This is a genomic window from Metabacillus schmidteae (genome assembly GCF_903166545.1).
Lineage (GTDB): Bacteria > Bacillota > Bacilli > Bacillales > Bacillaceae > Metabacillus > Metabacillus schmidteae.
This window is the reverse complement of sequence record NZ_CAESCH010000001.1, coordinates 1,810,493-1,868,163: the sequence shown is the minus strand read 5'-3', so window position 1 is coordinate 1,868,163 and position 57,671 is coordinate 1,810,493. Positions and strand designations below refer to the sequence as shown.

Here is a 57,671-nt window from a genome sequence, read left to right as displayed (position 1 = left end):
GGTGAAGATAATTTCATGAGGGAATAAATTGCCTCTTTCCCATTTTCTTTAATATATTCTTCATGGACAATATACTCATCATTAAAAGGGATATTTGCATCATCCAATGCAAGCTTATATCCATTTAGTCTGTCAATCGTTACGACAAAATTAAGACTTCCACCAACGAAAGCAATGTTTCTGTGCCCTAATTGGATGAGATATTTTGTTACTTGTTTTGTACTGTATATATTATCATTATCTACGTAGGAAATACGTTCTTCATTCATATATGGCCTTCCGACAACTACAAATGGAAAATTAGATTGCTGAAGAAAATTCATTGTTTTATCGTTCACTCTTGAATATAAGAGTACAATTCCATCTACCCGTCTGCCTTGTACCATGGATGTTACTTCATTGAAGATTTCATCCTCTGTAGAACCAGTTGATAAATAGATTCCATATTTATTCGCATGTGCACTAGTACTAATCCCTCTTAAGACCTCCGGAAAGAAAGGATTTTGAAATGCATAATAGGCAGAGTTCGGCATAATGACCCCAATTGCTTGTGTGCTTTTCGCTGCTAAGCTGCGAGCTTGGAAGTTTGGGTGATACCCCAATTCCTCCATTACCTCTCGAACTCTTTTCTTTGTTTGTTCACTTATTCGCGGGCTGTTTGCAATAACCCTGGACACCGTTGAAGGTGCTACTTTTGCTTTTTTTGCAACATCTTTAATTGTAACAATCATTACTGCCTCCTTACCAATTGCGGAGTTACTATTTTATCGGATACCATCCGTATATTAATAATAAGGAATGAATAATTACGGAAACGAACACGGATAGCTCCCTTTCTTTCAATAGAAACGGCAAACGATTGCACAAAACTCCAGTAATTAAAAATCCAGTAATTAAAAATCCTCTTCTTCTTTGCAAATATATTAAAACAATCACTACAAATGTGTTCCACAAATAGAAGTATACCATTTAATCTATTACAATAAAATGCAGAAATACATGATAAAAAGGACCAAAATAGGTCCTATTTTAAAATAAGTTTAAACATCCATTTTTGGAGGTTCTTCCAACCATCCTCTTGAAATCATGAGTGAAACACCTTCTCTCATGTATTCATAAGTATCTTTACCGTAAATCCCAAATTTCAAGCTCAGATCTTTACGCATACTAAATCCTGTACCAAAGCCTTCTCCACCGATACTAAAATTACTTAATAGATATGTACAATACATCATAAGCTTATCCGAAAAAGGGGGAACATTTGAATTTGTTGTCGTTCCACCAGATGGAATTTTAGGCTGAATATCGTTTTGGAGAAGAATTCCTTCCGTTTCCTTTATCATTTCCTTTGAAAGCTCTTTTCCTTTTAAAAAGTACTTTCTCACCTCTTCATCTTTAGCACATTTAGAAAAGCCGTCCATTAGTTTCATGCCGATCACATTTGTTTCAATCCCATGATATAAAATCCCAAACTCAACAACTGTTAAAGGTCTTTTATCTCCAAATAAATTGGATCCCTTTATGTAACTCTTATCTGATACAAAACTATTCGACTTAGGCAAATTCACCGTTATTGGTTTTTGAATAATTCCTTCATCCAAAAGAAAATCAGTGAATTTTGCAAAATAGGTTTGCGAAAGATCACTAAGATCTCTATAAAGTTTAATAATGTCTTTTCTGTATGACAGTATTGTATGTAAAGTGTACATCCCTAAGCTTATTTCTTTTAATATACGGCTGAACATAATTTCAAAGCCCTCACCAAACAATGCAGGTGCTTCTAAATTGATATCTTCGCTAGTAAATGCAACAGGAACTACAGTCCCTTCATTTTGAATAATTTCTTTCATTTCTATTACCTTTGAGTTAAGTTTTTCATGTAGCTCTGTTAACAGCTGTTTTGCCTTTTTATTATCAGATGTTTGAATAAAATGCTCCAAGATTCTTAAAATCATTGTTTTTTTATGGTACGTCACCCATAATGCACCAAATTCTGAAGCGCCTATTTTTGATTTATTATGCATTAAAAAAACCTCCCAATTTACAAAACACTTTGTATAGTTTGCAATTTTTTATACATAAATATACAAATTTCTTCATAATCCACGCTTCTATCTGATATCAAGATTCATTCGGAACATTATAGGGAATAGTAAGAAAAACAAATAGGAGGGATAAACATTGACACAGCGACCAGATTACATAAAATGTACATGCATGAACGAATATGATCCACTTAAAAAGGTTGTACTTTGTCCACCTGATTTTATGACGATTAAGGAACCGATTAATGAAACACAAAAACAATATTTGAAAGAAAATATAGATACAGATTTAGCTAAAAAGCAGCATCAAGTATTAGTGCAGACTCTCCGAGATCTTGGAATAGAGGTTCATTTGTTAACACCTAATCAAGAATTTCCGGAGCAGGTGTTTACTCGTGACATTGGATTTACATTAGGGAAACAGGTTTTTGTTGCGGATATGGCACACGATTTACGTATTGGAGAGGAAAAAGAATTTATATCTTACCTTGAGAAAGAAGAAATTACATATACAAACCTTGTTGGGGATATGATTGAGGGTGGAGATGTTTTTATTGATGGAAATACGATTTATGTTGGTGTTAGTAATCGAACAAATAAAGATGCCATTGGGCATTTACAAACTCTATTGCCAACATATGATGTTATTGATATTCCTTTTACAGATAAATATCTGCACCTTGATTGTGTATTTAATATTATCTCCCCAAATGAGGCCTTGATTTTTCCCGGTGAAATGGATAAAGACAAACATGATTTACTAGCTTCACGATATGATCTAATTGAAGTTTCGGAGGAAGAACAAGCAACATTAGGAACCAATATATTGTCTATTGGTAATAAACGGATATTAAGCTTACCTATTAATAAAGGAGTGAACGAAAAGCTTAGAGAGCGAGGGTATGAGATTATTGAAGTTGATATTACGGAGATCATTAAATCAGGTGGGGCATTTAGGTGTTGTACATTACCTTTGTTAAGAGGTTAAAAGTAAGGGCAGTCATATGTGAGGTGACTGCCCTTTGTCATCTTAAAAATCAAAATTATCCGGATCAGGTCCTACCCGCTTATTTTCATTTAAAGAATTTATCTTTTCCATATCCTCTTTTGTTAACTCAAAATCAAAGATAGATGCATTTTCTACAATTCTATGTTCCTTTGTTGATTTAGGTATCGTGATGACACCATTTTGCAAATCCCAACGCAAAATAATTTGTGCAATTGATTTTTGATATTTAACAGCAACACTTTGTAATGTATCGTTGTCCAATAATTCACCTTGCATTAGTGGTGACCAGGCTTCAAGTTGTATTTCGTGCTCTTGGCAAAATTCTTGGAGTTCTTTTTGTGTTAATCGTGGGTGGAACTCTACTTGATTAATCATCGGTTTAATTTCGGCACTCTTCATTAAATCTTCAAGATGATGAATTTGAAAGTTACTTACGCCGATTGCTTTAACCTTTCCTTGTTTATAAAGAGTTTCTAATGCTCTCCATGCATCCTTATATTTCCCTTCAACAGGCCAGTGAATAAGATACAAGTCTAAATAATCTAAGCCTAACTTTTGTAAGCTGTTTTCAAAGGCATTTAACGTTAACTCATACCCTAGATCTGCATTCCAAACTTTTGAGGTAACAAATAAATCTTCTCTGGAAATAGCTGAATCCTTAAGCCCCTCACGAATGCCTTCTCCAACCCCCTCTTCATTTTCGTAAATTGCTGCTGTGTCAATACTTCTGTATCCATGTTTAATAGCAGCTTTTAGTGTATCCACTAAATCTGGACCTTCCACTACTTTAAATACGCCGATGCCAAGCCAAGGCATTTTTACTCCATTATTCAAAGTTGTCGTTTCTTGTAAACCATTTATCATAAAAATTCCTCCAATATTATTATTTATCCCACCCATTCCGCCCATTTAAAAACTAATTCAATTATCTCTTCTTTCCAACAAACGACTCCAACCCGTTAGAATAACAGCACCCATTACCATTAGCCCGCCAATCCAAGCCGTATGAATCAACCCGATGGAATCAGTTATAATTCCACCTATATAAGATCCGATCGCAATACCGGCATTAAATGCGGCAATATTTATAGCAGATGCGACATCTACTGCACTTGGCACAAATCGTTCTGCCAGTGTGACAACATGCACTTGTAGACCTGGAACATTCATAAAGGCAAGAAGACCCATAAAAATAATTGTGATTAATCCTGCAATTTTGAAAGGTGCAGTAAATGTTAGAACAATAAGAACAATTGCCTGGACAATAAACATATAAAACAACGCCTTAAGAGGGTTTCGATTTGCTAGTTTTCCTCCCATGACATTACCAATTGCAATAGCAATTCCATAAACAAGTAAGATGATGGAAACTACACCTTCTTTAAATCCTGTCACATGTTGAAGCAATGGTGAAAGATACGTGAAGACAACAAATGTCCCACCATAACCTAATGCAGTTACACTAAATAAAAGTAAGAGACGTCCATTTGAAAGGAGTTTGAATTGATCTTTAAATGTTGTCTTTGCTCCCTTCGGCAAGTCAGATGGGACAAGGATACTATTCGCAATGAACGCGATGACCCCAACCACAATGATGCTTACAAATGCTGCTCTCCATCCAAATTGCTGACCAATAAATGTTCCAAGAGGTACCCCGGTTACTGTTGCAACCGTAAGTCCTGTAAACATAATGGATATAGCACTTGCCCGTTTATTTTCAGGTACTAAGTTAGCAGCAATCGTTGAACCAATTGACATAAAAACACCATGTGATAAAGCTGAAAGAACTCGAGCTGCAAGTAATATCTCTACAGTTGTTGCACTCGCAGCAATTGTATTACCGGCGATGAAAACAATCATGATCCATAGCAGTAACGTTTTTCGAGACATACTTGATGTTAATGATGTTAAAATCGGTGCTCCAAACGTAACACCTAAGGCATATAATGATACCGTCAAACCTGCTGTTGTCACAGGTATGTGTAAATCCTCTGAAATGAGGGGCAATAGCCCTACACTTATAAATTCAGTTGTTCCTATCGCGAAAGCACTGACTGCTAATGCCAGCAATGCGAATGTACTTTTTTTATCTATAGACATTGTGTCTCCTCCTTAAATTGAAATGTTTGTATGACTCACCTTCTGCATGCAGACGATAAAATGAATGGTGAAAATCAATCGGCAAATGTTATTATGAGATATACAATTCAACTTGAGAAGAACGCACTTTTTAGTACGATAGGTACCATTAAGTGATATAGGTACTTTTTTGTACCTATTAATTATGGAGGAAACTATGCAAAAGAAAAAATACAATATCGCGGTTGAAGCAACTTTAGAAGTAATCGGCGGAAAGTGGAAGTGTGTCATTCTGTGTCATCTAACTCATGGAAAAAAGCGGACAAGTGAATTAAAACGATTAATGCCTAATATCACTCAAAAAATGTTAACTCAGCAATTACGTGAACTAGAGGAAGATGGTGTGATTAATCGTATTGTTTATCATGAAATACCACCAAAGGTAGAATATGAATTAAGCGAATATGGAAAAAGTCTGGAACAAATTTTAAATGCCTTATGTGCTTGGGGAGAAAGTCATTTAACACAAGTATATGGTGATAAAAATGAGGTTTTAGAAGAAAGCATTCTTAATACTAAGTAAAAAAAGAATCCCCAAGCCTTTTGGGGCTAGGGGATTTATATAAATACCGCTCCATATCCCATCGCAGCAACTATAACGATAGCTGGATGGACCTTTAATTTTTCTAATAAGAAAAAGCTTGCCACAACAAGAAACAAGGTTTGCCAGATTCCTGTGTCCTGATAGGATGTGAAGAAAAAGCCGTAGGCCATCACTCCGAGTAAGACTGCAATCGTTGGACGAATAAACGTTGTCATTCGCTTTACCTTAGGAGAATCTTTGAATTTATATAAAAATCCTAATAAGACAATCATTAAAATAAGTGAAGGTGCTACAGTTGCAAAAATTCCAACTAAGCTTCCTAGTATTCCGCCCTGCTCATAGCCTATATAGCCAGCCATTTTTGTTGCAATTGGGCCAGGCAAAGCATTCCCTAATGCGAGGACCTCACTAAACTCGTTAACATCCATCCATCCATAGCGGTCAACCACTTCATTTTCGACTAGTGGAATTGATGCGGGTCCACCACCATACCCTAAAATACCAGGGATAAAAAAGGCGAGAAATATCTCCCAATAAATCACGAAGCATTCCCCCTTTCTACGTTGCGCTCTTCTTCAGGTTTCTTATCCTTTATCATGACAGCTGCAATCAATAATACAACGATTAAAATAGCTGGATGCAGTCCTAAAACCTCCATAAAAAGAAAACTGCCCCCTATAAATATTATAGCTTTTAACCAGCCCATTGAGGTTTGCGATTTTTTATAAAAGTCCCATGTTAATGTTGCCAGCATTACTCCCACAACAGGTACAACAGCAGCTGTCATTCCTTGAACCCAAGGATAATCTTTTATAGAAGAAATTGTTGTCAATAAAACAATCATTAAAATAATGGTTGGGAGAATGGTTGAAAGAGTAGCATTTATAAGACCAAAAACTCCCCCTACACGATACCCGATATAGCCGGCCATCTTCGTTGCAATGGGTCCCGGCAATGTATTTCCTAGTGCTAACACATCAGCAAACTCATCATCATTCATCCACTTATATTTATCCACTACTTCTTTATGAACAAGTGGAATTGATGACGGTCCTCCACCATACCCTAACATCCCCACTCGAAAAAACGCTAAAAATAATTGGAGGTGTTTCATTTCTTCTCACCCTTTTTTTATATAATGTCATTCTTGGCGCACTATAACTAGATATTTAGTATCCCCCTCTCCCTATAAATTGCGCCCCTACAATAGGTATGGATCTAATTACTAATTTATGCGGATATTTTTTCGTTTGTTAATCTATATTGTTACGATAACTTACAAACGAAAGTTTATTTGGTTATTTACGATTATATAGGATAACTCCCGCCATTTCTATACATTTTTCTGAAAAATAAAAAGAGAATGCAGATGGAATTATATTTCCTGCATTCTCCACTTTTTTGTACATTATAATTTCATGCCACTTCTGCTTTTAAAGCGTCTAAGTAAAATATGGCTTTCAACTCTTGTGATTCCTTCCAGTGCATATAATTCATTGTTGATAAACTTCTCTAACGCCTCGAAATCATCAACTAATACATGCATATGTAATGTACTGGGTCCAGTCATTTGATAACAGCTGGATACACATGGATTGTCCGCAAGTTTTTGTGCAACTTCAACCAAATAGGCTGGTTCACAATCAACTTCAAAAAACGCCGAAACATTTTTCCCCATTTTCTCAGAATTGATCACAACACTAAATTTTTCAATCACGTCATGTTTAATCAGTTGATTCACTCTTTCCCGGACAGAAACTCTAGATAGATCAAGTTCCTTTCCTATATCTGAATAAGACATTCTGCCATTTATCGTGAGAAGCTCTAGTATCTTTCTATCAATATGATCTATTTTCACTAAAAACCCATCCTTTGAGCATTATATAGTTTAAGTATAATGATAAAAGGAAAGAGATAAAAGCGAAACATCAAGAAAACGAAGGAAAAGGTATCTAAAAAGAAGCATATAAAAAAGTGAAAGGACTTATCTTTCGAATTTATCTTCGATTATGCAGGTTTATCTTCGATTTTTAAAATTTATCTACGATTCCTCAGAATTTATCTTCGATTATCAAGATTTATCTACTATTAGACATTTTACGACACAAATTACCTCCCAACCGCAGCTCCATCACTTCTCGGATCAACTCCACCGTGTACGAAGCCTTGGTCATCAATCAGAATCGCATTTGCATGACCCATAATTCCATTGAAATCTTCCACTTTATTGACGGCATGACCAGCTTTTGATAATTGTTCCAGTACATTTAGGTTTACACGACCTTCAATTTTTAATTCTTGTGTTTGCTGTCCCCATGTTCTTCCCCATACAAATCTTGGGGCGCTAATAGCTGATTGAGGATCCATTCCGTAATCAATCATTCTTGTGAGAATAGCCGTTTGAGTTTGCGGCTGTCCTTCTCCTCCTTGTGTTCCATAAATAATTCGCGGTTTCCCTTCCTTTAATACCATTGCCGGCATTAAGGTATGAAATGATCTTTTCCCAGGTTCAAGACAGTTCACATGAGTCGGATCTAAGGAGAAAAAAGAACCTCTGTTTTGCATGACTATACCTGTATCACCTGCCGCAACTCCTGAGCCAAATTCAAAATAAAGACTTTGAATAAAGGATACCGCATTTCCTTCCTCATCAATAACTGCCGCATGGGCTGTATCACTGCCAACTGGTTCGGTTTTAATATCCCGTGCGCTGTCAAATTGGATTTCTTCAGCCATTTCTTTTCCGTAAGATTTGCTTAATAACCTATCTAATGGGATATCATAAAATTGTGGATCTGTTAGATGTTTGTTACGGTCCTGAAAGCTTCTTTTTAATGCTTCAACTAATACATGATAATAACGGTAAGAACCTTCTTCAATTAAGGAGAAATCAAAATTTTCTAAAATATTCAGGGCCATTAACCCGACAAACCCTTGTGAATTTGGAGGTGCTTGATAAACGTCATAACCCCGGTAGGTGGTAGTGATTGGATCTGTCCACTCTCCATAATGGTTTGAAAAATCCTCTAAGGTTAAACGACTGCCCTTGTCTTTTAAATTTGAAACAATTCGTTCTGCCAGCTTTCCTTTATAAAAATCATCTCTACCATTTTCAGCTAATTTTTTTAATGTGCGTGATAAGTCTGTTTGGATAAATCGTTGATATACTTTAGGAATCTCTTGATTCGGTAAGAATATTCTTGCCATATCTTCATCTTCCTTCAATATATCTGCTCTCTTTACTGTGTTTTCATGTTGATCAGGCGAAAGCGGGAATCCTTTTTCAGCATACTCGATTGCCGGTCGTAATACTTCCTCTAACGTTAACTTGCCATATTCCTTTAAAACAGCGTCCCAACTATCCACCATTCCTGGAACTGTAATCGCACTGTCGATTCCTCTAGTTGGTATTGCCTCTTGCCCTTCATATACTTCACGAGTAAGGTTTATTCCAGTTCGACCACTTCCATTATAAACTCTCACTTTCTCTTCACCCTTACTGTATGTAACCCAAAATGAATCTCCTCCAATACCAGTCATGTGAGGGTACACAACAGCAAGACAAGCACTCACCGCTACAGCTGCATCAAATGCATTCCCTCCTCTTTCTAAGATGATGTTACCTGCTTGTGATGCTAAATAATGCGGACTAACGACCATTGACTTTGACCCTACTATTGTTTTGTTCATTTTTTATTCCTCCTGAAAAAAGTTTCAACCATTATAGCAATATTTCAATTATCAAAAGTGATTTATTGTTAGATAATCTACCAAGCTTTCAAAATGTTAAAGCTTTTGTTTTTTATATATCAACATAAAACTCTACGTACATATAAGGGTACATAGTGGATATTATGTTTTATCACTTTAGTCCATTACAAAAAACCATGTCAGAATTCATAACAAACTAAGTGATTGTGCCTTTAACCCATGTTTTAATAGTTCATAAATCAACAACTAACAAACGAAAGGAGAGAAGATTAATTAATTAACTTTTAGTTACTATATCATCTCGTTAACTACGAAACGAATTATGAGGGGAGATTATCTTGCAAAATAAACTAGTTTATTTTTTACTAACACTCATGTTCGTGTTTGTTATATCCGGATGTGGAAGTGCAACTTCTTCTAGTTCTGAAGCAACAACAACTGCATCTAATGAAGCTTTTCCTACTAAACCAGTAAAACTTGTGATTCCTTATCCACCAGGTGGTGGAACTGATGTCTTGTTTCGTTTAGTTGCACAATATGCTGAAAAACATTTAGGTCAAACAATTGTTCCAACAAATATGGCTGGTGCTACAGCAACAGTTGGGTCTCGCTTCGTGAAAGATGCTGAGCCTGATGGGTACACAATTCTGGGCATTCACCAAGTAGCTGCAACTGCACAGCACACAGGTGTAGTGGACTACGGCTTCTCTGCATTTGATCCTGTCATGATGATGACTTCTACTCCTCATATTCCATCTGTCAGCAAGAAGTTCAGTGAAGAAAACAATATTAAAACGATTAATGACTTTATTGATTATGTTAAAGCAGGAAATAAAGTAAATTGGGCTTATACAGTTGGTTCTGAAGATCACTTTACGATTGCAGCATTACTGGATGCTGCCGGTGTAGATCCAACAACGTTAAACTATGTAAACTATGATGGTACGGGACCACAATATGCAGCTGTTCTAGCAAATCAAGTTGATGGAATGACGGGTGATTATGCATCTGGTAAAGGCTACATTGAAGATGGAAGTTTAGTTCCACTTGGAATGGTGTTTGGTGATAGAAACCCATTTTTACCAGATGTACCAACGTTAAAAGAGCAAGGTATTGATTTTTCAGTAACTGTTGATCGCGGTATTCTTGCCCCTAAAGGTACTCCACCTGAGCATGTAAAAATTATTGCAGATGCATTCCAAAAAGCTTTAGAAGATCCTGAATTACAAAAGAAAATTGAAGAATTAGGTAGTTTCCCTAATTTCAAAAATACTGAAGATTACTCAAAACACATAGAAGAACTGGACGCTAAGATGGAAACATTGGCTCCAAAAATGAAATTTTAAAACAAGGTGTGATAGATAATGGTTGATCGGATCTTTGCAATCTTCATTTTACTTGTTGGAGGAGTATTCTTTATTGAGTCAAACAAGTTTTCTGAAAAATCAGGGGTGCAGACATTTGCTCCCTCTTTTTTCCCAAGAGTGATTATCATCTTGATGATGATCTTAGCAATTACTCTCTTGATTAAAAGCTTCTTCTCAAAACAAGAAAAAAACTCTTTATTTTCAAATTTGAAATTATATATTTTTGAACATTATCGGGTTATCGCTATTTTGGGATTATTTTTTGTCTTTACCATGCTAATTCCGTTTATCGGATTTTTATTTAGCTCCATGATTTTCATGTTCTTTGCAACTGTTATACTCCGCCCCTTCAAACTTAGATTTATGGCAACAAATATCATCTTGTCTCTCACATTGCCATTCATTGTTCAATGGGTGTTTCAAAACATCCTAAATATTTATTTACCTTAATGGAGTGATGTTTATGGATTTATCGATGGTTTTAACCGCATTTCAAGAAGTTCTACACCCAACGATGCTTCTCTATATTGTGATTGGTGTTTTCTTCGGCATTGTTGCAGGAGCGATTCCTGGCTTTACTTTCACGATGGCTTTAATTCTCGCCTTTCCATTTACTTTTGGAATGGAACCAATTCAAGGGCTCGCCTTAATGATCGGAATATATATCGGTGGGCTTTCAGGCGGGCTGATTTCATCTATATTGCTTGGTATACCCGGTACACCCTCTTCTGTTGTAACCACCTTTGATGGGTATCCGATGACAAAAAATGGTGAGGCACCCCGAGCATTAGGTATCGGTATTTTATCTTCAGTTATTGGTACATTTATCGGTGCCATTATTCTTTTTCTATTAGGACCTATTATTGCTGAAGGAAGTCTATTATTCGGTCCTTGGGAAATTTTTTCCTTGGTTGTTTTTGCTTTAACATTAATTGCTGGATTAAGTGGTAAATCTATGATTAAAGGTTTAATAGCAGGCTGTCTTGGCCTTTTGATTGGAACAATTGGAATATCGCCAAGTGGCACGCTGCGTTTTGATTTCGGCATGCCTGAGCTTTCATCAGGATTTTCAGCTTTACCTGTTTTAATTGGTTTATTTGCTGTTTCACAGCTATTAACAAATGTGGAAGAATTAAAACAAAAGCTAACAACACAAGATACATCTGCTTTAAAGCAAAAGGTACGTATTCCTTATCGAAAAGTATTCACGGATCTATATAAGGATAAATGGAATGCACTTAGATCTTCTTTGATTGGTTGTTTTATAGGCTGTTTACCTGCGGCCGGTGCAGAATCTGCAAACTTTATTAGCTATGATCAAGCAAAAAAGTTTTCTAAACACAAAGATCAATATGGAAGTGGACATCCAGGAGGTATCATTGCTTCTGAAACTTCAAATAATGCAGTCGCTGGAGGGGCATTTATCCCAACAATTACATTAGGTATACCTGGTGATGTTGCACAAGCTATTATGATCGGTGCTCTCATTTTACACGGCATTAATCCTGGTCCGGCGCTTTTTTCTCAACAACCCGTTTTAGTGAACTCAATCTACGTTATAATTATTTTTAGTGGTATTGCTGTATTCTTTATTCAAACACTGTTATTGCCGCTTTTCACTAGAATAACCTTTATTCCAAAATCATTACTCGTACCTAGTATTTTAGTACTCAGTTCAGTCGGGGCTTTTGCTCTTAATAATCAAATGTTTGATATATGGCTTGTCCTGCTTTTTGGACTAATCAGGTTTTTTCTTTCAAAAAATCGATATTCCCTTATCTCCTATTATTTTAGGACTCATCTTAGGTCCAACCTTAGAGAAAGAAATGACTAGGGCTTTTCAAATGGATACAAGCTTCCTGCCCTTTTTCACAAGACCTATATCACTGATTTTTCTAATTCTGGCTGTCATATCAATTGTGTTCACACTCTATCAGATGAGAAAAAAACAACACAAGAGTGAAATGAATCAGAGGTTAGATGATAACAATCTACAAAACAAAATCATTTAATTCATTACCATACAAAACCCCTTTCTCTTATGAAAAAAGGGGTTTTGTAGTTAACAAATTAACGAACAAGTTCACTTCCAACCGGCTTCACCCAACACCCATTCGGAATACCATCCATTACCCTACCATTCTCATAAACCACATTCCCTCTATTAATTGTTCCCGTTATCTCACATGGAAATGTATGACCTAAATAAAGACTTTCTTTATGTTTCGCATAAAAATTATCTTCAGTAACAGTAAATGATTTATCCAAAGTGACAATAGCAAAGTCTGCATCTTTCCCTTCTTTTATTTGACCTTTTCGATCGGAAAGCCCAAAACGTTCAGCTGGATTTTGCGCTGTCCATTTTGCTACTAATTCAAATGGAATATTGTATTTTACAGCCAACTCAATCATTGACATAAGAGTAAACTGACCACCACTAATCCCTCCCCACGCTTCGAATAAATTATGAACCTTAGGATCCTTTAATTCATAAGGACATGGTGAATGGTCTGACGAGATCATATCGAATTTTTGATTGATTAATAGATTAATTAATTTTTCTTGTTCCTCTTTTTCACGGAGAGGTGGTGCACATTTAGCGATTGTTCCTCGATCTCTTAAATCTTGATGGTTAAAAAGCAGATAATGCGTGCAAGTTTCAACTGTTATATTTAAGCCTATTGATTTGGCTTGCTGAATGATTTCTAATGCTTCTGCTGAGCTTATGTGAACAAAATGAAGAGGACAGCCCGTGATCATAGAGTAGTAAATTGCTCGTTGTACTGCTTCGACCTCAGCCATAATTGGGCGTGTTTCCAAATAATCATCTGCAGTAAACTTTCCTTCTTTTTCTTTCTCTTCTTTCAACCAATTGGTTATCGCAGCACTTTCCGAGTGAAGAGCCAAGACCTTACCTCGCTTCGCAATCTGCTTCATTCCATTTAATAAAGTGATTTCATCCACTGCTTCGAATTCCTTGTTACCAGTTGTTGAAAGAAATGCTTTAAACCCGATTACTCCTGATTCCGCTAAAGCTCCCAGATCATCTTCATTCCCCGGAACAAGTCCTCCCCATAGACTAAAATCTACTAAAGACTTTTCATTGCCAAGGTTTGCTTTTTCAAATAGTGCCTCCTCAGTTACAGTAGAAGGAATACCATTTAACGGCATATCGAAATATGTTGTACAACCGCCGGCAGCCATCATTTGTGAGCCTGTGTGGAATCCTTCCCAATGCTCTCTGCCAGGCTCACTAAAATGCACATGAACATCAATCATTCCCGGAAAGACATATTGATTTGATGCATCCCATGTATTTTTCGATTCATTCAATAGATTCTTGCCAAGAATATGAATCCGTCCATCTTTAATTCCTATATCAACTTGTTCTAAACCAGTTGGTAGAACTGCAATTCCATTTTTGATCATGAGGTCCATTTTTTCCATCTAAACAACTCCCTTTACATTTTTTCGCTTGTAATCATCCATTCCACTGTATGACTTGAGCGAATATTAAGAAAATTATCGCGACAGCAAACCATATTGAAAATAACGGCAGGAAGAATCGTACCCATTTTTGCCATGAAACTCCTGCTAAAACAAGTGTTGCCATGAAATATCCAGAAGTAGGATACAAAATATTACCGATACCATCTCCAAATTGATAGGCTAAGACAGCTGTTTGTCTTGTAACCCCAATTAAATCTGACAACGGAGCCATTATTGGCATCGTCACTAATGCTTGACCACTCCCGGAAGGTACTAAGAAATTAAATAACATTTGCACAATAAACATACCGATTGCACTAAAAACAGCCGGGAATTCACCTACAACGGTACCTAGGCTATTAACAATGGTATCCATTACTAAACCATCTTCCATTACTACAGCTACTGCTCGGGCAACTCCGACAATGAATGCGCCTACTAACACTTCACGAAAACCTTCGTTAAATCCTTCACAAATCTCTGAAAATGTTAGCCCTGATGTACGTCCTACAACAATTCCCATGACAATGAACAGACCCGCCATTTCTAACATGAACCAACCTTGAGTAAGTACTCCGTATACTAATAATCCAAAAAATACCAGGAGGAGAACAGATGCAAATCTTTGCCTTGATGTAGCCTTGTACTCTTTAGACGCTGATTTAGTGTGGTACTGTGTTCTCTTCTCGGAATCTTCTTCATATACAAGGCTTGCCATTGGATTTTTCTTTATTTTTTGTGCATATCTAATAATGTAGACGACACCGATAAGAACAAATACAATAAAAGCTACTATTCTTAGTTCTAAACCAGAGAAAACTGGTAAACCAGACAATTTTTGTCCAAGTCCTGTGTTTATCGGATTAAGAAAACCAGTTGTAAATCCTGCAGTGGTAGCTATCAAGGCAATGGCCACAGCAACCATTGAATCATAGCCCAATGCGATCATTAACGGCAAAATAACAGGTACATAAACTAAACTTAGTTCCTGCGTTCCTATTAAACTACATACTGTCGCAAATAAGATAACTAACACAGGGATAACCATAACGCTTTTGGTTGAGAATCTCCTTGTGAGCTTATCTACACCAATTTCAATTAAACCTGTTTTTTTAATAACTGCAAATAAACCGCCAATAATAAATGTAAAGAATACAACTTCTCCAGCTGCTACTAAACCTCTAGGTATAGCAGTCATAAAATCAACTACTCCAATAGGTGACTGTTCCACAGCGTGATATGAATGAGGATCAATTGTTGTCCTACCCTCAGGACCAGGGATCCTCTCATAGACACCAGCTGGAATTAGGTAGGTAGCAATCGAAGCCAATGCAATAAAAATAAATAATATGACATAAATATGGGGCATAGTCATCTTATTTTTTAACTTTGGATGATGATTTAAATTAATTTTAGAACTTCTCTCTACAGACATATTATCCTCCTTTTCTCCCATTCATAAAATGCAACACCCAATGTAAACAAATATAACATATGAATAGTTTAATCGAGATACACCTTTAAATCATTAGAGGATTTGTTGTTTTTTCAATTTTATTTTGTATATTTTAACTAATTTTTCAAGACCATATTCAACACTTGATATAAAACCTCACATGAAAAAGAACAGTTGTGATGAAACAACTGTTCCTTCTTTCATTTTATTTACAACTATAAACTCGCAGCTCTCCTATCCCTTCAATCACGCATTCCACCACATCACCATCACTTATCAGAACAGAACCCGGCGTGCCAGTCATAATCACATCACCTGGATGCAAGGTCATAATTCGGGAGAAAAACGAAACAATCCACCAGGGTGAATACATCATGTTATCGACAATATTACTGTGACAAACCTTACCATTCAGTTTTGTCTCAACAGAGATTCCCCTCACATCTTTCACCTCATCTATCGTAGTTAGATAAGGTCCAAAGCTGAAAAATGTATCAAAGCTTTTAGCTCTTTGCATAAAGCGGGGATTTATAGCATGAATGTCCTTCGCAGTCATATCTAAGGAACTCGTAAATCCAGCAACCACTTTAGGAACTTCAGCTTCCTCCACATTTTTGCATGTTTTTCCTATTATGATCGCAAGCTCTGCTTCAGCTGTAACCTGATTTGATTGTTGTGGTAAAACGATATTCTCTTCAGGACCTATTAAACTACTATTCGGCTTCATGAAAATAACGGGTTCCTCTTCAGGTAATTTCCCAGATAATTCTATCGCCTTTTCTACGTAGTTCATACCAACTCCCCAGATCTTATTCGGATGACGGTATAGAGGGGCAAACGTAATACTTTCTAACGCCATTTGGTTCATTTCTTTTAGTTCTTTATATCCAACATGCTTATACCAGTTCGTAATTTGTGATAATTGATCATTTTTAAGAATGGATAGAATATCCTCACTCCAATTTTCTTTTACTCTTTTATTTATCTCTCTAATCAATATCACTTTTTCATCTACTAAGACGGCTGCTAATTCCTCATTATCAACTTTAATAGACGTTAGTTTCATTCCCCTCTCCCTCCAATAATATCGTTTACCCATTTTAATAAGTTTAGATCTTGGTGATGATTTGCAATAATTGATAATCCTATCGGTAAACCATCTACTTCAGCAAGAGGAAGTGTTACTTGTGGTAATCCCGCTAAACCAGCTATACAAGAGAGCTGCATCGTTTTCGCACGATACTGCTCTGCTTTTTCACCTTGCAAATTCAACAATGGTGCTGGTCCCGGTGCTGTCGGGATGACAATGACCCCATCTTCTTTCTGAAGAGTTGAAAGGGATTTTCGAATTTGCATTCGAAGCTTCTCTTGTTCTAAGCTTTCCTGAGGATTCAACGAACTCGTCCACCGGAATCTTTCATGTATTCCTGGACCAAAGACAGGATTTTCTTTTCGTATCCAATCACCATGTTCCTCCCAAATCTCTAATCCTTGCAAAATACGAAATGCACTCGACCATAAATCAAGTCCACTCTCTGATAATGTAATCCATTCACGCTGAGACATTTCTTTGATTACAGATGCAGCAGTTAATAATTCCCCTTCACATCGTTCATCTAATAATCCCCATGCTTCCTTACAAAAAAACACCTGTTTAAAAAGACCTTTTTCTTCTTGATCAGTAATTAAAGCCTTTCCAATTCGGTACAATAACTCTGAATCCTTTGACATCCATCCGACTGTATCAAAACTTTTCGCCAAGGGTATGACACCTTCAACAGGAACTACACCATGTGAAGGGCGGAATCCATAAATCCCACAATAGGATGAAGGTATTCTTACTGAACCACCCGTATCAGTACCTAAAGCAAAGTCACTTATTCCAGCTGAGACAGCAACAGCCGATCCACTTGAAGAGCCTCCCGGAATACGATTTGGAGCCTTCGGATTAACAGGTGTTCCATAATGAGCATTTTCTCCATTTAAGCTGTACATCAATTCATCTGTTTGTGTTGTCCCTTTCAATTTCGCCCCTTGACTAAGCAGCATTCTAATAACAGGTGCATGACATAATGATTCATGATGGGTTCTAAGCCAATCCGGGTTTCCTGCTCCACTTTTATAACCTTCTATAGAAAAGACATCCTTTACCGCAAACTCCAAACCATCCAACAGACCTGCTCCTGTTGGTTCAAATGTAATTTCTTCCTCAACAAACGCATTTAAGTGATTTTGCATAATAACAATCCCCCTCTATTACAAGATAGTATTGTGTAAACAAAAACCCCGAACCCGGGGCTATTTTGTCATTACATGAACAGACTCGTATACATCCAGCGCAGCTTGCAGTCCTTTCCCAAGGTTCAAATGTGCCCCATGACGTATTAAAACACCTTCAAGGGCTGACAAAACAAACAATACATTTTCTTTTCGGCAACTATATCCCATCGTCCCAATCCGCCAAATCTTTCCGTGAAGAGGACCGAACGAACTTGCAATTTCAATTCCAAATTGTTCAAGGAGCATTTTCCGAACAGATTCACCGTCAACTCCTATTGGAATTTGAACACATGTCACTACCGGAAGCTTCCAAGCAGCATCATTAAACAATTCTAGCCCCATCGCTTTAATGCCTTCTATGAGGGCTTTTTCATGAAGCTTGTGACGTTGAAAACGCGTTGTCAATCCTTCCTGCAGAACAATTCTTACCCCTTCTCGTAATGCATATAACATAGAGGTTGCTTCTGTATGATGATTTAACCGCCTAGGTCCCCAATAATCCTGCAGTTGACTTAGATCAAAATAATTACTTCTTATCGGCCGCCCGATACTATCATGATCATCTTCTGTCGCAATACCTTTTTCCACCCTTTTCCTTGAGGAAAGAATCTTTTCAATTCGTTCATTATATGTAATTGGCGCCATACCCGAAGGAACAGATAAACATTTCTGGGTACCTCCAATCACCGCATCAAGCTGCCATTCATCTACTTTCACATCAGTACCGCCAATTGTCGCAACAGCATCAACAATACATAGAACATCCAACTCACGGCAAGCTGGTCCAATTTGATCAAGAGGCTGCATACATCCTGTAGATGTTTCTCCATGGACAACGGCGAGAACCTTAGGCTTCACTCTTTTTATCTCATTTATGATCACTTGCTGATCGAAGACCTCCCCCCATTCGCAATGCATCGTATGGATTTCAGCTTCATTTCGCTCAGCAATTTCGGTTAATAAATGCCCAAACCTCCCAAAGATCGGAATTAACACTTTATCACCAGGCTCAATCACACTACTTAATACCGCTTCAATCCCAGAACGTGATGTTCCATCAATGGGAAATGCCCATTTATTTTTCGTTTGAAAAACCTCTCGAAGCATTTCCATCGTTTCATTCATCATGTCTGTAAAAGCCGGATCAAATTGTCCGAGAATTGGTGTGCTCATCACACGGAGCACCCTTGGGTCAACCTCAACTGGTCCCGGTGTCATAATCGTTCTTAACGGAGCATTCATTTCTTGATAAACTGTCAACTTACTCCCTCCTAATACGCTAATTCATACAATACTTTTATTAACGTTCTTATACCTTCCTCTAAATCTTCTGTTCTCGTAAACTCTAATGGTGAGTGACTGATTCCATTTTGACTAGGCACAAATAATAGCAACGTTGGTAAAGCCCGACCAAATAGTTGAGAATCATGTCCAGCACCACTTGTCATTTTTTTATATGGGATATGATCCTTTTTTAGGATCACTTCAGATAATGCATTTAAGCTTTCACACATCTTTACAGGTTTTTCATTCATCCAATTATCGATTGTTATGCTTGTTTGATGCTTAAATGCAATTAATTTAAGCTCATGGAAGATTTCATGACAAAACACATTCAACACTTCTTCTTCACTATGTCTTATGTCAAGACTAAAAATCGCTTTTCCAGGGATAACATTCGATATATTAGGCTCTAAGCTTATTTGCCCAACCGTTACAACAAGTTCAGTTGAAGTATTTTTACCTTTTTCAATGAGCGTTTGAATCATTTCCGCTGCTGCATACATCGCATCCTTCCGCAATGCCATAGGAGTTGTTCCAGCATGATTACTTTCGCCATCAACTGTGATTGTGTATCTGCGTTGACCAACAATATGACTAACAACACCTATTGTTTTAGCTTCTTTTTCTAATACAATTCCCTGTTCAATATGCATTTCAATGAAGCATTCAAGATCATTTCGTTTCGGATTACAGTAGTCACCTTGACCAAATCCGGCATCATTCATCGCTTTTACGAAACTTATACCTTCCGAGTCATTAACACCTTTGATATCGTTCAGGTTTTTTACACCGGTAATATTACCTGACCCCCAGTATGTCAAAGGAAAGCGACTTCCTTCTTCCTCACAGAGAGAAACAACTTCAATAGTCTTCTTCGGCGATCCATGATATTTAAAGAGATACTGTAGAGCAATAATACCAGCAATAATCCCATATGCTCCATCATACTTTCCACCATCTCTCACCGTATCAATATGTGAACCCGTCAGAATCGTTTTTGTATTTTCTTCTGTTCCAGGTAGCCTACCGAATAAATTCCCTACATCATCATAGTATGTGTGTAGGCCAATACCCTTCATATATTCATCAATACCTTGTTGCGCATTCTGCCAATGTTTTGAATATAGTAATCTCGTTACACCATCTCGTTCAGTTCTACCAAAACACGCTAACCACTCGACCATTCTTTCAATTTGCTCGAATAAGGCAGATGATTTTTCCACATTTTCAACCAATTCAATCCCCCCTATTCTATTTTCTGTCATTTGATGTTATATTTATTAACATTGATAGCAATATATTTTTATTTTAAAACAATCATTTCTTAAAATCATGTACATATATGTAGAACAGAATGTAAATTCTTTGGTTATTTTAACTAAAAATTAATACAGCACTTTACCAACATTGTAAATAATCTAACAAAGGATGACGAACATGAAATTAAGTGAATTAATGAACTTACCCATTTTTTCCGGAACTAGTTTAGTTGCAGGTGCACAGGGGTTAAACCGCGAAGTGAATACTGTAAACATGATGGATGCTCCAGATATTATTCACTTTTTAAAACAAAACGAATTGCTCGTTACCACAGCTTTTCATTTTAAAGACGATCTTAAGTCGTTACTTTCTTTAATAGAAGCGATGGAAAAACAAGGTTGCTCAGGTCTAGGCATTAAAACAAAACGATTTTTACAAGAAATACCCGTAGAGGCTATCAACCTGGCAAATAAACTGAATTTACCTTTGTTAGAGCTCCCTGTTGAGACATCTTTAGGGGATATTGTAAATAAATCCCTTAGTTATATTCTTGATATCCGAACAAACGAACTACACCAAGCGATGGAAACTCATCAACAGTTTACAGATCAAATTATGAGCGGACAGGGAATCCAAAAAATCATCGACAACGTCTCTACCTTAACTCAATTGCCCGTCTACTTATTAAATGATCATTTGATACCAATGAGTATCACCGATCGCACTTCTCCATTATTTTCACAATTGGAGACACTTTTATATAAAGGATTTTCCTTTCATTTATCAGCAAAGTCGTTATCAACCTTTACGTTGTTAGATGAAAAGCAACACACTATAACTTTATTTCCTGTTTACACACACAAGCAATATCACTATCTTTGTATTTTAGGATTCGTCCCCTTAACAGACCGAGCAACCATTTTAACTATAAAACAAGCATCAAATGTTATAGCGTTTGAATTAATGAAGGAACATGCCTTAAAACAAAATAAGAGGCGCATCCAAAATGAATTTTTCACAAACTTTGTCAACGGTACCTTTTCTACTTCTGATGAGATTATGAGTCGCGGAAAAGAATTCGGTCTAAAAAGCGGCCAAAGATATATATGTGCAGTAGGAGAAATCAGCGAAGAAGATAAAAAAAGGTTCTTTTTGCAATATCAATCAGAAACAGAGTTTATTTATGACACGATTGAATTCGAGATTCAAAATAACCACGAAAAAATCCATCTCTTTACAATGGATCAAACATTCATTCTATTATTGGAGCTCAATTCGGGGTGGAGGGAAATCGAACAACCCTTTTTAAGTCTATTAAAACGAATTCAAACGAAAGTATCAGCACACCATCAAAAGGACCTCTCTTTCGGAATCAGCATGTATGCTGAAGAACTCACACAAGTAACTGTGTCATATAAAGAAGCAAAAGATGCTCTTTATCACGGTAACATGTCTGGCCAAAAACAGTTTATCGAGCTGTATCAGCCGAAGAAAGTACCTGAAATCCTTAGACTGGTCCCATATGAACAATTAAAGAAGTTCTATGATGATACATTTCAGTCATTTACAGATGAAACCAAAAAAGACCATCAAGTATTATTGCATACATTATCCGTTTTTCTCGAAACTCATTGTCAGCTATCAGAAACCGCTAAACGATTGTATGTTCACCGCAACACAGTTATTTACCGACTGGAAAAATGCGAGGAGATTATCGGAAGAAGCTTAAAAGAGCCTGATGAAACCCTTAGATTGCGTCTAGCATTTCGTATCAAAGCATTAATTCAAGGGCAGTTAACTTAAACTGCAGAAAAAACACGAGAACCTGCTAGATAAATAATATGAAAGCCTCCACCTATAAACACACGGTGGAGGCTCTTTATTTAAAAAGTTCTATAATTTAATAATTTAACAAAAGCCCTTTAGCTCCCTCTATAAACCTGATATCCCCAAGGAGATACTAATAAAGGCACATGATAATGAGCATTTGTTTCTGCTATACCAAAACGAATTGATACTTTATCTAAAAAAGCAGGTTCAGGTAGAGATAGTTCTTTTCCACGGAAATAATCTCCTATAAAAAACAACAGCTCATATTCACCATTTTGCATCTCTTTTTCAGATAGAAGCGGCTCATCCAACCGACCATCACCATTCGTTTTACCTGTTTTTATAAGAGAAGCGCCTGTATCCCCTAACCTCAACAATTGAATAACAACATCAGCTGCAGGTATACCGTGCGTTAGATCCAATACATGTGTCGTCAGACCTATCATATCCACCATCCCTATTTAGAAATATTCATTGTTTCGTTACTCTCTTTATTATTTTCAAGGTCCTCTTTTGTTACAGAAAAATGTTGAAAACCATAAGGAGGACGCGGTTCAGTATACACTTTTCCTTCTGAGTTAGTTATGTTCTCAACAACAGGATCCCACGTATGATTTTGTGATTGAAAGCTAACTTCCCGAAGCTGTGGAAATCTCTCCAGAACACGACAACCAATAAGATAGATCAAATATTGGATTGAAGGTGTTTCAAGTTCATGGAATATAGATGTAGCAATATCCCGAACCTGCTCTGCACTTACATAGCTATGTGGAGCAGATCCTGTTGAATCTTCAATATCCTCATACTCCCATCCAATATTTAAATAGATAAAGAGCGGTCGATTACTATCTTCCGGTAAAGTAGTATATTCATCACGAATAAAGCCAACAAATGAATTTCCACGAACTTTAATCAATTGTAAATCCAAGACACCACTACTTTGACTTACAATAGTGATTGTCTCACCATGACGAACCATTTCAATTGTTGCCACTGCTTTTTCATTTCGCGAATGCTTAAACACTAGATCACTTTGTGTTAACCCATTCACTGAAGCTGTTGTCGCCGCTTCAAATGGAACCTCTTCACCAATTATTTTAATTGTATCAATATGATCATATTTCTTTAAAAACTCTTCAGCAACATATTGGATAAACCCTTCAATTGTTGACCCATCATAACTGCCTAAATGCCTTTGCACAAAGTTTTTCATAGAGTCTGTTGCAACAACAAGGCTGTTATCTCCTTCAGTAAATGAAGGCAACATCTTTTGACCCCCTACTTCAATTTTTACGTTTACTCCAAATACAGTATTTCTTCTACCCGCAAAATCTGATTCAGGAATTTGTTTCACACCAGTTAACGGAGCCAGGAAAGTTCGATAAGCAAAAACATCACCTTTACCATATGAGACAGTACGTTCTTTCACCATATTTACACCCCTATTTTTTAATAGTTCTTCCAAACGAAAGTAGGCAATCTTTTCAATCTCTTTTAAGGCCGTTTCAAATTCTTCTTTCTCATGATGATTGATTCTTCGCTGCATAGATTCATAGATAGCTGTCTTCTTCTGACCCTTCACAGCCATAATAAACGGAAAACCAAACTTCTCCATGTACTGTTTATTCAATAATGAAAATCGATCAAACTCTTCTGCTGTTAATTGATTTAAACCTGCCCCTGCCTGTTCCTCCACTGATGTCTTACTCATCTCAAGACGAGTCCCCAAATTGGGATGAGCTTGAATTAATGCTAATTTTTCTTCATATGTTGCTTCTTTTACAACGAATATCATTTTTTCAAGTAGATCTTTTAATGAAGCAAACGGTCTGTAGGTCCATGCTTTTTTCGGTACCCAAGGTGAATGCTCGAATATACCCTTTAACACCTCAACAAATTCACGTCGGTTAACTTCATTCAATTCCTTTAATGCAACCAACACTTCCCCTCCTCTCAACTATTTAAGCAACCGATTGATCTCCATCAGCTGAAACTGGTTTTGTTTTTTTACGAATCATAAAAAATAAATTTAATAATATTGCTGTTAAGCTTCCTGTTATAATCCCGTCGCTGACAATGATTTTTAGTGACTGCGGTAAACCTGCAAAAAGGTCAGGAACAACAGTAGCACCTAATCCTAACGATATGGAACAAGCAATCACTAACAAATTATGTTGATCACTGAAATCTACAGAACCAAGCATTTTAATCCCTGAAGATATCACCATTCCGAACATAACAACTGTCGCACCACCTAATACAGCCGGCGGAATAATCGTGGCAAGTGCCGCTATTTTTGGAACAAGCCCTAAAGCAACTAATATAAAACCTGCAGCCACAACAACATTCTTCGTTTTCACCTTTGAAAGCTGAACAAGACCAACATTTTGCGCAAAGGTATTGTATGGAAATGCATTAAACAAGCCACCTAATAGAATCGCTAATCCTTCCGCTCGATATCCTCTAACAAAATCCTTTTCTTTTAATTCTTGATCACAAATTTTACTTAAAGCTAAAAATACACCTGTTGATTCAATCATGATGACAAGACATACAATAATCATCGTTAGAATTGGTCCAAGTTCAAAAGTTGGGACCCCAAAGTAAAATAACTCAGGAAAATGAATCCACGAGGCATCCGCTACTTCCGAATAATCAACCTTCCCCATAATGGTCGCAACAATCGTACCTGCTATAATACCAATTAATACCGATAAAGCCTGGGCAAACCCTTTAAAAAACCGATTCATCACGACGATGGCAATCAGCACTCCAAATGACAGAAACAAATTCGTCATACCGCCAAAGTCCTCACTTCCAGTTCCCCCTGCCATATTACGAATTCCAGTAGGCACTAAGGATAAACCAATAATCGTGACAACTGATCCTGTGACAACCGGTGGAAAAAGCTTAATGATCTTCCCAAAAAATGAAGCAAAAAAGAGGACAAACACCCCTCCAACAATAATCGCCCCATAAATAGCTGAAACCCCATATTGACTTCCTATCGCTATCATTGGAGTTACCGCTACAAATGAACACCCTAACACAGCAGGTAATCCGATTCCAAAGTATTTTGTCTTCCATGCTTGTAAAAGAGTTGCAATTCCACAAGTTAGGAGATCTATTGCAACTAGATAAGCTAATTGCTCAGATGTTAAATTCAGTGCTCTACCTACAATGAGCGGAACTAATATCGCTCCAGCATACATCGCGAGAACATGTTGTAGTCCTAAGGAGAAAATCTTCAAGCCTCCATTTTTACTCTCCATACTATTCCTCCCCTTCTTCTTATGTAACATAATGTGACGTTAAATGTTATATTTATTAACATAATAGAAGTTTTCAGCCTAAATGTCATTGTAGGAATTAGAAAAAATCATCATTTATTTTGTATGATTTATCTAAATTTTTAGAAAACAATCAATATAGCATCCTTATAGACAACTTAACTATCCTGTTCTGCATTCTACCAATTGATAAAATAACAAATAATTCAGTTTACTCAATCGAGTAATGAACCGTATAATTTAGGTAACTCACTAGAAATATACATACTCATTATTTCCTTATAAATGGAGTGATCATTTTGATTAACAAAGTAGGTCAAATTATGCTTTATGTTAACAACCAGGATGAGGCAGTGGATTTTTGGACGGAAAAAGTCGGGTTTCATGTAATTGCGGAGGAAGTTAACGGTGAAGGTATGCGATGGATTGAACTTTCCCCAACAAAGGAAGCAGAAACAAGTATCATTCTTCATAACAAGGAGTTTATCTCTAAAATGGAACCCGAGCTTAATCTCGGAACACCTTCTTTGTTATTTTTCTCAGACAATCTTGATGAATTACACAGTGAGCTTTCGAATAAGGGTGTTACAGTAGGTGAAATAATTGATATGCCAAATGGTCGGGTATTTAATTTTGCGGACAGTGAAGAAAATTATTTCGCGGTGCTTGAAAAGTAACATCAAAAACTGCATAAAATGAAATTCATGCAGTTTCCTACCTCTAAAGTAAACAAAAAAGATCATCAATTCAAACAAGAATTTGATGATCTTTTTTTATAATAATTAATGATTAGCCGCTTTATTTAAGCCACCCGGCTTATTGTGGACAGCAATTTTTTCCAGTAATTGATTACTTTCCGTATTAACACCAATTAAGTTCACTTTCACACCATTTTGGTGGTATTTAATCACAACTTTATCTATAGCCCCTACTGCTGAATCATCCCATAAATGCGCTTGTGATAAATCCAGATCAACTTCTTTCACATTTTCTTTAAAGTTAAAGCTGTCAACAAAGTCTGTAACAGAAGCAAAAAATAACTGACCTGACACGCGATAAATCTTCTTACCAGCTCCATCTGAAGATAAGCTTGTTACTTTTACCTTTGAGATTTTGGCAGCAAAGAAGATAGCACTTAATAAAATCCCGACAAGAACACCTTTTGATAAATCATGAGTCATAATTACAGTTAAAACAGTCGCGATCATAACTAATGAGTCTGTTACTGGTACTTTATGAAGAGATCTTATTGAAGACCAATCAAATGTACCGATTGAAACCATCATCATAACACCAACAAGAGCAGCCATCGGTATTTGTACAACGAAGTCATTCAATAATATAATTAATACCATTAAGAAAACACCTGCTACTAATGTAGATAATCGACCTCTACCACCCGATTTTACATTGATAACAGATTGACCAATCATTGCACATCCAGCCATTCCACCAAAGAATGCAGATACAATGTTTGCAATCCCCTGGCCGCGTGCTTCTTTATTCTTATCACTTGTTGTATCTGTCATATCATCAACAATTTGCGCTGTTAATAAAGACTCAACTAAGCCTACAATGGCAATTGACAAAGAATAAGGAAAGATAATTTGCAATGTTTCAAAAGTTAATGGAATATCCGGCAATAAAAACATCGGCAATGCTTGTGTTAATTCACCCATATCCCCTACAGTTCGAACTCCACTACCTGTCATGATAGCAATAATTGTAATCACAATAATTGCGACTAATGGTGATGGAACCGCCTTAGTAAAACGTGGTAAAATGTAGATAATAGCAAGTGAACCAGCCACCATCGCATACATCATCCATGATTCCCCAACAAAATGTGTTAATTGAGAAGTAAAGATAAGTATTGCTAGAGCATTTACAAATCCCGTCATAACAGACCTGGGTACGAATTTCATTAATCTGCCTAATTTTAATACACCCATAATAATCTGAAGAATACCCGTTAAGATTGTTGCTGCTAGTAAATATTGAAGTCCGTAATCTGCAACTAACGTGACCATAATTAAAGCTGTCGCACCTGTTGCAGCCGAAATCATTCCAGGACGTCCTCCAACAAAAGCAATTGTCACCGCAATACAAAATGAAGCATACAATCCTATCATAGGATCTACACCAGCAATAATCGAAAACGCAATCGCTTCAGGTATTAATGCAAGGGCAACTACGATACCTGCCAACACATCACCTTTGATATTTCCAAACCACTGATATTTAATTGTACTTGAATTCAAAACGACACTCTCCTTTTACCTTTTTAATTTATGACTTTCAACTCTCATGAAAGTCGGGTCCGTTGTTAACATCAAGGATTATATATGTTTTTGTCTTTTTTGTGAAGTCTGATGTAAGTGTTACCATCAATAAAATACTCACTACACCTCTAATTTCCTATTATTATCAATCCAAAATCATAAAAGTAATAAAATGATACATCCTACATCGGGAAATATATCCAATCACTTTGATTCCTTAAGGAGGCATAGAATGTTTAAAAAGATCTTGCTTGCTGCAGACGGATCCTTACATTCAATAAGAGCTGCTAATAAAGCAATAGAGATTGCAACACTAACTCCACAAGCTTTTGTGGATGTTGTATATGTTGTTGATAGTAAAACATCAAAAGAAGATGTTCTTCAAAATTGGAATAAGCTTGATACAGAAGCAAAACGTAGAGAAAAAATGGCATTCATAGAACAAAAAGCCAAGCAACACCATGTTAACTATTGCCTTAAGATCATTCGAGGAGAGCCTGGGCCAATGATTGTAAAGGTAGCAAATGAGCATCAATATGACTTAGTCGTCATTGGCAGCCGAGGCTTGAATTTAATGCAGGAAATGGTGCTTGGCAGTGTTAGTCATAAGGTAGCAAAGAGGGTAAAGTGTCCTGTGTTAATCGTAAAATAGGGACTAAGAAAAAATCACTTCCTTTAAAATAAAGAAGTGATTTTTTAAGTTTATCTTATTTTCAATCCATTATATCCCATTTTAATACGGTAAATCTTGCATGCTTAGCTGCTCCAAATTTGATTGTATCATTCAAAGGAGTTGGAAAAATACGTGAAGTAAACGTTTCTTGTCCATCATTAATAAATATTTCTACTGATGATGTATCGATATATATGTGAAGATTGGATAATTCACTTAGCGGACATTGGCGTTTCTCCGTCATACCATTGACATAGCTCTTTCTTTCAAAAGTCAAAACCTTTTCCTCCACAGAGTATACGATTCTTCCTCCATCACTTATTGAGATCTCGAACCATCCCTCGGTTATATCAATATCCTTGATATACAATTCCACTGATTTTCCGTGAATACCGTCAAGTTCCTTGCTTTCCTTTGTTAGCTTCACTATATAGGAAACAACCTCTTCGCTTCTTAGTTGTTTTAGCTCCTCAATAGGAACTTGATATACTTTTCCCCCCACCATTTTCAACTCTCTCGGCAAAGTCATATTATGAATCCACTTATATTCTATCGTAGGATGGTCTTGTTCATTTTGGTCAGGCACACTCATCCAGCCAAAAAGGAGTCTTCTCCCTTGATTATCTAATGTCGTTTGGGGGGCATAAAAATCAAAGCCACGGTCAAGTTCTTCAAAATCATTATGCAGATATTGACCTGTCTCGGGATCAAATTCTCCCACTACATAGCCAGCCTGGTACACATTTTGATATTTCATGCCTTGTGGTTCTAACCCTTGTGGCGAAAAGACAAGAATATCTTTGCCATCAAGGTGAAATAAGTCCGGGCATTCAAACATATAGCCAAATTCACCAAGCTTACCCTTCCCACCTCCTGCTACTATTCCGACATAGTTCCACTTAAATAAATCCTTTGACTTCAGTAAAGCAACAGCACCTTTTAAGTCATTTGTTTGTGCACCTACTACCATAAAATAAGTATCATTTTGCTTCCATACTTTTGGATCTCTAAAATGTGATGTAAACCCTTCTGGCAAATATACGAGAGGACCTTTTTTATCAAAGTTAATCCCATCTTCAGATATAGCTAAACATTGATAGGTTTCACGGTTATTTTGTTCATCCTTCACATTCCCTGTATAAAAGGCATAGATTTTTCCATCGTGCTCAATCGCACTGCCCGAGTAACAACCATTCTTTTCATACCATTCTGAAGGTGTTAGTGCAACGTCCTCATGGTTCCAATTCACTAAGTCCTTTGAAGAATAATGTCCCCAAAACTTAGCTCCATGACCTGTCTTAAACGGCATCCATTGATAATAAAGGTGATATACGCCATTCATTTGTATAAAGCCGTTTGGATCATTTAATAACCCAACTGGAGGCATCAGATGATACGTCAATCTGTATGGATCCTGCATGACAAGATCTTTATTCTTTTCGATTTCAGTAAACGCTTCTTGTCGTAATTGATTGTCCTTGATCACTTTTCTCCTCCTACTTCGTTGAATATTTCAAGACAAAGGGTTGACTCTGACAATCAAAGCCAACCCATTTTCACTTATTTTGATTCTTCTTTCCAACCTAATAATAATGTCGCCATAAACGCACCAACTACTGCAATGATAAATCCAATTCCGTAGTTAATCGGGTCCTGTACAATGGCAAACTGAGGAATCCCTGTTAACCCAATTCCATTGGCCATGACTTGAGTGAAAACCACATAAGCTCCACCTAAAGCTCCACCAATTGCAGCTCCGATAAATGGACGGCGATATTTTAAGTTTACTCCAAAGATCGCTGGTTCTGTAATTCCAAGAAATGTGGAAACTGCTGCCGGTAAGGCGATCTCTTTTGTTTTTTTATTTTTCGTTTTAAAGAAGACTGCTAGAGTTGCTCCACCCTGAGCAACATTTGCCATTGCCCATATCGGCAGTAAGTAGTTTCCACCTACATTTAATAATTCAGCCTCAATCGCATGGAAGCTATGATGAACACCAGTCAATACAATCGTTGAATATAAGCCACCGAATAAAAGCCCGGCAATAGGTCCAGCTGAGTTATACACAACATCTAATACTGTTGTAATTCCGTTTCCTAACACTCTACCTAATGGACCGACTACCAGTAAAGCAACAAAACCTGTCAAAATAACGGTTAAGAATGGTGTAACTAGTAAATCAATTACGTTTGGAATGACTTTTCTTAATCCTTTTTCAATTTGTGCCATAATATAGACAGTTAATAATACAGGAATTACTGTTCCTTGATACCCTAGCATTTCAACGCCAAATCCAAAGAAATCAAGGGTGGAAGGCTCAGCATTAGATAATCCCCATGGGTTAAGCAGGTTAGGGTGTATCATAATCCCCCCTATTACAGCTCCAAGGTAACTATTTGCCCCAAATTCCTTAGCTGCACTATAGCCGATTAATATAGGCAAAATGATAAAAGCTGCAGACGAAAACATATCGAGCATCACGAATAATCCACTTTCTGGATCTACCCAGTTATACGTTTTCATTAATCCTAAAAGCCCCATCAACATACCTGCTGCAACAATGGCAGGAATAATTGGCACGAAAATATTAGACAATGTACGAGCAAAACGAGCAAACGGATTCATCTTACGCTTTGCTGCATCCCCATGAGATTCACTTTTTTTCGGATTATTTTCCTCCTTTGAAACTCCAACTAATGGTGCAAAGTGTTGATACACTTTATTCACTATTCCTGTTCCAAAAATTATTTGAAACTGGCCAGAGCTTGAGAACGCTCCTTTTACTCCGTCTAGTTCCTCAATAGCATTTTTGTCTATTTGACTTTCATCTTCAATAACTAAACGAAGACGGGTTGCACAGTGAGCTGCACTAATGACATTGTTTTTACCACCGAGCTTCGTAACAAGCTCTTCGGCAACCTCACGATGATTCATGTTGATTTCCTCCCTAAAATGTTAGGACCTTCCTAAAACATCAAAAAAGACCTAAAACATATAAGGAAAAATAGGTAGCATACAGCTAGATGATCTACCTATGTCATCTTATACATTCTAGGTCTTGCCTGCGTAATCAGTAACAATCCTACATATGAAATTGTTTGAATGAGTTTATTTTATAATACACATATGGAAACGTCAACAAAAAATTCTGAAATTCGACATCGTTACTTTAATAGTCTTTGAATATGGATCGCTATATAAGCAACCTCAGAATACGGAAAGATAATCTCATATTCCTCACTTAAATTATCTAGTATTTTCTGTGAGTATTCATAAGCTTTTTTGTACTTATCTTTTATAAGCTCAAGCATGTCTTGATCAATAGGATCAAACTGCTCCCCTTGTTGAATCCGATTTAAGGCAAAACGTAAATGTGTAATCAGTCTTTGATAGTTGATAGAAGATTCCTCAATCTTTTCACCTATATATGACTCAACCTTCTCGACAAAATCACTTAAAATAGAAGCTTGTCTTAATGATTCACTCATCGAAGGTGCATCCATTTTCGCTGTGTGAATATGAAGAGCAATATGAGCCACTTCATCTTCGGGTATATCTATACCCAGCTTTTTCTTGATCTCATCCTTTGCCCACAACCCTATTTCAAACTCTTTTTTATAGAGCATTTTTATTTCGTTTAATAGCTTATTTTTAATTGGTATACCTTGTTGAATTCGCTCCAATGCAAAAGAGAGATGATCAGTTAAAGCAATATGGATATGATCACTTAATGGTCCACTTAAATGCCCCTCTGCATAACTGATGACGTTTTCAGCCAACTCAATATGTGCCTCTGGCAATGTTGAAAGCAATTGTTGAAATTTTTCCGAAGAAGCTTCATGTAGTACAAAGATTTTTTCAATTTTGCTTTTTGGCACAATGTCATTTCTTTGTTTTTGAAAAGCGATTCCGGGTCCCATCACAATTTTTTCCTGTGGCCCATCTATCACAACTACAGCGTTGTTGTTTAAAATTCTAAAAATCCTCATGAAAATCCTCCGGAGTGTAATTGATTACTATTTTACCACTAAATAATCATAGAACATTTTAAAGTTCTGAAAAAGTATAACATTACTTTCTTATAATTTTCTAACCTTTTCCCGTTTTTACATAAACAGAGAAAAACAGGTAAATATAGTAATACAGATCCTTTTGTAGTGAGGAGAATCATCATGACAAACTCTCACCAAGAAAAAATCATATCAACAGAACTACAAGAAAACATTCAACATATAAAAAAAGAATTTGGTTATAGTCATGATCTTTCCGTTCGTCAACTAATGCAAATGCATGGTGGAGTGAAAATTGCTATTGTTCATTTAAGCGGGATCGTCGATGAAGACCTTTTAAGTGAACATGTGATGGAACCTATTATTAAGTTGATAAATTTTTCTGATGAACCATTATCATCTAGTGAGGCAGAGGGGAATATCTTCAATTTAATTGAGGTTTCTAACACTTCGTTTGCAAAAACGTGGGAAGAAGTCATCTCCTCTATTTTAACAGGTGATACTGTCATTTTATTGGATAAAATACCTCAAGCAATCATTGCTGGTACCCAGAAGATTGAATCTCGTTCTATCACTGAACCGACTAGTCAAACTGTCATTCGCGGCCCTAAAGATAGCTTTAACGAAAATATACGGAACAACATATCCCTAGTTCGTGGAAGGATCCAAAATCCTAATATAAGAATTTTAGACTCTAAGGTTGGTTCAATTACAAAAACGGACGTAGCCATAATGTCTATTGAGGGATTAGCAGAAAAGAAGTACGTTGAAGAAATTGTACGTCGAATTAAGTCTATAAAAATTGACGGAATATTAGAATCCAATTATGTTGAAGAGCTTATACAAGATCATAAAACTATTTTCCCCCTTTTATTAAACACGGAGCGACCAGATGTTGTTGTTGCTCACCTATTAGAAGGAAAAATAGCTATTTTTATTCATGGAACACCATTTGTTCTAATTTGCCCGATTACTTTAATCCAATTTTTTCAATCTCCTGAAGATTATTATAATAATTATTTTTATAGTACGTTTTTGCGGATTTTACGTGTTGGCTCCTTTTTAGTCAACATGTATGCCTCAGCTATCTATTTGGCATTAACGACTCATCACCAAGGGTTAATACCTACAACCTTACTTGTTTCCTTAATGGCGCAAAGAGAAAGGATTCCTTTTCCTGCCATTGTTGAGATTTTAATCATGGAGATAGCTTTTGAAGTATTAAGAGAGGCAGGAATACGAATGCCTCGTGCGATTGGACCTGCAGTATCTATTGTTGGAGCACTTATCCTTGGACAAGCCGCAGTTGAAGCCGGGTTTGTTTCTGCAGCAGTTGTTATCATTGTTGCAACATCTGCAATTAGCAGCTTTACGTTGCCTAATACAAGTATTCTTAATGTTGCTCGTGCCCTACGCTTCTTTTTACTTTTTAGTTCTGCCTATATAGGTTTTTTGGGATTGTTATTAATGTCTTTAGCAATTTTGCTTCATGTTTGTAGCTTACGTTCAATTGGATCACACTATTTTGCACCCTTCGCGCCTTTTAGTTTAAAAGAGCAAAAAGATAGCTTATTTCGATTTTCTTTTCGCAAATTAAGAAAGGAATCGGGAAATAGAAAGAGGCCATTATGAAAAAGCTCATCATTCCTTTATTAATTATCACGACTTTAACAAGCTGTTCAAATTATAAAGATTTAAATGAAATTGGGGTTATTACTTCTTTGGGAATAGATAAACCCATTGAGCATGAAAAAGGATATCGATTAACATTTCAGGTGGTAAATCCTAATAGTTTTTCCAATAATAGTAGTTCAACCACAGGTCTACCTCTTATAAATTACACAATGGAAGGAGAAACTCTAATCGATGCTTACCGGAAATCTTCTACCATTATCCCGAGAGAGAATGTCGTGTCACATCTCTCACTTGTCGTCATAAGTGAGGAACAAGCGAGAGATGGTATATACACCATTTTTGATTCGTTTGAACGTGGAAAACAAGCAAGACCCAATATGCCCGTATATATCTCAAGAGAGACATCAGCAGAGCTTTTACTTAGTCTAATTGAACCAATCGAGTCAAACCCTTCGAAAAGTATTATTAGCACAAGTGAAAATAATAAGGTAATGTACGGTATTTCCGCACCACAACAGATGTCAAAGTGATTGAGACCCTTTCAAGTGAAGGAAAAGACCTTATGATAACTGGTATAGGTCATAGCAAAGAAAAGGATAATACAAATGCATCTGAAAACCTCCAAAGAATGGATCCATCTGTTATGGAAGTGAGTGGCGTTGCACTTTTCAAGAAAGATAAACTAGTTCAATGGTTAGATGGAGAACTTGCAAGAACAGCACAACTTATTGTATCTGAAGCAAAAAGTACCAGTTTCCCTCTTACATGTAGAAATAATCGTGAGGAAAAGCTCATAACCGTTACGACTCGTCAAAATAAAACGCGTCTCTCTACAGAAGTGAAGAATAGTAAGATTCTTTTAACGATTAACATATCACTTAAGGGTGAAATCAGTGAAGCTACCTGTCACTTAGACTTCACAGACCCTAATACCTTAAAGGATTTAGAAGATCAACTTGCAAATGAGGTTAGGTCTCAGGTCATGGAAGTGCTTAATATTACTCAAAAACATGGAACCGATGTTTTTGGATTTGGAGACAAGCTATCGAAAACAAAACCTTCCTACTGGAAGGAGCACAAGCAAGAGTGGAATGAACTTTTTTCAGGCGCTTTACTAACAGTAAAAGTTGAGGCTTCAATTGAAAATACAGGAATGCGTGTAAATCCTTTTAACTATAAATGAAAGGTGTGAGAATGATTGATTAAAGAACAAATAAATCATGTTCAGCTCTTTTGTATGATGGTCCTCTTTCTATTCGGCACTGCCATCCTCTTAGATGTTGGTAGTGGAGCAAAGCAAGATGCTTGGATTGTTACATTGTTATCTTCTTTAGCTGGAGTTCTAATATATAGTATGTATTACTATATTTACAAAAAATATCCAGATAAGCCTTTAACCTCTTATTTACCAATTATTTGGGGGAAATATGTAGGTACTCTTTGTAGTTATTTTTATATTCTCTACTTCATTTATATAGCCTCAAGGGTATTACGTGATTTTGAAGAGTTGCTTATTGCCTCTCCCTACTATCGAACTTCCATCATTACAATCGGTTTGTGCATTATATTCTTATTAATATACGCTGTTAGTTTAGGCATCGAGGTATTTTCAAGAGCAGCAATCATATGCTTTGGCATTATTCTAGTTTCATTTCTCACCATAAATCTCATGTTTGTTTTAGGTGGATTTATTCATCCTGAGAACACACTTCCTATTTTAAGTGAAGGTTGGAAACCGATAATAAAAGAGTTATATCCTCTAAATATTACAGTTCCATATGGAGAACTCATTACATTCACCATGATTTTCCCTTATTTAAATAATGTTAAAAAAGGATTTAAAGTTGGAATATTCGCAATTTTATTCGTTGGATTATACTTTACATTTAGCTCATTACAATATATTTGGGTACTTGGTCCAGATATTATTACTCGTTCTTCATTTCCAGCCCTTACAGCGGTTGCTTACATTGATATTGGTAATTTTATTCAAAGACTAGACACTATTGTTATTATTTTGATGATTATTCTAGGTTTTATAAAGATTTCAGTCTTTTTCTTTTGTGCAGTATTGGGAATTAATCAAGTTTTCTCAATTAAACCTCATCCTTTCATTAATTGCTTTGTCGGCGGGATGATTGTTCTTTTTTCGTTGATTATTACCACGAGCTATCAGGATCATTTAGAAGAGGGATTAAAGCTGGTCCCATATTATTTACACCTTCCTTTTCAACTCTTTATTCCATTTCTTTTACTTCTTACCATTTTAGTAAAAGAAAAAATTCTCAAGAAATAGTTTATTTTTCTATCTTCTTTGCTTTAGTAAAAGAATAAAAGTAGATGAAGAGAACAAGAAAAAAAGTGAAAATAATGATGAGATCCTCACCAATCAGTGAATTGATATGTTCTTTTAGGATAGTGAAGGTTAAAAATAAACTTTTTCCCTGAAAGTAATCTAGAGTCATAATAAGTCCTAAACAACTGAACATAACGAAAACTAATTTTAATAAAATTAACAATATTATCACACTACCTTTTGCTTTATAGTAAAACTATTCATTAGCATAAACAGCTTTATTAAAATTATGTCATTATTACAAGGAACCTAGGGAATCATTGGCAAAAAGACTTTCTTTCTTAGGTGATCAACATGTTTAGAACAAAAAGAAACACTCCCTTATTGTTAAGAGAAGTGTTCCCACAATTGACTTTGAATACATTCACATAAAAGTTAAGTCCAAAATTCTTATGACTTTGATATGATCTTGACCCTAAATTCATTTGGTGTTAGTCCAACTATCTTTTTAAAAACTTTATTAAAATATTTTTCATTTTGATATCCACATTTAAAGGAAATTTCATACACCTTTAAATGTGGATTTTCTAGAAGTTCTTTCGCTTTTTCAATTCTAATTTTCGTTAGATAATTGGTTAATGTCTCATGATATTCCTGTTTGAACTTTCTAGAAATATATTCACGACTTAGAAAAAAACGATCAGCAATTTCTTGTAATGTAATATCCTTCTCATAGTTTTTTCTTAAAAATGCTTCAATCTCTTGTATGCTGCTTGCTTCTTTTTGATACTTTACATCATTCAAAAGATGTATTAATTTATAAAATTCCTTTCGCTTTTCTTCTTTGAATTTTTCAAATGAGAAAACACCTTCCTCATCCCAATAATCTTTCCCTTCATAGAAGGATACATCTTCGTTCATCTTATATTCTTTTAACCAATTCTTCCTAAGAATAGCAAACTGATCCTCCCATACTCTCACTTGTTCTAATGACAGTACATGATTGGTTTCAAGTGTATGAAAGATCCTTTGAACAACCTCATCCATTTGCTCAACACTACCACTTTGAATAGCCCATTTGATTTCTTCTGCAAAATCTAATAAATGAAGTAAGGAACCTGAGCTGACGTCCTTGATATAAACAATATTATTTTTCTTAGGAGATTCTATCATATTATGTTTGAACAAGGTTTTTTGAGCTATTTTATAGGCTTCCTTCATTGACGATGAATGACCGATTGCAAACACGACTTTTATACCGGAAAATTTATAAATTCCCCTCTGAATTTCCTTTACTATTTCCATTTCATTTCTTTTAGTCCATAAAAGAACAACGATCTCTTTTTCCTCATTCACATTTCGAAAGCAAAAACCACTACGGTTTGACTGAACAATTTCATTACAGATATTTAATAGTGTAAAAAAAGCTAAATTTTTATCTCCATCAAACTTCTCTATGATTTTGGAGTTTATCAATAACAACGAAATGGTGCAATCTACTTCATTGAGGTTAACATTGAATTCCTTGTTGATTTTGGTAACCATATCTGATGACAACGTTGGATCCATCATGACATTAGAAAAGATATGATCCCAATAAAGTGGCTTTACCTCATTTATAACTTTGGTGGTTTCTATTGTTGACTCTCTCCTCTGATCTTGCTTTTTCCACTCTTTAATCGCTCTTTCTAACGTTTCATTTAGAAGACTGGGATCAATCGGTTTTAATAGATAATCAAAACTTCCATACGTGATAGCGTTTCTCATGTAATGAAAATCATCATATCCGCTGATAACAATAATTTTACTGTCTATTTCCTTTTCACTAAGCCATTTTAGAAGCTCGATTCCATCAAACCTCGGCATATTCATATCTGTAAAAATGATTTGAGGTTGATGCTGAAGAATTAATGTTTTCGCTTCTTCTCCATCCTTTGCCTCAAATATTTCTTGGATACCGAACCTCTTCCATTCAGCTAATAAAAGGACTCCCTCTCTTACATGTGTTTCGTCATCGATAATGATTGCTTTCATATTGTTTCACCTCCAAATTCTATTGGGAGCTTAATCGTAACGATTGTTCCGGCATTATCACCATTTTCTATCATGAGAGCTGCCCTCTGACCAAAGTAGAGTTTTAATCTCAAAAACACATTTTTCAAACCTATATTTGTTCCTCTTGATTCATGACTTTGTTTGTCCTGATGAAAAGAAGCAATAATTTCTTCAAGTCTTGGTTTGCTTATTCCCTTTCCATTATCTTGAACCTTGATAACAAGTTGATCATGTTCTCTTTTTCCACTGACCTTTAACTGACCAATTGTATGACTGCTTCGGTCAAAACCATGTTTAAAGTAGTTTTCTATGATAGGCTGAAGAACCATTTTTGGAACTGTTATCAATAAATCTTCTTTGTCAAATTGCAATGAATACTCAAATTGGTCTCCAAATCTTTCTTTTTGAAGTAATAAAAAAGCCTTTATATAATCAATCTCTTTCGTTAAAGGAACAAGGTCTTCATCAATATTCATCCCATATCTCATAATTTTTGAAAGATGAGTAACAAGTGTGTATACCTGTGGAACATTATTTTTTAACGCCAACGTTCCGATAGACTGCAGGGCATTGTATAAAAAGTGCGGATTAAGCTGAGATTGCAAAGCTTTTAATTGATTTGTTTTATTTTCTATTTCCAATTTATATTCACGATTAATCAAATGATTAATTTTTGCTATCATCTCTTTAAAACGCTCTCCTAATGTACCAATTTCATCATTTCCCAGTGAATCAAACTGAACATTCATATTCCCATTTTCAACTTGTTTAATATTTTGTAAAAGCACCCGAATAGGCGTAGTAATTTTAAAGGATACAAATAATGTCGCCAAAATAACAAGAATAAGTCCAATGACACCAAATAGAATATTGATTTTCGCTACACTTAACGCACTTTCAAAAACAGATGTATACGGAATTCGTTTAACTAAAATCCATCCACCTGATGATTCATCAAGTGTTTCATAGATCATTAACCCATTGAATGAATCTTTTTTCCACTCCATCATTCCATTCGGTTCCTTATGTTGAATAAGATTTGTAATCCATTGTTCGTTTTCACTTACGTCATTGTTAGAACGAAAAATAAGTTGACCTTCCGGGCTTAATATATAAAATTCTTCTTTATCCTTTACATATAGTTTATCTGTGATCTCAAGGAGGTGCTCTGAGTCTATGTCCAGCGAGATATACCCGAGCAGGTTATCTGATGGGACATCTATTAAAGCACGATGTAATGTAAACACATCTTTTTTAAAACTTGAATTCTGCCTTAAATTCTCTTCTTGTAAGACCTCCATCGGTTCAATATAAATACGGTATGGACTAGTAAATGCTTTTTGATAATTTTCTTGATTACTTTTTTTATTTAATAGAGAAAAAACAACAGCTGATTTTTTTGAAACGGAGACATTACGCCCGTCCTCCATTAATGCAATGTTAACTCTATTAATATTTTCCTCAGCATAAAGAATCGTTAAAATAACACTTTTAAAACTTTCTTTAGCTAAATAATCCTTCTCAAAATCAGGATTATTACGAAGGTATCTCATGAAATCAATATTGTTGTAAAATGACAAGGTTAAATTTTTAAGTTCCCCGATATACCCCTCAATATTTAATCTTCCTTGGTACAAGAGATTCACATTCTCATTTACAAATTCATCTTTTAATGATTCCTTTGTATAAAAGTAGGTGATCACAATGGATGTACCGAATGGAACAATCGTTATTAGTAATAGAAGCACAATAAGTTTGTTTCTTATGCTGGTTTTTTTCAAATAGTGAACCTCCATAATGTTTGACTGTACAACTATTATAGGGCAAAAAGCATGCCTATAATAGACATGCTTACTTTTATAATTATTTCATATTATCCCAAGTTGCTTGGAATTTCTCTAATGCTTCATCATACGTAATCTTTCCTGCAGCATATTCCTGGATTGTAGCAGCAAATTCTTTGTTTGCTCCATCTGGCCATCTGAACCAATTCCAAGAAATCGTTTTTTCTTCTTTAGAATATTCTAAGATTGATTGACCTAAATCACCTAAACCAGAAGCTTCAATATTATCGAATGCAGGAATGAATGCGAATTCTTCCGTGATATAACGTTTACCAGTTTCAGAAGAAACCATCCAGTTTAAGAACGTTTTTGCTTCTTCTAAGTGCTCAGAGTTTTTGTTTAATACCCAGTTATTAGGTACACCTACTGGTAAGCGATCAGCATTAGCTTCATCATTTAATGGGATTGGTAAGAAGCCCATATTAATTTCCGGGTTGATTTCAGTAATCATATTTTCTGTCCAGTTACCTTGCTGTAGCATCGCTGCCTCACCAGATGCAAATAATGTTACTTGAGTATTGTAGTCAGTTGTAATTGGGTTACCAACTGCATTTTTCACTTCTAAATCAACAATATCTTTGAATTGTTTGAATTGCTCATTCCCAACAAATGTTGAAGAGCCATCGTTTAAACCTGCAATAAAGCTTTCTGGATCCTCTTGTTGTGCAAATGGAATGTTTAATAAATGCTGACCAATTACCCACCACTCGCCATATCCGGCAGAGAATGCTTTAATTCCAGCTGCATCAAGTTTTTTCACAGCATCTTTTAATTCAGAAAGAGTTTTTGGCGGTTCTGTAATACCTGCTTTTTCAAATAAATCTTTGTTATAGATAAATCCATATCCTTCAAGGTTGACCGGCATACCATAAAGCTTGCCATCTTCATCTGTAGTTGGAACTTTCCCGATAGGTAGCACATGCTCTGCCCATGGCTCATTAGAAAGATCCGCTAAATGCTCTTTCCAAAGGTCCAATTCTTTAAATCCACCATTGTTGAAAATATCTGGTTCTTCACCTGACGCAAATTTAGCTTTTAATGCAGCACCGTAATCCGCACCACCACCTACAGTTTCAAGTTTTACTTTGATATTTGGATGTTCTGCTTCGAATTCTTTGATCATTTCTTGAAGCTGATCAGCAATTTCTACTTTAAATTGAAATAAGTTTAACGTTACTACATCGCCATCACCTGAACCTGAATCTTTATTTCCTTCAGAGGAGCTTTGTTGATTATTGGAATTACACCCAGCTAAAATACCTAAAACCAATAATAATGACAATCCTAATAGCAAAAGCTTTTTCATGAAAAAATGACCTCCCCAATCTTATCTTTTTTATTTTATATGAATCTGCATGACTAGGCATCTAACCATGAGATTATATACTATTTAATTGATCCTGCAGCAATTCCTTTAATAATGTGCTTTTGCAGGAATAAGAAGAACACAATAACAGGAGCTATTCCTAAAACTAATGCTGCCAATCCCATATCCCATTGTTTCGTATATTGAGCGAAGAATGAACTTGTCGCTAACGGTATGGTTCTTAGTTCTGCATCCTGCAATACAAGTAGCGGTAATAGATAATCATTCCAAATCCATAATACATTTAGGATAATAACGGTTACAGTTATAGGTTTTAATAATGGGAAAACAATTCTCCAGAACACACCAAATTGTGTACAGCCATCTACTCTGGCAGATTCCTCAATTTCCATAGGAATTGTCTTTACAAAACCATGGTATAAAAACAGTGAGAGTGACACTCCAAATCCAAAATACATGATGACAATTCCTGGTATACTGTTCATAATCCCAAGTGAACCACCTAATTTCATTAGTGGTATCATGACCGTTTGAAATGGAATAACCATTGCTGATACAAAGAAGATAAACAATATTTTACTTAGTCTTCCAGGTGTTCTCACCATTTTCCAAGCAGCCATTGAACTAATAATAACAATACCAGCAATACTCAATACCGTGATGATAAGCGAGTTGAGAAACGCATCTTGGAAGCTAAGAATATCCCAAACCTTTGTATAGTTACTAAAAAGAATTTCTTTAGGTAATGCAGCTGCATCAATTAATATTTCGGAGAATCCTTTTACTGAATTAATGACTACAAAGTAAAACGGTACCAAAAAGATCAAGGCAAGCATAATGGCAAGAATCTCTAATAAAAATGTCCCTTTTGTATAGCCTTTATTCACTATGCTTCAACCTCCTTTTTCTTCGTAAATGTAACCTGTAATGTTGTAAACACAGCTACAACGATAAAGAATAATATCGATTTTGCAGTTCCCAATCCATACCGGTTATTCATAAATGCTTCCTGGTAAATATTAATAGCTACAGATTCTGTTGAATTAAATGGTCCCCCACCTGTAAGGGAAAGATTCAAGTCAAAGATTTTAAATGCCATTGAGATTGTCAGGAAGAAACAAATTGTAAAGGCAGGTAAGATTAACGGAATTATAATCTTCGTTAATAAAGACCAATTTGTTGCCCCATCCATTTTTGCTGCTTCTAATAAGGAAGTATCAACACCTTGTAAAGCTGCAATGTAAATAACCATCATATATCCGCTAATTTGCCAAGCAAAAACGATTACAATTCCCCAGAAGGCTGTTGCTTCATCGCCTAGCCATGGTAATTTAAAGAACCCTATATCTGTCATATTACCTATTGAAGCAAACCCTTTAACAAAGATAAACTGCCAAATGAAACCTAGTAATAAACCGCCGATTACATTCGGAATGAAAAATACAGTTCGTAAAATATTCTTTGTTTTTAATGCTGCATTTAGTAGTAAGGCTAAACCAAAACCAATAATATTACTAATTAAAACTGCAGCTAACATAAACTTTGTTGTAAAAATAAATGAGTTAAAGAACTTTTGATCATCCGTAAAGATTTTTATATAGTTATCCAACCCTACCCATTCAACTGCTGAACTTACTCCGTTCCAAGATGTGAATGAATAATATACCCCCATGAAAAATGGAATAATTTGAATTAAGACAAAAAATAATACCGCTGGACCAACAAATGCTGCGTACCCTAAAGCCTTCTTCAGCTTTGGCCTCTTATTTGTCTGTATTTCGTGTTTAACATGTGTTTCCTTTGTCGCCAATGTGTTTGTATTTAATTTGGCACTCACTTCATCAACACCACCTAGTACGATAATGATTACTTGCTCTAAGTATAAAGCGCTTACATCAATTAGACTATCAACTGTATTGACTAAAAAGGTGCACTATTTTGACCTTTGTTCATTGTGTATACTAAGGTGAGTGTGGATAAAGGAATAGATGGTAGTCTTTGAAGAGTGTAATGTCTATCACTTTGGTGATGAGAGACATATGACTCTGTTTTCATGGTGGTTATGTCCTTCATTTTGGCTGTGAAAGACATTTGATTTTGTTTTCGTACTGGATATGTCCTTCATCCTTGCTATGAAAGACATTTGTCTTTGTTTCGTAGTGGATATGTCCTTCATCCTTACTATGAAAGACATTTGTCTTTGTTTTGATGCTGGCTATGTCCTTCACCCGGATATGAAAGACATATGACTCTGTTTTCATGGTGGTTATGTCCTTCACCTGGGCAAGGTATGAGTGAATGCCATAACTACATTTTAAAAGCCCCCAACAAAAAGACACTTCCTTTTTCTAATAAAAGGAAGTGTTTTCATCCGGTATATTTCTTATACCTTTAATATTTCAGTTATTCTTTGATATCTTTCCAATTCAATCGTATCGTTTTCATTTGTTATAACCTTTACTTGATCCAGTTCTGCAAACTTTGAAAACGACACCTCTCCAAACTTTGTATGATCAGCTAAAATATAGCTTTCTCTCGCTAATGAAATGGCTCTTTCTTTAATTTGAGCTTCGTCAGGATCTGGAGTGGTTAAGCCCAGTTCATAATGAATGGCATTTGTTCCAACAAAACATTTATCGAATCTGTAGTTTTTAATGCTTTCGTATGCAGCACGGCCAATTGTTGCTTTTGTTATCTTTTTAACAAATCCGCCAATTAAATAGGTTGTAATTTCTTTTTCAAGCAAAGCATTAAGATGGTCAGTCCCATTTGTGACAACAACAAGATCCTTCTGTTTTAAATATTGGATCATCTGAAAGGTTGTCGTTCCTGCATCAAGATAAATACATTCACCATCCAATACTAATTGTGCCGCATATTGAGCAATACTCTCTTTCTCAATTAGATTTTTCGTTGTTTTCTCTGAAACACTTGGTTCAGACCTTTTACGTTGTAATAATGATGCGCCACCATGCACACGTTTTAAGTAATTCTGCTTTTCTAATTGATCAAGATCCCGCCTTAATGTAGATTCAGATGTTGAAGTTAAATCAACAAGTTCTTGTATTTTAACATGTTCCTTTTCTTTTAATACATCTAATATAAGTTTATGTCGTTCAGAAATTAACAAGCCGTTTCCTCCTGGATCTTATATCTTATCTCGTCATTATCTATTTTTTTATTATATAAAATATCAGAAGAAAATGCATAACCTAAAAGAACCTTCTTACAATAAAACAAAAAGCTTCAATTCCCCAAATGAAGGAGTTGAAACTTTAAGTAGCAACATTTATTAGTAATTATATGCCGATTTGAACAGACTCTAGTTAAACCAACACAGATAAAAACTTATAAAACAATCGTATTAACCGATTCAGCTTCTAATAAAAAGCATCTTCTTTCTCCATTTAAGTCAACAATTAACTCTCGAGTTTCCTTTATTGGATTTGCTATCACAACAACCTTACTACCGTCTGGATTTTGGAACGCTGTTGTGTTTCCTGTCCAAGCTCCTAATGTTTCAAGTCGAACTGCCCCTGACTTTACAAAATGTGAGAAGTGTTTCATTACATAATATTCAGGATTGTTGTTCACACTTTTTGAATCTCGATCAACCGTTATCATTGAGTTTTGTTCCCATCCCCAAGTGCTTCGTCCTTTTGGTTGCAGAACCATATTCCAATAAATATAGGCATTTGCACCATTTACAAAGTAATGACGATATAAGTTATGAACATAAAGTGCATATTCCCATGTATTATACCCATTTCCGCACTCGTTTTCTGTTTGCATATATTTTAGCTCTGGATAGCTTTGAACTGTCCGTTGAATAGCATATTTTCCTGCCCATTGATAGCCTACACCCTTCACATACTGATAGGCATTTGGATCTGTGAGAACGGTTTGAGCGAATACATCATAATCTGATGTTGTCCCATGCATTAACTCTTCCCATGGTTCTGGTGCATTGATCGTACCAAGCCAAATCTCTGCTTCAATTCCGTGTTCTTTGAAAGCCGGTCCTAAATACGAGCCAATGAACTCACGTAATTGTTCACCTGTCCACTTACAAGAAGGGAACTTTTGATCTGCAACCACTTCATTTTGAACATGAATTTGGTGAATGGATATCCCTTCTTCTTCGTATGCCTGGACAAACTTCACGAAATATAGTGCATATGCCTGTAATACTTCAGGTTCCCACCGGAGTGTTCCATAATTATAGGTTTTTGGAAATTTCATCCAAGTAGGGGGACTCCAAGGTGAAGCAAAAAGTTTTAAGTTTGGATTTCGTTTTAACGCTTCTTTAATGTATGGAATTAAATATTTCTTATCCCGTTCAATTGAGAAATGCTTCATTTCATAGTCATCCGGAGATTCATTATGACTGTACCATTCAAGGGCATAATCACTTGCACCAATTGGTAGACGACAAATACTAAATTGACATTCACCATCTGGTAAAAATAAATTGTCTAGTACAGAGTTGCGATCTTCCTCTGACAAAAAAGTAAGAGCTTCATAACCTAGCTCATTAAAACAACCGCCAAAGCCATCAATAACACGTTTCTTTTCATCAGTAATGATTAAGTTTGGTTTCTTCTCTTCATTTATAACGGCATCTTTTTCTTCCCAGTATTGATTTCTTGTTGTTGAAATCCATGTATAGCTCATCATGTCCTCCCTACTACATCTCTAAAATTTTGAAGTCCCAAGGGTTAATTGTGATCGTTTCACCAGATTTGTAGATTGAGTCTGATAATAAATCCGTGCTTTCTGCAAACGGAGACTCAATTACTTGTTGATCATATGAATAGTTAAAAACATATTTGATTGTTTTTCCTTCGTCATTAATACCACTTTTTATAATTAGAGGGAAATCTATCTCTTGCTCTGCACCCCATATTCCCGCTCGTTTTACAGCTTGTGAGAGAATGCCGGACATGATTTCGCTAGTTACAATACAGCCAATATATGTTGCATAGCCTTTTCCGTACTCATTTCCTGTAACAGCTGCATATTCTCCCCATGCCGGATGATCATATTTTGCCAGCGTATCTGCAGTTGTTGGCGTTAAAAGCTCCATCCATGTGTGGACACTATTTTTCTCTTCTTCTACTTGATAAGGGTTACCTGCAAGCTTCACATTCTTTGGCTCAACAAACATTTGATAGTTTACACCACATGCTTTTTCAATAATACCTGGTTGGCTAGTTGTTCTAACCTTAACATGATCATTTGTGAACCCTGATTTGAACGTAAAAACTGCATGCCCTCCATTTTCAACATAGTGATTTAGTTTCTCTAAAAGGTCATCTGGTGCAACATACAAACACGGAACAATGATTAGAGAATACTCATCAAAGTTTTCAGAGCCTGGGTGAAGGATATCTACTTCCACATTTATTTTATATAATTCATCATAAATTAGTCTGACAATATCGTTATAGTTCAGTTCGCTGTCATATTTAAACTTAAACCAATTCAAACCTGTAAGAGATTCATTGCTTACAAGAATTGCTGTTTTATTTTTCTTTTTTAAATTCATAATTTTAGGTGAGAGACGGTTAAAGTCTGCTCCAATTGTTTTGGCTTCATGATATACCGGATTTGGTTGAAGATCGTGACTTAAAAGCCCCTTCCAATACGTCTCAAAGGAATTATGAATAGAATGCCAATGCCAATAAGCAACCATATTTGCTCCTGATGCAACATGACTAAATGCTTGCAATCTTAATTGCCCAGGAAAAGGTGTCCAATGTGAAAAGGCTTGTGCCTCAGTTTCAAGTACATAATAGTTCTGATGCTTTGTTGATCTTGCCACATCTCCACCAAAAGAGATTTCAATGCCTGTTAAATCTTCTTGTGTTGGATGGTAAATGTCTACTCCTGTGATATCAAAAGGTTGGGATGCTGTGAAATGATTAACATTAGGCTGGACTCCAAATGAATAGCCTCTCCATTCAAAATCAAAGTTCTGAGTAATAAATTGCCCTTCTTTTCGATATTCTTTAACGATATCAACTTGCCATGCAAGAAAATCATCGACAATTTTTCGTTGAAACTTTGAAAATTCTGCTCCAAAGCTTCCATTTATTGTTCCAACTGTTGATGGCATATCCTCCCATGCATGCACATCATTACTCCAATAAGCGAAACCAAATTCTTTATTCAAAGCATCTGTTGTTTTAAACTTATCTTTTAAATATTTTATAAATCTTTGCTGTACATTCGGTCCACTTGTATCATAGTGTTTTGTTTCATTATCAATCTGGTACCCTATGATTGCCGGATGATCTTTTACATTTTCCATAAGCCTTCGAATAATACGCTCAGCGTAAAACAAATACGTTGGGTTTGTAATATCCATAATTTGTCGTGCCCCATATTTTCCTGGTCCGTTTTTCGTAACAGCCAGAACATCCGGATGCTCTTTCACCATCCAAGTTGGAACCGCATAAGTTGGAGTTCCAACAATAACGTGAATGCCTGCACAATGCATCGCATCTAATACACGATTTACTGAGCTAAAATCAAATACACCATTTTGCGGCTCATGTGTGCTCCATGTTGATTCCGCAATCCGCACTACATTAATTCCAGCTTCTTTCATCATTTGAATATCTGTCTCAAGCCGTTCATACGGCATGTATTCATCGTAATAAGCAACTCCGTATAATAATTTATTCATCTCTTACATAACATCCTTTCCATCTTACTTAATAGCTCCATCGGCAATACCCTCAAGGATATATTTTTGGAAAAACGCATAGAACACGACAACCGGTAAAGCTGTTAAGACTAAAGCTGCTAAAATTTTTGGCCAGTCTGCCACATATTGACCAAATAACATATTGATTGAGAGCATAAGGGTATAGTTATTAACATCTGTTAGCATGATTAATGGTAATAAGAAGTCATTCCAAAGCCATAAAACATTTAATACTAAGATTGTAGCTGTAATTGGCTTTAACAATGGAAAAATAATTCGAATAAAGATTTGTATATCATTACAGCCGTCTATTTTAGCAGCCTCTTCCAACTCTCTTGGTATCGATTTCACAAACCCATGATAAAGGAAGACCGCCATATTTACCCCAAGACCTATATAAATTAAACCAAGACCTGATAAGGATCCTTGTATTCCTAAACCTTTCGCCATTTGACTTAGCGTAATCATTATGGAGTGGAACGGAACAAGCATTGATGCAATAAAGAGGGTGAAAATAAGCGCGCTTAATTTTCCAGATGTTCTGGCTAACTTATAACCGGCAAGTGAACCACATATGACAATTCCTGCTAATCCTAGAACTGTTACTATTAGCGTGTTAAATGAGCTGCTTAATAGGTCCAACTCTGTAAAAACCCCAATATAGTTTTCTAATGAAAAAGATGTTGGGAATGATAAGACTGACGTAAAGATCTCCCCTTGGGTTTTAAAGGAATTGATAAACGCCATATAAATTGGGAAGAATGAAATAATGGCAAAAACAGTTAAGATTAAGTTGATCACTATGGATGAAGTAAGATTTTTCCTCATGCTTCAACCTCCTTGCGCTTTAAGATACTCACTTGAATTAGTGTAATGAGTAGGACCACGAGGAACAGAATCATCGCTTTTGCGTTTGCATAACCAAAACGGAAATTATTCGAGAATGCTTCCTCGTAGATATTTAGCGCCATAACCTGTGTAGATGTACCTGGGCCGCCTTGTGTAAGAGCATATACCACATCAAATACTTTAAATGCTCCATTTAATGTTAAGAAACAACAAATTGTAATGGCATGCATGATCATTGGAATAACAACATGTCTAAGACGTTGGAACACATTTGCCCCATCAATCATTGATGCTTCTTTTAATTGCTTAGGAACCCCCTGAAGTGCTGCCATATAAATGACCATCATGTAACCAATTCCTTGCCATAAAGATACGATTACAATGGAGTAAAACGAAACTTTTGGGTCTCCAATCCAGGACTGATCTAATATTGAGAAAATCGTTTTCTTCGATAATTCCGGAAAAACATTTGTAAAGATAAATGAAAACATTAATGAGCTGATAATTAAACTGATCATGTTTGGCATAAAGAAAATAGTTCTAAAAAACCCTTTTGATCTTGTTCTTGTTTCGATTAATAATGCTAATCCTAGAGCAACAACATTCTGAATGACAAAGACAAAAATGGTGTATTTTAGTGTAAACCAGAAGGAATGTCTAAAAGCTGAATCATCTTTAAACGCCTCAATATAATTGCTAAAACCTACAAAATTATACGTTTTATTTAAACCGTTCCAATCTGTGAAACTATAAACTCCAGCACCAATTGTTGGGATCAAAAGGAATAGGATATAGAAGATAAACGCAGGTAAAACAAATAAGATTAATCGTAAGTGACTATTGTCCTTGAACGCTTTTTTCTTCGTAGTGGTAACTTCCTTAGCCGGACTCTTCAATTCTGTTACTGCCACATTACTCATTCCTTTCACTCTAGGATTCTATTGGAAGATATTATTCAGAGGTATATGTGATATTTCAACTTCTACCAACCATTTTTATAAAGTGAAAGACAGTTTATTGGAAACTGCCCTTCACTTATATTGATTGATTATTTATTTACTTTGTTATACTCTTCCCATGCGCGATCCAGTTCAGCAATGACATCTTCTTGTGATGCATCGTCAGCATAATAGCTCTGGAGCATCTTCTCAGATGCAGATTTAACTGCAGATGGAATTGTTGGATCTTGATAAACTTTTCCTTCTTCTACATACTTAGAAGATTCCTCTAGCCAAGGGTATGTTTCAAATGTGTGAACTGTTGAAAGCGGATTAAACCCTAAGCTTTCATAGAAAGCACTGGAATCTTCATCATCAAGAATATAGTTAATGAAATCTTTTGCTACATCCTTCACTTTACTTTCTTTCGAAACCGCTAGTGATGTTGATGCACCCAAGTTGATAAGTGTTGCACTTTCGTCATCATTGATTGGGAGTGGTGCAACACCAAAGTTAAACTTCTCATTAGTTGCCAACATAGATTCTGCCATCCATGGTCCTTGAACCCACATTGCTGCTTGACCGCTGGCGAAAGCAGCAGCTCCTTGGTCTTGACCTACTTCAAATGGTCGATCTGTTCCATGTGCATGAACAAGGTCAATAATGTCAAACATGCCCTTTAAATCCTCAAAAGATCCTTCTCCGGCATTCATTGAATCGACAAAGCCTTTATTGCTTGTACTTTCAAGTGCACCTACTGTTAAAGGCAGGAATAATTGTGGTATATATGAATCTTTATAGGCTCTAATAAAAGGTGTAATTCCTTTATCTTCAAGCTCTTTTACAACCGCTTTCATTTCCGTTAACGTTTTTGGTACTTCTAATCCATTTTCTTCAAAGATATCTTTATTGTAAACAAAGCCCCATTGAAGTGTTTCTAAAGGTACTGCAAGAACTCGATCATCTCTAGATACCATCGGTTTTACAGTATCATATAATTTTTCTACGAAAGGTTCCCCTGATAAATCTTCTAAGTAACCTGCTTTATCATAAACTGGGATATCATTAATAGCATGAATGGCGAATACGTCTGGACTATCTCCTGAAGCAAGTCTTGTTTTTAATAATTGATCGGCTTCATTTACACTTGGAAGCTCAAGCTTTACCGTTACATCTCGCCCTTTTTCTTCTTTTTGCTTCGCAATAAATTGATCAATGTATGTTTCATATTGCTCTTTAAATCTTGGCTGTCCAATAAATACTTTTAGCTCAACTTTGTCAGAACTTCCTTCTCCATCACCGGAAGAATTGCTGCCACCAGCACTGCAACCAGCTAGAATTCCTAAGAATAATGCAGTTGCAATCAATAATGTAAGCGCTTTTTTCATTTCCAACTCCCCTTTCATGCTTCTATCTTAATAGGTTTTTACTTTTAAAAAAATCGAAAATATTAACGCTTACATTTGTACTATTTTAAGTTTTCCGAATTGTCCCAGGTGAGCATCCATAATATTTCTTAAAAACTCTATAAAAATACGATACATCTTCATACCCGATCATTTCGGCAATCGTTTTATATTGCAATGTAGTCGTCATAATTAGTTCTTTCGCCTTTTCCATACGTGTAGCGATAATATACTCTGTTACATTACATCCGTACTTCTTTTTGAAAGCAGTCGTTAAATATTCTTTACTTACATAGAATTTCTTAGCAATCACCTCAAGTGATATATTTGGAGATGTAGAATGTTCATTTAAATACTGCTTAATATCATCCAAGTTGATCTTTGTTTTTTGTTTTTTTATTTCTCCTACTTTACAAATTAGCTGTTCACCTATTCTCAGTTGTGTCATAAGTTCATTTTCTAATGATTGATTTTCACTATACTTTATTTCATTCCATTGCAACCCTATCTCTTCAAGCTTTATTCTATGCTCCTTTAATGTTTCTTCAAGTAATACAAGAAACACTTGATGAAGATACATAGTAAACGAAGGATCAAGTTTTAATTCATCCTTTATCTTTGCAATAAAATGCTGAATACTTGCTGATAATTGTTTTGCATTTAATTCTTTTAATGAAAAGGATACAGTTTGGCGAAAGGATTCAATCATATCAAGTACCTCAGGCTGTTTCGCTGTAAAGAATTGATAACCAATCTGCTTTTGTTCTTTTTTCTGTTTTTCCAAAACAGCTTTTTTCAGTGCATCGTTCAATTCGTTTTCATCTACAGGCTTTGGCAAATATTCAATAACTCCAGACTTAATCGCCTGTCTTGTATAAACAAAGTCTTGATAACCGCTTAAAACAATTGTTGGAATATCAGAATACTTTTGTTCAATAACCTCTAACAATCTAATGCCATCTATACCTGGCATTTTCATATCTGTCATAATAAAGTCAGGACTTTCCGAGTTAATTTGTTTAATCGCTTCTTCACCATTTGTAGCTTCAATCAATTTTGTTATTCCTAATGAATTCATATCAATTAAAGCTTTTACCGTTTCCCTTGTCCAACTTTCATCATCAATAATTAATAGAGTTGTCATTTATGTTCACTTCCTTTTTGATAAGGCATTCTAATTAAAACCTTCGTAAATTGAGATTTTTGGCTAGTAATCTCAACTCCATATTCTCTACCAAAATAAAGTTTCATTCTAGTATCAACATTTTTTAATCCTATACTGCGATGATGCGAATAGCTGTCAGTTAAAAGCTTATCTTTCAATTGTTGTAATACTTCCTCTGTCATCCCCATTCCATTATCTTCTATAACAACTTCAATTTCATCAAAGACCTTTTGGATATCAATTTTCAAAAATCCTTTTTCAACTTGAGATTCAAACCCATGTTTAAACGAATTTTCTACAATAGGTTGTAATGTTAAAAGTGGGATAATAGCATCTTTTGCCTGCTCATCAACAAATAAATCGATTGAAATATTCTCTCCAAACCGAACCTTCTGGATATACAAGTAGTTTTGTAAATGTTGCACCTCTTCCCATATAAAGACAAGATCTCCTCGTTTATTCGTAATATATCGGAACATTCCACCTAATTTTTGGATCATTTCATAGATTTCCTTTGCTCCCTTTTTCAAGGCCATTCCTGAAACAACCTGAAGAGTGTTATATAGGAAATGAGGATTTATCTGTGATTGCAATGCCAGAAATTGCGCATCTCGATTTTCCATTTCCCGCTTATAATCCTTTTCAATTAAATCTCTAATTCTATCAATCATTTCTTTAAATTTTCTTTGAAGAATTCCGATTTCATCTGTTCGTTTCGAATTAATTTTTACGTTAAAATTATTCTCTTCTACATGCTCCATTTTTTTTGTAAGTAAAACTATGGGTTTTGCCACTTGATTAGAAATAAATATAGACAAAATAATGGTAAAACAAATCGAGATAAGGAGAATCAATAAACCCGTTTGTCCAATATGTTTTGAACCGACCATCATAACTTCTTCAGGAACAACCTTTATTAATACAATTCTCTTATCCATCATTTCCTGATAAAAATAATAATCTTGATTGAGAGTAAAATAATTCATTTCTTGCTGTTGATCTAATAGAGAGGAAAGATCTTTTAGGGCAACCTCACCATTTTCATCAAGTGTAAAAAGCTGGTTTCCTTTTGAATCAACTAAAACAATCGATTCCTCCATATTACTTTGAAGATTTCCTGCAATAGGTGAAATAAAATCAAAGGATACCTTTAAGTCTATTCTGCCTACTAGTTTTTGATCTTCAAAACGATAGATATTTCGACCGAATGTAAAACTTTTTGTGGACGAATTAACTGAAAACATGGAATCCTTCCCAGCAACTTGATGGGCAGAGGCTTTCATATTCGTTACGAAGAACTCCCTTTGTTCGACCTTATATGAAAGCTTATCTTCATATGATGTTAGGGTAACAGAAAGAATGTGATCATTCCCGTTATACAAAGCAAATAATTTATCCTGAATGTATGATTGCGTATTAAAGGAATTTGTCGTCGTAATATTATCAATTGTGGTTATACTTGGAACCAGATTTTCATCTACAAGGGCTGTAAACAAAAAATCATCAAACCAGTTAAGTTGTTCTTCTATGTAACTCTTAGATAGCTCCATTCTAGATTGGTTTGAGCTTATTTCCGAAGATTCCACAGCACCTCTGGAAATATGTGTTGAGACCAACATAAAAATTAATAAAGGGACCATCATGACAAGAAGCAGTGTTACCATAAGCTTTCTTTGCATGCTTTCCAGGATATATCTATTTAAGTAGTATTTAAGCTTAGTTGAAAATGGCATGATTTTACCTCCTGAGGTCTTTCCGCAAAATAAAACGGTTTCATTTATTGGTTTTATTTTAATGATAAATGATAAGTTGTTCAATATAATATAGGGGTGTAAAGTTTCTTTTCAACTTTATTACTAAAACAAAAAAGCTTAAACCCCAGCTAACAAGGATTTAAGCCATAATAAAAATTTATTTTTCTAGTAATATACGATTATTAATTTTACACATTCTCTAGCCAATTTAATTCTTCTTCTGTCAGGACAACCATTGAACCTTCGTTACATGATTGTAACTCCTGTTCATTTTGTGCTCCAATCAGGGCACAAGCAGGAAACGGCTGGTTAAGTACATATGCAAGTGCGATTTGAATGGTCGTAACACCTTTTTCTTTAGCTAATTGTTCTGCACGACGCAGGCGTTCCCAGTTTGCATCACTATAAAAAACACGCACAATGTCACTGTTACTTCTATCCTCAGGTGAAAAACGTCCTGTGAAAAAGCCCCTGGCTTGTGAAGACCATGATAAAAGTGGAAATTGATGTTCTTTATGCCATGCTAGGTCAGTTGCATTAGCCGATACACACCCCGCCCAGAATGGCTCATTTACCTTTGCCAAACTCAGATTTGGGCTACTAAAGGTAAATCCAACAAGCCCGTTTTCAGCTGCATATTCATTTGCTTCCTGTAATCTCTGGACAGTCCAGTTCGATCCTCCAATGGCTTTAATTCTGCCAGCCTTAATATGTTCGTTTAACGCATCTATTATTTCACTTACAGGTACGGTTGGATCGTCACGATGAAGAGCGTATAAATCAACATAATCTGTTTGTAGGCGATCTAAGCTTACAAATAATTCCTCAGAGATTGCTTCAGCATTCACGCGTGGACCTGTGTGATCGTGATGGGCCCCTTTTGTCAGGATCACAATATCCTCACGATTATTACGTTCTTTCATCCACATCCCAATTGCAACTTCACTTTCTCCGCCACAATAGATATGAGCCGTATCAATGGTATTTCCTCCGATGGCTACATAACGATCAAGAACATTGCATACTTTCTCGTATACACTAGGTTTAAAATAATCTGAACCTTGAATTAATGATGTAATTGGCTTTTCTATACCCGGTATCGTAATTGTTTTCATCGTAACCCCTCCATTTTTTTATAATTCAACACGACGACGCTCATTTGCTGATGTTAGACAAGCATCTAGAACTTTCATATTTAGAATGGCATCTGTTGCAGGGTATGGTAGTGGTTCGCCATTTCGAATGCTTCTTCCAATAGCATCTGCCTGTAAAGCGTATTGATTGACGTATGGAACCTCGACATCTCTTTTCCCATCTTTTGTGTAGACATGAATATGATCCTGCTCATTTTGATGAACAATAAATGCCGACGGAACTTCAATACGCCCTTCTGTGCCTACGATCTCCAGTTCATTTCTAAAGGCTGCCCACATCCCGCAATCAAATGTTAATGCTAAGCCATTTTCAAATTCTAGAAGTCCGGAAGCCATCATATCCACGTTATCATGCTGCTCTGAGAAGAAACCGTGAACGGTTGCAGCTTGCGGCTCTTGATTTAAGATCATTCTTGCTGCACTTATTGGATAAACACCGACATCGTATAGGGAGCCGCCGCCCCATTCTTTTTTGTAACGGACATTTTCTGAGTCTTTGGCATTATTAAATGTAAATGTTGCATGAATCCCACGTACTTCGCCGATTTCACCAGATTGGATGATGTCACGAATACGCTCATAACGGGGATGATAGCGATACATAAATGCTTCAGCAAAGACGACGCCAGCTTTTTGACATGCTTCTGTCATTTCAATTGCCTCATTAGCATTTAAAGCTACCGGTTTTTCACATAATACATGCTTGCCAGCTTCTGCTGCACGAATTGTCCATTCTTTATGTAAATGATTTGGCAGCGGAATGTAAACGGCTTCAATTTCTGGATCTGCAAGTAATTCCTCGTAACTTCCATACGCTTTTGGAATCTCAAGTTGTTCTGCTGTCACCTTAGCTTTTTCCAACCCTCTACTTGCAATCGCTACAACTTCTCCAGTTTCTGATTGCTGTATCCCCGGGATGACAGACCCCTTTGCAATCTTAGCACTCCCAATAATACCCCAACGTATTTTTTCCACGTTCATCTCCCCTTCACGTAAACTTAATACTATATTGTCATTATATGAAACTACACATAAAATAAAAATAGAATCATTTTGCCTTTTTTATAAAACAATATTGCGCTGAAAGAGTGATGCTTGTGTTAAGACAGTATTTACTGCCAACTCTACAAAATCATGAATTTATGATCCTGCCGGAATCCATTGGCTGGTACTTTGAAGAGCCTGACCATGATGTAGACCGACAAGTAGGTACCTTAAATAATTTTAGTATTCATTTTGTTATTTCCGGAACTGGATACATTGAAATTGACGGCAATCGGTTTACATTAAAACGTGGTGATGCTTTTTTATATTTTCCAATGCAGGAGCAAAGGTATTATAGCAGCAAGGATGATCCGTGGAATATTCGATGGGTTCATTTTTATGGAGGTGTCTTACATTCTTTTTTAGCTGAACAAGAGTTTGATCAGCATTCATTATGGACGATTCAACAGTTGTCATCTCTTGAAAAAGCTCATGAACAGCTTTTAAGTGAAGCAGAAAGCAATAGTTTTTTGCATTTACTGCAGCTTTCCATTTTGACATATACTTTTTTAATGGAATTTATCACAAACGCCTCCCCAAAAACTTCTGTTCGAAGACAGGAATTAGATGATCGGATTCAAACACTCTTACCAAGTATGCAAAGAAGAGCGTGTGAACCATTTGAACTGGAATACTGGGCTGAACAAACAGGTGTTAGTACTTATTATTTTTGCCGTTTATTTAAAAGAGCTACTCAAATGACTCCGATGCAATTCATTACCCTTTGCCGCCTGCAAATGAGCAAGCAATGGCTATTGGACAAAAAAGATATGACCATAAAGGATATCGCACTAAAGGCAGGTTATCCTAGTATTAGCTATTT

49 protein-coding genes (2 of these 49 running past the window's edge) are annotated in these 57,671 nt (G+C 35.9%); 13 read left to right on the top strand and 36 right to left on the bottom strand.

Annotated features, from left to right (window positions below; genetic code table 11):
• A protein-coding gene (locus tag HWV59_RS08815) for a LacI family DNA-binding transcriptional regulator (protein ID WP_175638658.1) crosses the window boundary here: on the bottom strand, positions 1-731 show its 5' portion. 292 nt of this gene lie to the left of the window's left edge; the window shows 731 of its 1,023 coding nt (coding positions 1-731); it begins with the start codon at positions 729-731; the stop codon falls past the left edge of the window.
• Positions 732-1,040: 309 nt separating this feature from the next.
• Positions 1,041-2,024, bottom strand: coding sequence for a DUF3231 family protein (locus HWV59_RS08810; RefSeq protein ID WP_175638657.1), 984 nt, complete (start codon positions 2,022-2,024; stop codon positions 1,041-1,043).
• A 193-nt stretch (positions 2,025-2,217) separates the two neighbouring features.
• Between HWV59_RS08810 and HWV59_RS08805 the strand changes: the two genes are divergently transcribed.
• Positions 2,218-3,033 carry a dimethylarginine dimethylaminohydrolase family protein gene (locus tag HWV59_RS08805; RefSeq protein WP_175640020.1) on the top strand — a complete coding sequence of 272 codons (816 nt, stop codon included), beginning with the start codon at positions 2,218-2,220 and terminating at the stop codon, positions 3,031-3,033.
• Between the two features lie 42 nt (positions 3,034-3,075).
• Here HWV59_RS08805 and HWV59_RS08800 read toward each other — a convergent pair whose 3' ends face one another.
• Entirely contained in the window at positions 3,076-3,918 is an 843-nt protein-coding gene (locus HWV59_RS08800) for an aldo/keto reductase (RefSeq protein ID WP_175638656.1), read from the bottom strand.
• A 57-nt stretch (positions 3,919-3,975) separates the two neighbouring features.
• Positions 3,976-5,154: an MFS transporter gene (locus tag HWV59_RS08795; protein ID WP_175638655.1), complete on the bottom strand. Its 1,179-nt coding sequence runs from the start codon at positions 5,152-5,154 to the stop codon at positions 3,976-3,978.
• A 196-nt stretch (positions 5,155-5,350) separates the two neighbouring features.
• Here HWV59_RS08795 and HWV59_RS08790 point away from each other — a divergent pair, with 196 nt between their 5' ends.
• On the top strand, positions 5,351-5,716 hold the full coding sequence (locus HWV59_RS08790) for a winged helix-turn-helix transcriptional regulator (RefSeq protein ID WP_102232192.1): 366 nt from the start codon (positions 5,351-5,353) through the stop codon (positions 5,714-5,716).
• Between the two features lie 35 nt (positions 5,717-5,751).
• Here the strand turns inward: HWV59_RS08790 and HWV59_RS08785 are convergent, their stop codons facing one another.
• The 4 genes from HWV59_RS08785 to ggt form a co-directional block, all read right to left on the bottom strand.
• Positions 5,752-6,279, bottom strand: coding sequence for a chromate transporter (locus HWV59_RS08785; RefSeq protein ID WP_102232191.1), 528 nt, complete (start codon positions 6,277-6,279; stop codon positions 5,752-5,754).
• On the bottom strand, positions 6,276-6,851 hold the full coding sequence (locus HWV59_RS08780) for a chromate transporter (RefSeq protein ID WP_175638654.1): 576 nt from the start codon (positions 6,849-6,851) through the stop codon (positions 6,276-6,278). The genes HWV59_RS08785 and HWV59_RS08780 overlap by 4 nt, the downstream gene beginning before the upstream one ends.
• 294 nt (positions 6,852-7,145) lie before the next feature.
• Positions 7,146-7,595, bottom strand: a complete 450-nt coding sequence (locus tag HWV59_RS08775) for an Lrp/AsnC family transcriptional regulator (RefSeq protein WP_102232189.1) — start codon at positions 7,593-7,595, stop codon at positions 7,146-7,148.
• Positions 7,596-7,846: 251 nt separating this feature from the next.
• The gene (ggt, locus tag HWV59_RS08770; protein WP_175638653.1) at positions 7,847-9,427 is read right to left on the bottom strand and encodes a gamma-glutamyltransferase; all 1,581 of its coding nucleotides are present in this window, start codon (positions 9,425-9,427) and stop codon (positions 7,847-7,849) included.
• 359 nt (positions 9,428-9,786) lie between these two features.
• On the opposite strand from ggt, the gene HWV59_RS08765 reads away from it, so the two are divergent.
• From HWV59_RS08765 to HWV59_RS08755, 3 genes are read left to right on the top strand one after another with little or no spacing between them, the layout of a single operon-like run.
• On the top strand, positions 9,787-10,794 hold the full coding sequence (locus HWV59_RS08765; protein ID WP_102232187.1) for a Bug family tripartite tricarboxylate transporter substrate binding protein: 1,008 nt from the start codon (positions 9,787-9,789) through the stop codon (positions 10,792-10,794).
• Positions 10,795-10,812: 18 nt separating this feature from the next.
• Positions 10,813-11,265 carry a tripartite tricarboxylate transporter TctB family protein gene (locus tag HWV59_RS08760; protein WP_175638652.1) on the top strand — a complete coding sequence of 151 codons (453 nt, stop codon included), beginning with the start codon at positions 10,813-10,815 and terminating at the stop codon, positions 11,263-11,265.
• 13 nt (positions 11,266-11,278) lie between these two features.
• Entirely contained in the window at positions 11,279-12,649 is a 1,371-nt protein-coding gene (locus HWV59_RS08755) for a tripartite tricarboxylate transporter permease (protein ID WP_217708455.1), read from the top strand.
• 236 nt (positions 12,650-12,885) lie between these two features.
• On the opposite strand, the gene HWV59_RS08750 is transcribed toward HWV59_RS08755, so the two are convergent.
• The 6 genes from HWV59_RS08750 to allC all read right to left on the bottom strand — a co-directional run bounded on the left by HWV59_RS08750 (position 12,886) and on the right by allC (position 20,559).
• Positions 12,886-14,262: an allantoinase gene (locus tag HWV59_RS08750; protein ID WP_175638651.1), complete on the bottom strand. Its 1,377-nt coding sequence runs from the start codon at positions 14,260-14,262 to the stop codon at positions 12,886-12,888.
• Between the two features lie 34 nt (positions 14,263-14,296).
• Complete coding sequence (locus tag HWV59_RS08745) at positions 14,297-15,739, bottom strand: YfcC family protein (protein WP_175638650.1); 1,443 nt, start codon at positions 15,737-15,739, stop codon at positions 14,297-14,299.
• Positions 15,740-15,965: 226 nt separating this feature from the next.
• Entirely contained in the window at positions 15,966-16,826 is an 861-nt protein-coding gene (locus tag HWV59_RS08740; RefSeq protein ID WP_175638649.1) for a fumarylacetoacetate hydrolase family protein, read from the bottom strand.
• Positions 16,823-17,998: an amidase gene (locus tag HWV59_RS08735; RefSeq protein WP_175638648.1), complete on the bottom strand. Its 1,176-nt coding sequence runs from the start codon at positions 17,996-17,998 to the stop codon at positions 16,823-16,825. Before HWV59_RS08735 ends, HWV59_RS08740 begins: the two co-directional genes overlap by 4 nt.
• Positions 17,999-18,058: 60 nt before the next feature.
• The gene (locus HWV59_RS08730) at positions 18,059-19,282 is read right to left on the bottom strand and encodes a pyridoxal-phosphate-dependent aminotransferase family protein (protein WP_407941626.1); all 1,224 of its coding nucleotides are present in this window, start codon (positions 19,280-19,282) and stop codon (positions 18,059-18,061) included.
• 29 nt (positions 19,283-19,311) lie between these two features.
• The gene (gene allC, locus HWV59_RS08725; RefSeq protein ID WP_235991697.1) at positions 19,312-20,559 is read right to left on the bottom strand and encodes an allantoate deiminase; all 1,248 of its coding nucleotides are present in this window, start codon (positions 20,557-20,559) and stop codon (positions 19,312-19,314) included.
• A 202-nt stretch (positions 20,560-20,761) separates the two neighbouring features.
• Here allC and HWV59_RS08720 point away from each other — a divergent pair, with 202 nt between their 5' ends.
• Entirely contained in the window at positions 20,762-22,387 is a 1,626-nt protein-coding gene (locus HWV59_RS08720; RefSeq protein WP_175638645.1) for a PucR family transcriptional regulator, read from the top strand.
• 119 nt (positions 22,388-22,506) lie between these two features.
• On the opposite strand, the gene uraH is transcribed toward HWV59_RS08720, so the two are convergent.
• From uraH to HWV59_RS08705, 3 genes are read right to left on the bottom strand one after another with little or no spacing between them, the layout of a single operon-like run.
• Positions 22,507-22,860: a hydroxyisourate hydrolase gene (gene uraH / locus HWV59_RS08715; protein WP_175638644.1), complete on the bottom strand. Its 354-nt coding sequence runs from the start codon at positions 22,858-22,860 to the stop codon at positions 22,507-22,509.
• Positions 22,861-22,871: 11 nt separating this feature from the next.
• Positions 22,872-24,353 carry a factor-independent urate hydroxylase gene (pucL, locus tag HWV59_RS08710; protein WP_175638643.1) on the bottom strand — a complete coding sequence of 494 codons (1,482 nt, stop codon included), beginning with the start codon at positions 24,351-24,353 and terminating at the stop codon, positions 22,872-22,874.
• A gap of 22 nt (positions 24,354-24,375) precedes the next feature.
• A complete protein-coding gene (locus HWV59_RS08705) occupies positions 24,376-25,686 on the bottom strand; it encodes a nucleobase:cation symporter-2 family protein (RefSeq protein ID WP_175638642.1) in 1,311 nt (436 codons plus the stop codon).
• A gap of 317 nt (positions 25,687-26,003) precedes the next feature.
• Between HWV59_RS08705 and HWV59_RS08700 the strand changes: the two genes are divergently transcribed.
• On the top strand, positions 26,004-26,381 hold the full coding sequence (locus tag HWV59_RS08700; protein ID WP_175638641.1) for a VOC family protein: 378 nt from the start codon (positions 26,004-26,006) through the stop codon (positions 26,379-26,381).
• Between the two features lie 105 nt (positions 26,382-26,486).
• Here the strand turns inward: HWV59_RS08700 and HWV59_RS08695 are convergent, their stop codons facing one another.
• Entirely contained in the window at positions 26,487-27,965 is a 1,479-nt protein-coding gene (locus HWV59_RS08695) for a SulP family inorganic anion transporter (RefSeq protein ID WP_175638640.1), read from the bottom strand.
• Positions 27,966-28,218: 253 nt separating this feature from the next.
• On the opposite strand from HWV59_RS08695, the gene HWV59_RS08690 reads away from it, so the two are divergent.
• Positions 28,219-28,638, top strand: a complete 420-nt coding sequence (locus HWV59_RS08690) for a universal stress protein (RefSeq protein ID WP_175638639.1) — start codon at positions 28,219-28,221, stop codon at positions 28,636-28,638.
• A gap of 61 nt (positions 28,639-28,699) precedes the next feature.
• On the opposite strand, the gene HWV59_RS08685 is transcribed toward HWV59_RS08690, so the two are convergent.
• From HWV59_RS08685 to HWV59_RS08675, 3 genes are all read right to left on the bottom strand, one after another.
• Positions 28,700-30,145: a glycoside hydrolase family 32 protein gene (locus HWV59_RS08685; RefSeq protein WP_175638638.1), complete on the bottom strand. Its 1,446-nt coding sequence runs from the start codon at positions 30,143-30,145 to the stop codon at positions 28,700-28,702.
• Between the two features lie 74 nt (positions 30,146-30,219).
• Positions 30,220-31,593 (bottom strand): sucrose-specific PTS transporter subunit IIBC, encoded by a 1,374-nt coding sequence (locus tag HWV59_RS08680; RefSeq protein ID WP_175638637.1) that lies wholly within the window; start codon positions 31,591-31,593, stop codon positions 30,220-30,222.
• Positions 31,594-31,823: 230 nt separating this feature from the next.
• A complete protein-coding gene (locus tag HWV59_RS08675; RefSeq protein WP_328824324.1) occupies positions 31,824-32,654 on the bottom strand; it encodes a PRD domain-containing protein in 831 nt (276 codons plus the stop codon).
• A gap of 177 nt (positions 32,655-32,831) precedes the next feature.
• Here HWV59_RS08675 and HWV59_RS08670 point away from each other — a divergent pair, with 177 nt between their 5' ends.
• From HWV59_RS08670 to HWV59_RS08655, 4 genes are read left to right on the top strand one after another with little or no spacing between them, the layout of a single operon-like run.
• The gene (locus HWV59_RS08670; protein ID WP_175638635.1) at positions 32,832-34,301 is read left to right on the top strand and encodes a spore germination protein; all 1,470 of its coding nucleotides are present in this window, start codon (positions 32,832-32,834) and stop codon (positions 34,299-34,301) included.
• Positions 34,298-34,834 (top strand): Ger(x)C family spore germination protein, encoded by a 537-nt coding sequence (locus HWV59_RS08665; RefSeq protein WP_175638634.1) that lies wholly within the window; start codon positions 34,298-34,300, stop codon positions 34,832-34,834. Before HWV59_RS08670 ends, HWV59_RS08665 begins: the two co-directional genes overlap by 4 nt.
• Before the next feature lie 32 nt (positions 34,835-34,866).
• Positions 34,867-35,487: a Ger(x)C family spore germination C-terminal domain-containing protein gene (locus HWV59_RS08660; RefSeq protein ID WP_175638633.1), complete on the top strand. Its 621-nt coding sequence runs from the start codon at positions 34,867-34,869 to the stop codon at positions 35,485-35,487.
• Between the two features lie 15 nt (positions 35,488-35,502).
• Positions 35,503-36,600, top strand: a complete 1,098-nt coding sequence (locus HWV59_RS08655; protein WP_175638632.1) for a GerAB/ArcD/ProY family transporter — start codon at positions 35,503-35,505, stop codon at positions 36,598-36,600.
• 450 nt (positions 36,601-37,050) lie between these two features.
• Here HWV59_RS08655 and HWV59_RS08650 read toward each other — a convergent pair whose 3' ends face one another.
• The 15 genes from HWV59_RS08650 to HWV59_RS08580 all read right to left on the bottom strand — a co-directional run bounded on the left by HWV59_RS08650 (position 37,051) and on the right by HWV59_RS08580 (position 56,785).
• Complete coding sequence (locus HWV59_RS08650) at positions 37,051-38,634, bottom strand: response regulator transcription factor (protein ID WP_175638631.1); 1,584 nt, start codon at positions 38,632-38,634, stop codon at positions 37,051-37,053.
• Entirely contained in the window at positions 38,631-40,436 is a 1,806-nt protein-coding gene (locus HWV59_RS08645) for a sensor histidine kinase (protein ID WP_175638630.1), read from the bottom strand. Before HWV59_RS08645 ends, HWV59_RS08650 begins: the two co-directional genes overlap by 4 nt.
• 82 nt (positions 40,437-40,518) lie before the next feature.
• Positions 40,519-41,805, bottom strand: a complete 1,287-nt coding sequence (locus HWV59_RS08640; protein WP_175638629.1) for an ABC transporter substrate-binding protein — start codon at positions 41,803-41,805, stop codon at positions 40,519-40,521.
• An 80-nt stretch (positions 41,806-41,885) separates the two neighbouring features.
• Positions 41,886-42,713, bottom strand: coding sequence for a carbohydrate ABC transporter permease (locus tag HWV59_RS08635; RefSeq protein WP_102230217.1), 828 nt, complete (start codon positions 42,711-42,713; stop codon positions 41,886-41,888).
• A complete protein-coding gene (locus tag HWV59_RS08630) occupies positions 42,713-43,603 on the bottom strand; it encodes a carbohydrate ABC transporter permease (RefSeq protein ID WP_235991813.1) in 891 nt (296 codons plus the stop codon). Before HWV59_RS08630 ends, HWV59_RS08635 begins: the two co-directional genes overlap by 1 nt.
• 606 nt (positions 43,604-44,209) lie before the next feature.
• On the bottom strand, positions 44,210-44,956 hold the full coding sequence (locus HWV59_RS08625; RefSeq protein WP_175638628.1) for a DeoR/GlpR family DNA-binding transcription regulator: 747 nt from the start codon (positions 44,954-44,956) through the stop codon (positions 44,210-44,212).
• 218 nt (positions 44,957-45,174) lie between these two features.
• Positions 45,175-46,500: a glycoside hydrolase family 30 protein gene (locus tag HWV59_RS08620; protein ID WP_407941569.1), complete on the bottom strand. Its 1,326-nt coding sequence runs from the start codon at positions 46,498-46,500 to the stop codon at positions 45,175-45,177.
• Positions 46,501-46,513: 13 nt separating this feature from the next.
• The gene (locus HWV59_RS08615) at positions 46,514-48,517 is read right to left on the bottom strand and encodes a beta-galactosidase (RefSeq protein ID WP_175638626.1); all 2,004 of its coding nucleotides are present in this window, start codon (positions 48,515-48,517) and stop codon (positions 46,514-46,516) included.
• A 24-nt stretch (positions 48,518-48,541) separates the two neighbouring features.
• Positions 48,542-49,366 carry a carbohydrate ABC transporter permease gene (locus HWV59_RS08610; protein WP_175638625.1) on the bottom strand — a complete coding sequence of 275 codons (825 nt, stop codon included), beginning with the start codon at positions 49,364-49,366 and terminating at the stop codon, positions 48,542-48,544.
• On the bottom strand, positions 49,363-50,307 hold the full coding sequence (locus tag HWV59_RS08605; protein WP_102230211.1) for a carbohydrate ABC transporter permease: 945 nt from the start codon (positions 50,305-50,307) through the stop codon (positions 49,363-49,365). Before HWV59_RS08605 ends, HWV59_RS08610 begins: the two co-directional genes overlap by 4 nt.
• A gap of 128 nt (positions 50,308-50,435) precedes the next feature.
• Positions 50,436-51,713, bottom strand: coding sequence for an ABC transporter substrate-binding protein (locus tag HWV59_RS08600; RefSeq protein ID WP_175638624.1), 1,278 nt, complete (start codon positions 51,711-51,713; stop codon positions 50,436-50,438).
• An 85-nt stretch (positions 51,714-51,798) separates the two neighbouring features.
• On the bottom strand, positions 51,799-52,875 hold the full coding sequence (locus tag HWV59_RS08595) for a response regulator (RefSeq protein WP_175638623.1): 1,077 nt from the start codon (positions 52,873-52,875) through the stop codon (positions 51,799-51,801).
• Positions 52,872-54,629, bottom strand: coding sequence for a sensor histidine kinase (locus tag HWV59_RS08590; protein WP_175638622.1), 1,758 nt, complete (start codon positions 54,627-54,629; stop codon positions 52,872-52,874). Before HWV59_RS08590 ends, HWV59_RS08595 begins: the two co-directional genes overlap by 4 nt.
• A gap of 209 nt (positions 54,630-54,838) precedes the next feature.
• The gene (locus HWV59_RS08585) at positions 54,839-55,765 is read right to left on the bottom strand and encodes an aldo/keto reductase (protein ID WP_175638621.1); all 927 of its coding nucleotides are present in this window, start codon (positions 55,763-55,765) and stop codon (positions 54,839-54,841) included.
• An 18-nt stretch (positions 55,766-55,783) separates the two neighbouring features.
• Positions 55,784-56,785, bottom strand: coding sequence for a Gfo/Idh/MocA family protein (locus HWV59_RS08580; RefSeq protein WP_175638620.1), 1,002 nt, complete (start codon positions 56,783-56,785; stop codon positions 55,784-55,786).
• 116 nt (positions 56,786-56,901) lie between these two features.
• Here HWV59_RS08580 and HWV59_RS08575 point away from each other — a divergent pair, with 116 nt between their 5' ends.
• Positions 56,902-57,671, top strand: the 5' portion of a protein-coding gene (locus tag HWV59_RS08575; protein ID WP_175638619.1) for an AraC family transcriptional regulator. 79 nt of this gene lie beyond the right edge of the window; the window shows 770 of its 849 coding nt (coding positions 1-770); it begins with the start codon at positions 56,902-56,904; its stop codon lies off the right edge, out of view.

Bases quoted from the DNA above. Each gene is read 5' to 3' on its own strand.
- HWV59_RS08810 (WP_175638657.1), bottom strand. From the start codon at position 2,024: ATGCATAATAAATCAAAAATAGGCGCTTCAGAATTTGGTGCATTATGG.
- HWV59_RS08805 (WP_175640020.1), top strand. From the start codon at position 2,218: ATGAACGAATATGATCCACTTAAAAAGGTTGTACTTTGTCCACCTGAT.
- HWV59_RS08800 (WP_175638656.1), bottom strand. From the start codon at position 3,918: ATGATAAATGGTTTACAAGAAACGACAACTTTGAATAATGGAGTAAAA.
- HWV59_RS08795 (WP_175638655.1), bottom strand. From the start codon at position 5,154: ATGTCTATAGATAAAAAAAGTACATTCGCATTGCTGGCATTAGCAGTC.
- HWV59_RS08790 (WP_102232192.1), top strand. From the start codon at position 5,351: ATGCAAAAGAAAAAATACAATATCGCGGTTGAAGCAACTTTAGAAGTA.
- HWV59_RS08780 (WP_175638654.1), bottom strand. From the start codon at position 6,851: ATGAAACACCTCCAATTATTTTTAGCGTTTTTTCGAGTGGGGATGTTA.
- ggt (WP_175638653.1), bottom strand. From the start codon at position 9,427: ATGAACAAAACAATAGTAGGGTCAAAGTCAATGGTCGTTAGTCCGCAT.
- HWV59_RS08760 (WP_175638652.1), top strand. From the start codon at position 10,813: ATGGTTGATCGGATCTTTGCAATCTTCATTTTACTTGTTGGAGGAGTA.
- HWV59_RS08755 (WP_217708455.1), top strand. From the start codon at position 11,279: ATGGATTTATCGATGGTTTTAACCGCATTTCAAGAAGTTCTACACCCA.
- HWV59_RS08750 (WP_175638651.1), bottom strand. From the start codon at position 14,262: ATGGAAAAAATGGACCTCATGATCAAAAATGGAATTGCAGTTCTACCA.
- HWV59_RS08745 (WP_175638650.1), bottom strand. From the start codon at position 15,739: ATGTCTGTAGAGAGAAGTTCTAAAATTAATTTAAATCATCATCCAAAG.
- HWV59_RS08740 (WP_175638649.1), bottom strand. From the start codon at position 16,826: ATGAAACTAACGTCTATTAAAGTTGATAATGAGGAATTAGCAGCCGTC.
- HWV59_RS08735 (WP_175638648.1), bottom strand. From the start codon at position 17,998: ATGCAAAATCACTTAAATGCGTTTGTTGAGGAAGAAATTACATTTGAA.
- HWV59_RS08730 (WP_407941626.1), bottom strand. From the start codon at position 19,282: ATGAATGCTCCGTTAAGAACGATTATGACACCGGGACCAGTTGAGGTT.
- HWV59_RS08720 (WP_175638645.1), top strand. From the start codon at position 20,762: ATGAAATTAAGTGAATTAATGAACTTACCCATTTTTTCCGGAACTAGT.
- uraH (WP_175638644.1), bottom strand. From the start codon at position 22,860: ATGATAGGTCTGACGACACATGTATTGGATCTAACGCACGGTATACCT.
- HWV59_RS08705 (WP_175638642.1), bottom strand. From the start codon at position 25,686: ATGGAGAGTAAAAATGGAGGCTTGAAGATTTTCTCCTTAGGACTACAA.
- HWV59_RS08690 (WP_175638639.1), top strand. From the start codon at position 28,219: ATGTTTAAAAAGATCTTGCTTGCTGCAGACGGATCCTTACATTCAATA.
- HWV59_RS08680 (WP_175638637.1), bottom strand. From the start codon at position 31,593: ATGAATCATCGTGAGGTTGCCGAAGAGCTTGTTACGAAGCTCGGTGGT.
- HWV59_RS08670 (WP_175638635.1), top strand. From the start codon at position 32,832: ATGACAAACTCTCACCAAGAAAAAATCATATCAACAGAACTACAAGAA.
- HWV59_RS08665 (WP_175638634.1), top strand. From the start codon at position 34,298: ATGAAAAAGCTCATCATTCCTTTATTAATTATCACGACTTTAACAAGC.
- HWV59_RS08660 (WP_175638633.1), top strand. From the start codon at position 34,867: ATGATAACTGGTATAGGTCATAGCAAAGAAAAGGATAATACAAATGCA.
- HWV59_RS08650 (WP_175638631.1), bottom strand. From the start codon at position 38,634: ATGAAAGCAATCATTATCGATGACGAAACACATGTAAGAGAGGGAGTC.
- HWV59_RS08640 (WP_175638629.1), bottom strand. From the start codon at position 41,805: ATGAAAAAGCTTTTGCTATTAGGATTGTCATTATTATTGGTTTTAGGT.
- HWV59_RS08620 (WP_407941569.1), bottom strand. From the start codon at position 46,500: ATGAGCTATACATGGATTTCAACAACAAGAAATCAATACTGGGAAGAA.
- HWV59_RS08615 (WP_175638626.1), bottom strand. From the start codon at position 48,517: ATGAATAAATTATTATACGGAGTTGCTTATTACGATGAATACATGCCG.
- HWV59_RS08610 (WP_175638625.1), bottom strand. From the start codon at position 49,366: ATGAGGAAAAATCTTACTTCATCCATAGTGATCAACTTAATCTTAACT.
- HWV59_RS08605 (WP_102230211.1), bottom strand. From the start codon at position 50,307: ATGAGTAATGTGGCAGTAACAGAATTGAAGAGTCCGGCTAAGGAAGTT.
- HWV59_RS08600 (WP_175638624.1), bottom strand. From the start codon at position 51,713: ATGAAAAAAGCGCTTACATTATTGATTGCAACTGCATTATTCTTAGGA.
- HWV59_RS08595 (WP_175638623.1), bottom strand. From the start codon at position 52,875: ATGACAACTCTATTAATTATTGATGATGAAAGTTGGACAAGGGAAACG.
- HWV59_RS08590 (WP_175638622.1), bottom strand. From the start codon at position 54,629: ATGCCATTTTCAACTAAGCTTAAATACTACTTAAATAGATATATCCTG.
- HWV59_RS08585 (WP_175638621.1), bottom strand. From the start codon at position 55,765: ATGAAAACAATTACGATACCGGGTATAGAAAAGCCAATTACATCATTA.
- HWV59_RS08580 (WP_175638620.1), bottom strand. From the start codon at position 56,785: ATGAACGTGGAAAAAATACGTTGGGGTATTATTGGGAGTGCTAAGATT.